The 51,297-nt window shown below is 62.9% G+C and carries 72 protein-coding genes and 1 pseudogene (2 of these 73 running past the window's edge); 34 read left to right on the top strand and 39 right to left on the bottom strand.

What is annotated here, in order from left to right:
* The 11 genes from AC1Q6E_RS24245 to AC1Q6E_RS24195 form a co-directional block, all read right to left on the bottom strand.
* On the bottom strand, nucleotides 1-201 hold the 5' end (the start) of the coding sequence (locus tag AC1Q6E_RS24245; RefSeq protein ID WP_492573696.1) for a glycoside hydrolase family protein. The gene continues 273 nt to the left of window position 1, outside the view; the window shows 201 of its 474 coding nt (coding positions 1-201); its start codon is at nucleotides 199-201; the stop codon falls past the left edge of the window.
* Nucleotides 198-464, bottom strand: coding sequence for a holin (locus AC1Q6E_RS24240; RefSeq protein ID WP_492573695.1), 267 nt, complete (start codon nucleotides 462-464; stop codon nucleotides 198-200). Before AC1Q6E_RS24240 ends, AC1Q6E_RS24245 begins: the two co-directional genes overlap by 4 nt.
* Nucleotides 464-1,927 (bottom strand): hypothetical protein, encoded by a 1,464-nt coding sequence (locus AC1Q6E_RS24235; RefSeq protein ID WP_492573693.1) that lies wholly within the window; start codon nucleotides 1,925-1,927, stop codon nucleotides 464-466. The genes AC1Q6E_RS24240 and AC1Q6E_RS24235 overlap by 1 nt, the downstream gene beginning before the upstream one ends.
* A gap of 68 nt (nucleotides 1,928-1,995) precedes the next feature.
* On the bottom strand, nucleotides 1,996-2,421 hold the full coding sequence (locus AC1Q6E_RS24230; protein ID WP_492573692.1) for a tail fiber assembly protein: 426 nt from the start codon (nucleotides 2,419-2,421) through the stop codon (nucleotides 1,996-1,998).
* A gap of 9 nt (nucleotides 2,422-2,430) precedes the next feature.
* A complete protein-coding gene (locus AC1Q6E_RS24225) occupies nucleotides 2,431-3,462 on the bottom strand; it encodes a gp53-like domain-containing protein (RefSeq protein ID WP_492573691.1) in 1,032 nt (343 codons plus the stop codon).
* Nucleotides 3,449-4,129 carry a DUF2612 domain-containing protein gene (locus AC1Q6E_RS24220; RefSeq protein ID WP_492573690.1) on the bottom strand — a complete coding sequence of 227 codons (681 nt, stop codon included), beginning with the start codon at nucleotides 4,127-4,129 and terminating at the stop codon, nucleotides 3,449-3,451. The genes AC1Q6E_RS24225 and AC1Q6E_RS24220 overlap by 14 nt, the downstream gene beginning before the upstream one ends.
* Nucleotides 4,126-5,331, bottom strand: coding sequence for a baseplate J/gp47 family protein (locus AC1Q6E_RS24215; RefSeq protein ID WP_492573689.1), 1,206 nt, complete (start codon nucleotides 5,329-5,331; stop codon nucleotides 4,126-4,128). Before AC1Q6E_RS24215 ends, AC1Q6E_RS24220 begins: the two co-directional genes overlap by 4 nt.
* Before the next feature lie 7 nt (nucleotides 5,332-5,338).
* Entirely contained in the window at nucleotides 5,339-5,689 is a 351-nt protein-coding gene (locus AC1Q6E_RS24210) for a contractile injection system sheath initiator (RefSeq protein WP_492573688.1), read from the bottom strand.
* Nucleotides 5,686-6,312: an oxidoreductase gene (locus AC1Q6E_RS24205; protein ID WP_492573687.1), complete on the bottom strand. Its 627-nt coding sequence runs from the start codon at nucleotides 6,310-6,312 to the stop codon at nucleotides 5,686-5,688. Before AC1Q6E_RS24205 ends, AC1Q6E_RS24210 begins: the two co-directional genes overlap by 4 nt.
* A 63-nt stretch (nucleotides 6,313-6,375) precedes the next feature.
* Nucleotides 6,376-7,248: a baseplate hub protein gene (locus AC1Q6E_RS24200; RefSeq protein ID WP_492573686.1), complete on the bottom strand. Its 873-nt coding sequence runs from the start codon at nucleotides 7,246-7,248 to the stop codon at nucleotides 6,376-6,378.
* The gene (locus AC1Q6E_RS24195; RefSeq protein WP_492573685.1) at nucleotides 7,245-7,544 is read right to left on the bottom strand and encodes a phage baseplate plug family protein; all 300 of its coding nucleotides are present in this window, start codon (nucleotides 7,542-7,544) and stop codon (nucleotides 7,245-7,247) included. The genes AC1Q6E_RS24200 and AC1Q6E_RS24195 overlap by 4 nt, the downstream gene beginning before the upstream one ends.
* A gap of 27 nt (nucleotides 7,545-7,571) precedes the next feature.
* On the opposite strand from AC1Q6E_RS24195, the gene AC1Q6E_RS24190 reads away from it, so the two are divergent.
* Nucleotides 7,572-7,883: a hypothetical protein gene (locus AC1Q6E_RS24190; RefSeq protein ID WP_492573684.1), complete on the top strand. Its 312-nt coding sequence runs from the start codon at nucleotides 7,572-7,574 to the stop codon at nucleotides 7,881-7,883.
* A 2-nt stretch (nucleotides 7,884-7,885) separates the two neighbouring features.
* Here AC1Q6E_RS24190 and AC1Q6E_RS24185 read toward each other — a convergent pair whose 3' ends face one another.
* From AC1Q6E_RS24185 to AC1Q6E_RS24070, 24 genes are all read right to left on the bottom strand, one after another.
* A complete protein-coding gene (locus tag AC1Q6E_RS24185) occupies nucleotides 7,886-8,524 on the bottom strand; it encodes a phage baseplate protein (protein WP_492573683.1) in 639 nt (212 codons plus the stop codon).
* Complete coding sequence (locus tag AC1Q6E_RS24180; RefSeq protein ID WP_492573682.1) at nucleotides 8,524-10,239, bottom strand: hypothetical protein; 1,716 nt, start codon at nucleotides 10,237-10,239, stop codon at nucleotides 8,524-8,526. Before AC1Q6E_RS24180 ends, AC1Q6E_RS24185 begins: the two co-directional genes overlap by 1 nt.
* 201 nt (nucleotides 10,240-10,440) lie before the next feature.
* Entirely contained in the window at nucleotides 10,441-10,839 is a 399-nt protein-coding gene (locus AC1Q6E_RS24175) for a hypothetical protein (RefSeq protein ID WP_492573681.1), read from the bottom strand.
* Nucleotides 10,840-10,841: 2 nt separating this feature from the next.
* A complete protein-coding gene (locus AC1Q6E_RS24170) occupies nucleotides 10,842-11,273 on the bottom strand; it encodes a phage tail fiber protein (RefSeq protein ID WP_492573680.1) in 432 nt (143 codons plus the stop codon).
* A 9-nt stretch (nucleotides 11,274-11,282) separates the two neighbouring features.
* On the bottom strand, nucleotides 11,283-12,758 hold the full coding sequence (locus tag AC1Q6E_RS24165) for a DUF3383 domain-containing protein (protein WP_492573679.1): 1,476 nt from the start codon (nucleotides 12,756-12,758) through the stop codon (nucleotides 11,283-11,285).
* The gene (locus AC1Q6E_RS24160) at nucleotides 12,755-13,300 is read right to left on the bottom strand and encodes a phage neck terminator protein (protein WP_492573678.1); all 546 of its coding nucleotides are present in this window, start codon (nucleotides 13,298-13,300) and stop codon (nucleotides 12,755-12,757) included. The genes AC1Q6E_RS24165 and AC1Q6E_RS24160 overlap by 4 nt, the downstream gene beginning before the upstream one ends.
* A gap of 3 nt (nucleotides 13,301-13,303) precedes the next feature.
* Nucleotides 13,304-13,762 carry a hypothetical protein gene (locus AC1Q6E_RS24155; RefSeq protein ID WP_492573677.1) on the bottom strand — a complete coding sequence of 153 codons (459 nt, stop codon included), beginning with the start codon at nucleotides 13,760-13,762 and terminating at the stop codon, nucleotides 13,304-13,306.
* On the bottom strand, nucleotides 13,759-14,211 hold the full coding sequence (locus AC1Q6E_RS24150) for a hypothetical protein (protein ID WP_492573676.1): 453 nt from the start codon (nucleotides 14,209-14,211) through the stop codon (nucleotides 13,759-13,761). Before AC1Q6E_RS24150 ends, AC1Q6E_RS24155 begins: the two co-directional genes overlap by 4 nt.
* Entirely contained in the window at nucleotides 14,199-14,630 is a 432-nt protein-coding gene (locus AC1Q6E_RS24145) for a DUF4054 domain-containing protein (protein WP_492573675.1), read from the bottom strand. The genes AC1Q6E_RS24150 and AC1Q6E_RS24145 overlap by 13 nt, the downstream gene beginning before the upstream one ends.
* Before the next feature lie 6 nt (nucleotides 14,631-14,636).
* Nucleotides 14,637-14,984 carry a hypothetical protein gene (locus AC1Q6E_RS24140; RefSeq protein WP_492573674.1) on the bottom strand — a complete coding sequence of 116 codons (348 nt, stop codon included), beginning with the start codon at nucleotides 14,982-14,984 and terminating at the stop codon, nucleotides 14,637-14,639.
* Between the two features lie 76 nt (nucleotides 14,985-15,060).
* Complete coding sequence (locus AC1Q6E_RS24135; RefSeq protein ID WP_492573673.1) at nucleotides 15,061-16,089, bottom strand: major capsid family protein; 1,029 nt, start codon at nucleotides 16,087-16,089, stop codon at nucleotides 15,061-15,063.
* A 6-nt stretch (nucleotides 16,090-16,095) separates the two neighbouring features.
* Nucleotides 16,096-16,788 (bottom strand): structural cement protein Gp24, encoded by a 693-nt coding sequence (locus AC1Q6E_RS24130; RefSeq protein WP_492573672.1) that lies wholly within the window; start codon nucleotides 16,786-16,788, stop codon nucleotides 16,096-16,098.
* A 3-nt stretch (nucleotides 16,789-16,791) separates the two neighbouring features.
* A complete protein-coding gene (locus tag AC1Q6E_RS24125; protein WP_492573671.1) occupies nucleotides 16,792-18,165 on the bottom strand; it encodes a DUF2213 domain-containing protein in 1,374 nt (457 codons plus the stop codon).
* A complete protein-coding gene (locus AC1Q6E_RS24120; RefSeq protein WP_492573670.1) occupies nucleotides 18,162-18,980 on the bottom strand; it encodes a phage head morphogenesis protein in 819 nt (272 codons plus the stop codon). Before AC1Q6E_RS24120 ends, AC1Q6E_RS24125 begins: the two co-directional genes overlap by 4 nt.
* Complete coding sequence (locus tag AC1Q6E_RS24115) at nucleotides 18,964-20,502, bottom strand: DUF1073 domain-containing protein (protein ID WP_492573669.1); 1,539 nt, start codon at nucleotides 20,500-20,502, stop codon at nucleotides 18,964-18,966. Before AC1Q6E_RS24115 ends, AC1Q6E_RS24120 begins: the two co-directional genes overlap by 17 nt.
* Nucleotides 20,499-21,911, bottom strand: coding sequence for a PBSX family phage terminase large subunit (locus tag AC1Q6E_RS24110; protein WP_492573668.1), 1,413 nt, complete (start codon nucleotides 21,909-21,911; stop codon nucleotides 20,499-20,501). Before AC1Q6E_RS24110 ends, AC1Q6E_RS24115 begins: the two co-directional genes overlap by 4 nt.
* Nucleotides 21,908-22,513, bottom strand: a complete 606-nt coding sequence (locus tag AC1Q6E_RS24105; protein WP_492573667.1) for a hypothetical protein — start codon at nucleotides 22,511-22,513, stop codon at nucleotides 21,908-21,910. Before AC1Q6E_RS24105 ends, AC1Q6E_RS24110 begins: the two co-directional genes overlap by 4 nt.
* Before the next feature lie 156 nt (nucleotides 22,514-22,669).
* Nucleotides 22,670-23,146, bottom strand: a complete 477-nt coding sequence (locus AC1Q6E_RS24100) for a hypothetical protein (RefSeq protein ID WP_492573666.1) — start codon at nucleotides 23,144-23,146, stop codon at nucleotides 22,670-22,672.
* 196 nt (nucleotides 23,147-23,342) lie between these two features.
* On the bottom strand, nucleotides 23,343-24,005 hold the full coding sequence (locus AC1Q6E_RS24095; protein ID WP_492573665.1) for a crossover junction endodeoxyribonuclease RuvC: 663 nt from the start codon (nucleotides 24,003-24,005) through the stop codon (nucleotides 23,343-23,345).
* Nucleotides 24,002-24,925: a P-loop NTPase family protein gene (locus tag AC1Q6E_RS24090; RefSeq protein WP_492573664.1), complete on the bottom strand. Its 924-nt coding sequence runs from the start codon at nucleotides 24,923-24,925 to the stop codon at nucleotides 24,002-24,004. Before AC1Q6E_RS24090 ends, AC1Q6E_RS24095 begins: the two co-directional genes overlap by 4 nt.
* Entirely contained in the window at nucleotides 24,922-25,296 is a 375-nt protein-coding gene (locus AC1Q6E_RS24085) for a hypothetical protein (protein WP_492573663.1), read from the bottom strand. Before AC1Q6E_RS24085 ends, AC1Q6E_RS24090 begins: the two co-directional genes overlap by 4 nt.
* Nucleotides 25,293-26,285 (bottom strand): DUF1376 domain-containing protein, encoded by a 993-nt coding sequence (locus AC1Q6E_RS24080; protein ID WP_492573662.1) that lies wholly within the window; start codon nucleotides 26,283-26,285, stop codon nucleotides 25,293-25,295. The genes AC1Q6E_RS24085 and AC1Q6E_RS24080 overlap by 4 nt, the downstream gene beginning before the upstream one ends.
* Nucleotides 26,282-26,485, bottom strand: a complete 204-nt coding sequence (locus AC1Q6E_RS24075; protein WP_492573661.1) for a hypothetical protein — start codon at nucleotides 26,483-26,485, stop codon at nucleotides 26,282-26,284. The genes AC1Q6E_RS24080 and AC1Q6E_RS24075 overlap by 4 nt, the downstream gene beginning before the upstream one ends.
* 2 nt (nucleotides 26,486-26,487) lie before the next feature.
* Entirely contained in the window at nucleotides 26,488-26,796 is a 309-nt protein-coding gene (locus tag AC1Q6E_RS24070; protein WP_492573659.1) for a DNA-binding protein, read from the bottom strand.
* Between the two features lie 137 nt (nucleotides 26,797-26,933).
* Between AC1Q6E_RS24070 and AC1Q6E_RS24065 the strand changes: the two genes are divergently transcribed.
* Nucleotides 26,934-27,092: a hypothetical protein gene (locus AC1Q6E_RS24065; protein ID WP_492573658.1), complete on the top strand. Its 159-nt coding sequence runs from the start codon at nucleotides 26,934-26,936 to the stop codon at nucleotides 27,090-27,092.
* A 96-nt stretch (nucleotides 27,093-27,188) separates the two neighbouring features.
* Complete coding sequence (locus AC1Q6E_RS24060; RefSeq protein ID WP_492573657.1) at nucleotides 27,189-27,491, top strand: hypothetical protein; 303 nt, start codon at nucleotides 27,189-27,191, stop codon at nucleotides 27,489-27,491.
* Nucleotides 27,492-27,640: 149 nt separating this feature from the next.
* Here the strand turns inward: AC1Q6E_RS24060 and AC1Q6E_RS24055 are convergent, their stop codons facing one another.
* The gene (locus AC1Q6E_RS24055; protein WP_492573656.1) at nucleotides 27,641-27,841 is read right to left on the bottom strand and encodes a transcriptional regulator; all 201 of its coding nucleotides are present in this window, start codon (nucleotides 27,839-27,841) and stop codon (nucleotides 27,641-27,643) included.
* Between the two features lie 140 nt (nucleotides 27,842-27,981).
* On the opposite strand from AC1Q6E_RS24055, the gene AC1Q6E_RS24050 reads away from it, so the two are divergent.
* The 28 genes and pseudogenes from AC1Q6E_RS24050 to AC1Q6E_RS23915 all read left to right on the top strand — a co-directional run bounded on the left by AC1Q6E_RS24050 (nucleotide 27,982) and on the right by AC1Q6E_RS23915 (nucleotide 44,997).
* Nucleotides 27,982-28,632 carry a S24 family peptidase gene (locus AC1Q6E_RS24050; protein WP_492573655.1) on the top strand — a complete coding sequence of 217 codons (651 nt, stop codon included), beginning with the start codon at nucleotides 27,982-27,984 and terminating at the stop codon, nucleotides 28,630-28,632.
* A 554-nt stretch (nucleotides 28,633-29,186) separates the two neighbouring features.
* A complete protein-coding gene (locus AC1Q6E_RS24045; RefSeq protein ID WP_492573654.1) occupies nucleotides 29,187-29,789 on the top strand; it encodes a hypothetical protein in 603 nt (200 codons plus the stop codon).
* A gap of 5 nt (nucleotides 29,790-29,794) precedes the next feature.
* Complete coding sequence (locus AC1Q6E_RS24040; RefSeq protein ID WP_492573653.1) at nucleotides 29,795-30,901, top strand: helix-turn-helix domain-containing protein; 1,107 nt, start codon at nucleotides 29,795-29,797, stop codon at nucleotides 30,899-30,901.
* 337 nt (nucleotides 30,902-31,238) lie between these two features.
* A complete protein-coding gene (locus AC1Q6E_RS24035) occupies nucleotides 31,239-32,033 on the top strand; it encodes a pentapeptide repeat-containing protein (protein ID WP_492573652.1) in 795 nt (264 codons plus the stop codon).
* 8 nt (nucleotides 32,034-32,041) lie between these two features.
* On the top strand, nucleotides 32,042-32,467 hold the full coding sequence (locus AC1Q6E_RS24030) for a hypothetical protein (protein WP_492573651.1): 426 nt from the start codon (nucleotides 32,042-32,044) through the stop codon (nucleotides 32,465-32,467).
* On the top strand, nucleotides 32,460-32,747 hold the full coding sequence (locus tag AC1Q6E_RS24025) for an XkdD/Y8K6 family phage-associated protein (RefSeq protein WP_492573650.1): 288 nt from the start codon (nucleotides 32,460-32,462) through the stop codon (nucleotides 32,745-32,747). The genes AC1Q6E_RS24030 and AC1Q6E_RS24025 overlap by 8 nt, the downstream gene beginning before the upstream one ends.
* Nucleotides 32,744-32,935: a hypothetical protein gene (locus tag AC1Q6E_RS24020; protein ID WP_492573649.1), complete on the top strand. Its 192-nt coding sequence runs from the start codon at nucleotides 32,744-32,746 to the stop codon at nucleotides 32,933-32,935. Before AC1Q6E_RS24025 ends, AC1Q6E_RS24020 begins: the two co-directional genes overlap by 4 nt.
* Entirely contained in the window at nucleotides 32,932-33,144 is a 213-nt protein-coding gene (locus AC1Q6E_RS24015) for a hypothetical protein (RefSeq protein ID WP_492573648.1), read from the top strand. The genes AC1Q6E_RS24020 and AC1Q6E_RS24015 overlap by 4 nt, the downstream gene beginning before the upstream one ends.
* A complete protein-coding gene (locus tag AC1Q6E_RS24010; protein ID WP_492573647.1) occupies nucleotides 33,141-33,362 on the top strand; it encodes a hypothetical protein in 222 nt (73 codons plus the stop codon). The genes AC1Q6E_RS24015 and AC1Q6E_RS24010 overlap by 4 nt, the downstream gene beginning before the upstream one ends.
* The gene (locus tag AC1Q6E_RS24005) at nucleotides 33,359-34,183 is read left to right on the top strand and encodes a PD-(D/E)XK nuclease-like domain-containing protein (protein WP_492573646.1); all 825 of its coding nucleotides are present in this window, start codon (nucleotides 33,359-33,361) and stop codon (nucleotides 34,181-34,183) included. The genes AC1Q6E_RS24010 and AC1Q6E_RS24005 overlap by 4 nt, the downstream gene beginning before the upstream one ends.
* Nucleotides 34,184-34,191: 8 nt before the next feature.
* Nucleotides 34,192-35,262 (top strand): hypothetical protein, encoded by a 1,071-nt coding sequence (locus AC1Q6E_RS24000; RefSeq protein ID WP_492573645.1) that lies wholly within the window; start codon nucleotides 34,192-34,194, stop codon nucleotides 35,260-35,262.
* A 403-nt stretch (nucleotides 35,263-35,665) separates the two neighbouring features.
* Nucleotides 35,666-36,307 carry a hypothetical protein gene (locus AC1Q6E_RS23995; protein WP_492573644.1) on the top strand — a complete coding sequence of 214 codons (642 nt, stop codon included), beginning with the start codon at nucleotides 35,666-35,668 and terminating at the stop codon, nucleotides 36,305-36,307.
* 3 nt (nucleotides 36,308-36,310) lie between these two features.
* Nucleotides 36,311-36,721 (top strand): hypothetical protein, encoded by a 411-nt coding sequence (locus tag AC1Q6E_RS23990; protein ID WP_492573643.1) that lies wholly within the window; start codon nucleotides 36,311-36,313, stop codon nucleotides 36,719-36,721.
* Nucleotides 36,718-37,305 (top strand): hypothetical protein, encoded by a 588-nt coding sequence (locus AC1Q6E_RS23985; protein WP_492573642.1) that lies wholly within the window; start codon nucleotides 36,718-36,720, stop codon nucleotides 37,303-37,305. The genes AC1Q6E_RS23990 and AC1Q6E_RS23985 overlap by 4 nt, the downstream gene beginning before the upstream one ends.
* Entirely contained in the window at nucleotides 37,302-37,463 is a 162-nt protein-coding gene (locus tag AC1Q6E_RS23980) for a hypothetical protein (RefSeq protein ID WP_492573641.1), read from the top strand. The genes AC1Q6E_RS23985 and AC1Q6E_RS23980 overlap by 4 nt, the downstream gene beginning before the upstream one ends.
* On the top strand, nucleotides 37,453-38,799 hold the full coding sequence (locus AC1Q6E_RS23975) for a hypothetical protein (RefSeq protein ID WP_492573640.1): 1,347 nt from the start codon (nucleotides 37,453-37,455) through the stop codon (nucleotides 38,797-38,799). The genes AC1Q6E_RS23980 and AC1Q6E_RS23975 overlap by 11 nt, the downstream gene beginning before the upstream one ends.
* A complete protein-coding gene (locus AC1Q6E_RS23970; protein ID WP_492573639.1) occupies nucleotides 38,789-39,061 on the top strand; it encodes a hypothetical protein in 273 nt (90 codons plus the stop codon). Before AC1Q6E_RS23975 ends, AC1Q6E_RS23970 begins: the two co-directional genes overlap by 11 nt.
* The gene (locus AC1Q6E_RS23965) at nucleotides 39,051-39,536 is read left to right on the top strand and encodes a hypothetical protein (RefSeq protein WP_492573638.1); all 486 of its coding nucleotides are present in this window, start codon (nucleotides 39,051-39,053) and stop codon (nucleotides 39,534-39,536) included. The genes AC1Q6E_RS23970 and AC1Q6E_RS23965 overlap by 11 nt, the downstream gene beginning before the upstream one ends.
* A complete protein-coding gene (locus tag AC1Q6E_RS23960) occupies nucleotides 39,529-39,744 on the top strand; it encodes a hypothetical protein (protein ID WP_492573637.1) in 216 nt (71 codons plus the stop codon). The genes AC1Q6E_RS23965 and AC1Q6E_RS23960 overlap by 8 nt, the downstream gene beginning before the upstream one ends.
* On the top strand, nucleotides 39,741-40,850 hold the full coding sequence (locus AC1Q6E_RS23955; RefSeq protein ID WP_492573636.1) for a DNA-methyltransferase: 1,110 nt from the start codon (nucleotides 39,741-39,743) through the stop codon (nucleotides 40,848-40,850). Before AC1Q6E_RS23960 ends, AC1Q6E_RS23955 begins: the two co-directional genes overlap by 4 nt.
* A gap of 8 nt (nucleotides 40,851-40,858) precedes the next feature.
* Entirely contained in the window at nucleotides 40,859-41,359 is a 501-nt protein-coding gene (locus AC1Q6E_RS23950) for a hypothetical protein (protein WP_492573635.1), read from the top strand.
* Nucleotides 41,359-41,877 (top strand): hypothetical protein, encoded by a 519-nt coding sequence (locus AC1Q6E_RS23945; RefSeq protein WP_492573634.1) that lies wholly within the window; start codon nucleotides 41,359-41,361, stop codon nucleotides 41,875-41,877. Before AC1Q6E_RS23950 ends, AC1Q6E_RS23945 begins: the two co-directional genes overlap by 1 nt.
* Complete coding sequence (locus tag AC1Q6E_RS23940; RefSeq protein WP_492573633.1) at nucleotides 41,877-42,290, top strand: HNH endonuclease; 414 nt, start codon at nucleotides 41,877-41,879, stop codon at nucleotides 42,288-42,290. Before AC1Q6E_RS23945 ends, AC1Q6E_RS23940 begins: the two co-directional genes overlap by 1 nt.
* The gene (locus tag AC1Q6E_RS23935; RefSeq protein WP_492573632.1) at nucleotides 42,287-42,508 is read left to right on the top strand and encodes a hypothetical protein; all 222 of its coding nucleotides are present in this window, start codon (nucleotides 42,287-42,289) and stop codon (nucleotides 42,506-42,508) included. Before AC1Q6E_RS23940 ends, AC1Q6E_RS23935 begins: the two co-directional genes overlap by 4 nt.
* 197 nt (nucleotides 42,509-42,705) lie before the next feature.
* A complete protein-coding gene (locus AC1Q6E_RS23930; protein ID WP_492573631.1) occupies nucleotides 42,706-43,026 on the top strand; it encodes a hypothetical protein in 321 nt (106 codons plus the stop codon).
* Between the two features lie 7 nt (nucleotides 43,027-43,033).
* Nucleotides 43,034-43,144 (top strand): annotated as a pseudogene (locus AC1Q6E_RS23925) (hypothetical protein); the annotation flags it as partial.
* Between the two features lie 53 nt (nucleotides 43,145-43,197).
* Nucleotides 43,198-44,181 (top strand): tyrosine-type recombinase/integrase, encoded by a 984-nt coding sequence (locus AC1Q6E_RS23920; protein WP_492573630.1) that lies wholly within the window; start codon nucleotides 43,198-43,200, stop codon nucleotides 44,179-44,181.
* 264 nt (nucleotides 44,182-44,445) lie between these two features.
* The gene (locus tag AC1Q6E_RS23915) at nucleotides 44,446-44,997 is read left to right on the top strand and encodes a hypothetical protein (RefSeq protein ID WP_296557100.1); all 552 of its coding nucleotides are present in this window, start codon (nucleotides 44,446-44,448) and stop codon (nucleotides 44,995-44,997) included.
* A gap of 86 nt (nucleotides 44,998-45,083) precedes the next feature.
* Here AC1Q6E_RS23915 and AC1Q6E_RS23910 read toward each other — a convergent pair whose 3' ends face one another.
* Together AC1Q6E_RS23910 and AC1Q6E_RS23905 are read right to left on the bottom strand one after the other, a co-directional pair.
* Nucleotides 45,084-45,626, bottom strand: coding sequence for a hypothetical protein (locus AC1Q6E_RS23910; RefSeq protein ID WP_296557102.1), 543 nt, complete (start codon nucleotides 45,624-45,626; stop codon nucleotides 45,084-45,086).
* 1,157 nt (nucleotides 45,627-46,783) lie between these two features.
* Nucleotides 46,784-48,334 (bottom strand): UbiD family decarboxylase, encoded by a 1,551-nt coding sequence (locus tag AC1Q6E_RS23905; RefSeq protein WP_492573629.1) that lies wholly within the window; start codon nucleotides 48,332-48,334, stop codon nucleotides 46,784-46,786.
* 158 nt (nucleotides 48,335-48,492) lie between these two features.
* On the opposite strand from AC1Q6E_RS23905, the gene AC1Q6E_RS23900 reads away from it, so the two are divergent.
* Nucleotides 48,493-49,485, top strand: a complete 993-nt coding sequence (locus tag AC1Q6E_RS23900; RefSeq protein ID WP_296557108.1) for a Bug family tripartite tricarboxylate transporter substrate binding protein — start codon at nucleotides 48,493-48,495, stop codon at nucleotides 49,483-49,485.
* 93 nt (nucleotides 49,486-49,578) lie between these two features.
* Complete coding sequence (locus AC1Q6E_RS23895) at nucleotides 49,579-50,646, top strand: linear amide C-N hydrolase (RefSeq protein ID WP_152796755.1); 1,068 nt, start codon at nucleotides 49,579-49,581, stop codon at nucleotides 50,644-50,646.
* A gap of 146 nt (nucleotides 50,647-50,792) precedes the next feature.
* Here AC1Q6E_RS23895 and AC1Q6E_RS23890 read toward each other — a convergent pair whose 3' ends face one another.
* Complete coding sequence (locus tag AC1Q6E_RS23890) at nucleotides 50,793-50,996, bottom strand: cold-shock protein (RefSeq protein WP_152796724.1); 204 nt, start codon at nucleotides 50,994-50,996, stop codon at nucleotides 50,793-50,795.
* A 255-nt stretch (nucleotides 50,997-51,251) separates the two neighbouring features.
* Here AC1Q6E_RS23890 and AC1Q6E_RS23885 point away from each other — a divergent pair, with 255 nt between their 5' ends.
* Nucleotides 51,252-51,297 carry the 5' portion of a LysR family transcriptional regulator gene (locus tag AC1Q6E_RS23885; RefSeq protein ID WP_492573628.1) on the top strand. 851 nt of this gene lie beyond the right edge of the window, so the window shows 46 of its 897 coding nt (coding positions 1-46); its start codon is at nucleotides 51,252-51,254; the stop codon falls past the right edge of the window.

Below are 51,297 nucleotides of genomic sequence, written 5' to 3'. Positions count from 1 at the left end.
CGCCAGCATTTCGCTGGTGAGCAGCCCACGGCATTCGTCCGTGCTCTTGTAGTCGTCCATCTGCACACCGCGCGTGTAGCCGAAACAGATGGTCGGAATGCCGACGGGGTCGCGGTAGGCCCAGTTGCGCAGCCCCTCGGCGGGCGCCGCGATGGCGACAGCGAGAGCGGCCGCTGCGGCCCGGGTTTGCGTGGGGGTCATAGCTCGCACCTTTCATGGATCGCTGCCATCTGGGCATCGTGCAATTCCTGGCGGCGGCGCTCTTCGGCTTCAATGGCCGCCCGCTCGCGCCGGTCGCGGCGTCGCTGGTAGTAGACGTTGGCCAGCGCACCCAACAGCGCGATCAGCACGCCGGCCCAGCCGATCCAATTCACCGACGCGATCCAACCCAGGACGCCGATGCCGGCCCCCGTTTCCGTCGTTCGGCTGGCATAAAAAATTGCAGAATCTTCGATTTGCATCATCAAACCCTCGCGGTAAAGCCGATGATCCACAGATTCCCGGCGGGGTAATCCGCGGCAGTGATGCTCTTGGGATTGATCTGGCTGCGACTGTTCAAACGAATTGCGAAATTCGTGGATGGAGACGGCTGTGTGGGTTGCCGGCGGCTCTGGGCGCGCACGATGAACTTGCACAGAGCGTCCAACGAACTGGTGATCTTCACACCCGACGTGTTGTATACGTTGAGGGTGATCGAAGAGCCCGCGACCGCGGTCAGTACCGGGTGATATGGCGTAGCGAATGCCGTGGCTCCGGCGTCGTAGCCGAACACATCGCCCCCGGTGGCAACAAGAATGAGGTCGCCCGTCGTCGGGTTGTAGCTGTCGATAGTCAGGTTTTGCGAGTTGCCGACGATATTGAAACCGCTGTTCCACTCAATACGTGCCGAGTGAACGAGGCCCTGCGCGCGCACGAATGACACGCGAGTCGTGTTTTTGTCGACCTGGGTCGCTTGTGCCAGCCACTGGCCTGGCTCGGCACCTCCCTGCTGATCCACGTTGATTGCGGCATTCGGACAGTCAGCATGCGTGATGACAAGATAGCCGCCCGCCGCATCCCACGCGATCGACTTGATCCCGTTGCTGAAAGGCACATTCCAATCGCCACTCGAGGAACGTGAAACCATTCCCGCTATGTCGCGGTAAAGGGTGATTTCGGTGGTGTTCTCGCCTACCGATGTGCCGAGGCGCAGCCCTGTCTGTGCAAGCGTTTCATCGACTGCGGCGATCACGCCACCAGTGATGTTGCCGCCGATGTTGTGGTGGATTCGAATGACGGCATCCGTGGTCTCGATCTGCATGCCAGCGCCAGCAGCGTTCCGAAACCCTACGGGGGCATGCCCGCTGTAGTCGATCAGTTGCCAGAATTTGAATGGATCGGATTGATCGCCGTTGTTTCGGATCGTGCCGACGATTGGGGATAGGGCGACACGAGATATGCCAGGGAAATATTCCCATGCGCTAAACCACTTTTGCAGGGAACGCTCGACGGTCTCGATGAGGGCTGCGGGCGAGTGTTGGTAACCCACCAGAGCTGATCCCGCCGCGGCAGATAGGGCGGCCTTGAAGTTGTCGACCACGCCGGCAGCTTCGCCGGCAGAGGCTGCGGCGTTCAGTTCCGACTGATGCGCCGCTTCTGCACTAGATCCGGAATTGGTTGCGCTCACCTGGGCCGCGGCCAGATTGTTGCCACTCTGAACGGCAGCGATCTGGGCATCAGCGGACGCGGCCTGGGCCGCGGCTACTCCGGCATTTACCTCCGCCAACAGGCCGCCTTCATTGATGGCGGCGTTGTTATTCCAAACCTGCGTCGCGAGAGACGGCAATAGGCCATTCTCGGTTTCAACATATGTGCCAACAGCGCCGTGCACATATTCGTGATTCTTCGCGACGTCTTCACTGAGGACTGGAACGTCTTGGGCTGTCATTTTTGGTTTCCCAAAAAACAAAAAACCCGCTCAAGGCGGGTTTCGGTTCATGCGGAATTCAAGATTGGTCAGGTCGGCGGCAGCGGCCACGCGATCTCGATCGGAAATCCTTCTTGTTCGTTGATGCGATTGAGTGCCACGCGATAGCTCTTCCAGGCAGTCAGGCGTGTCTGCTCGTCTGCCGTGTTGGTGCCGAGATCGACGGCGTCCTGCAAGGGGGCAATGCGTAATGCGGCCGTAGAAAGCAGCGCATCGCGCTTCGCGAAAGCTCCTTGCTCGAGTCGCTCGCTGGATGCGGGAGGGGCGGCTTTGGCGGAAGGCGTGGCATTCGACCAGTCGATAATTTGACCCATCGCCTGAGCGTCGATCAGCGCGATATAGTCTTCATCGGAAATCTCGATGCCGTCCGAGGGCCAGGTTCCTGCTGATTCGTATTCGGCACGCATATCAAGAGGGAAGAAGCCGCACTGTTGCCTGGATGCGATGATTGTCATAGTGGCTCCTCAGTAGCCAATGGCCTTGTAGGTGTAGGCGGTGTTTTCGTATACGCCGGTTGGGTTTTTTCCATACCCAAGAAATGTGGATAGTGACGATCCGTTCGGTGCCCAGCCTGTCGGCTTTGAACCGCTTCCGCTATCGGATGAGGTGACGTTCAAGATGGCATTGGGAAACGCGATGGGCAACGTGACGATGTCACCATCGCCAGTCGGGAGAGTTAGGCTTCCCCATTGGATGATGATGTCTCGGCGTACCCCGCTAACGAGCGACGGCACTTTCATGTAGCCACTGGTAGACAGGGTGGCGGAGAGCTGAGCCAGGTTCAGGGCATGCGGCCCCTGCGTTGCCGTCCCGACCTGGAGCGGATCGACCAGCGCATTCGAACCATTGCCGCGCACGATGGCGGCGCCTCCCTGGGCGAGCGCAACTGGAGTGCCCCCAGATACCAAGGTTGATACCGCGAACGCCCCGGAGGTAAGGTTCACAATGTGCCACTCGCCAGCCAGGGGCGGGAGAATCACCTGCACATTGCCGGTCAGCGTGCCGGTCAACAGGATGAGCTGTCGACAGTATTGGGCGGGGGTGAGAGTGACATTCACGGAGGTAAGGGCAACAGAAGTCGCTCCGCCGGCCGCCAAGGGTGTCCAGTTTGCAGCGCTTCCGTCAGTGGCATCTGGATTCGATGTATTGGCATCGACAAGATTCATCCACAATCCATCGTTGGCGATATTCAACAACACCGCGCCTTTCGGATAGCCTCCCACACTGCTCGCAAAGTCCGCGTCAAAGTGAAATAGGCCGCCTGCTGATTGCCATTGCTGAACGGCCGTTATGGCAAACAGAATTCCGTTGAAGTCGGCACCAAAAGGCGGAACGCCGCCCGCCGCGACAGGAGTAAAGGTCAATGGCGGAAAGCCTGTCGTGAATGACGCAAGTCCAGGCGTTGCGCTGACCTGAGACGGAACAGGAATGGTGTTCTTGGTGCCGCTGTCGGCGAACGGCAATTGGATCTTGAAGGGTGCGTTAGATGCCAGCATGGATGAGCCCCGATGAGGTAAAGAAGACGCCTTGACCGAATGGCAATCCGGCGCCCTCGTTAAAGCCAAATGTGGTGGGTAACGCGACCTGCAGAATGTTGACCAGTACCCCAGCGGGCCGCGGAATCGCTCCGGATTGGGTCAGAATCGCAATCTCAAAGGGAGCTAGGTCAAACTCGAAGACATAGCGCATTTCCATGTTGCCGGTGTCGGTCACGTAGCACCGTCCGCGGCTGCTGAACATGGTTTGCAGCAGGTTGTTCAGCGATGGGGACGTACAGTCCGAGATATTGGTCAGCGCCTTGATCAGTATCAGCGTGCGATAAGCGTCGTCTGCCAGCACATAGGTCTCGGTGGGCAAGTCTCCCGCGTAGAGCGGCGCCTGACCGAACGGTTGCCAGTCGCTGGCTTCCTGGTAGCCCAAGAACGTGATCTCGCCTGGGATGGTCAATTCGCGCCCAACGCCCACGATCCTGCCCCAGATGTCGAGGCCGAACCCTTGCGCCGTGAGTACGTTCCACACATAGCTATAGAACACCTCCAGATCGGCATCAGCATTGACGCTTTCATCGAAGCTGTTAAGCAGTGCGATGACGGTCGGGCTGTTGCCATATTGGCTGATCAGCGTGTCGCGCACTAGGCCGGTGTTGGGAGTGACGTTGCTCATACGAGCGTTACCGTGATGTCATCAGGGGCGATGGTTGGCCGGCGGTCGATCGGCACAACGACCGATGTTTCGGTTGCCGTGGATGTGCCGATCAGCACGGAAAGGAGTTGCACACTCGGACTGACCGCGGCGACCGGTGCGTAGTAGCGGCTGGCGAGGATGGTCGAGCCGATGCGGGCGCGAATGCCGCCATCCGTCCCATTAAAAGCAGCGACCACAGCAGCCTTGACCAGGGAAACGATGTTGGCCGGCAGGCTCGGGTTATTGACGATCTCGATCGCGTATAGAACGGGAAGATCTGTCGGGATCTCGAATTTGACCGTGTAGGAGGGATAGGGGTAGCCGTAGCCCTCGGTGTCCTGCACGACAACCGATGTGTTGCCGTTGTAGTCGGAACCATTGCTCTTCTTCTGCCAGATCGCGCGCGCGATGTCCGCGGCGGCACCACCGATAGCGGCGACGTAGATCGAGTGCGGCACCAGGGTATAGCCGCCGATGGTCAGTGGCGCGCTGGTCGGGTTTTCGGTCGCGTACGCGTCCAACACGCCGTCCACGTTCAACACGTTGGCATAAATCGCCTGGATCGAACCCTTGGCGTTGATGGCCACCGAGTTGCGCCGCCGTTCCTCGAATTCCGCCCGACTTTCCACCGTGGCACCCGGCGTACCGTCGCCGCTGTTGTTGATGGCGTCACAGCCCGGGATGGCCTGGTAGATTCGGTTCAGCGAGCCGGCTGGGCACGGGATAGGCCCTGTCACAGAGCATGCGAACTGCAGGTCAATGCTGCCGCCGGCCGGGATCGTACCGGCCTGGGTGCAGACGTACAGGTTGCCGTCGGTGGCCTGCGCGCGAGCGCCGACCTGGATGACTGTGCCGGCCAAGCCGATACAGGTCGCGATCACCGCCGTGGGGCGCCCCGGCTTTCGATCGATGAAATAGATGCGGCCGATGGCGTCCTGCATGCGTCCAGCCGCAAAATCGGGATCCACTTGGTTGACCAGAGAGGCAATGGCGGCGTTCTTTTGGCCAACAATGGCAGTCTGCGAGGCAGCCAGTTGGCCCTGCGGGGTCTCTGGTGCTGGGTTCAGGCCGCCGCCGAATGCAGCGTCCATATCCGCGCGCACGCCGGCCAGGATGTCGGCCTCCTGCGGCAGCACGAGGCCGGCTGGCGTGAACTCGATATCGGGCACGTTGGTTGGCATGGGGTCCTCAGAAGTTGACGATCTGCTCGATGTCAGCGCTGTCGGTGACGATGACCTGGCCGGTGATGGTGCGGTCAGCGAAATTGATCGCATCGCATCGAGCGGCAATGACGCCGGGCACGGTCAGCGCGGCTTTGACGATGGCGGCCTGCACGACGGACAGGGGTGGCCATTGCCCGAGGATGTCCTGCCAGTACGGAATGCCCTTGGTCGTGTCGTACCAGCACTCTCCCTGGAACAGCTTGACCGCGCAGGCGACATCCTGGGCAAGTGCGTAGGGGTTGGTGGCGGCGGCGATGTTGCCAGCGGCATCCACCACGAGATCCCAGGCCGTCCGATCGAGCAGCAGAGATTTCATGATGGGTTCGGCTCCGCGGTGTTGCTGCTGCCCGGTTCGACGCCGCCATGCGTGTGCGTGCTGACGCTGATGCCCGCGGCGGTCAGATCCTCGATCACGGTGACAGGGCCCCGCAGAACCGCATCGCCGCCATGCTCGCCCTGGCCCTGCACAAGATGGCCGTCGAGTTCGATGACTGGCGCGGACAGCGTGATCTTGGAGGGGGACGAGATCTCGATGCCCGCATCCGAGAAGCGCAGCCATTGCGCGGGCGTACCGTTGAGCATGCCGCCCAGGTACATCCCATCGGCCATGTCGAACATGCGCGCGGAGCCCGGATTCGCCTGCGCACGCGTGGCCTTGACGGACGAGATATCCCGGTCCGCGAACACGGCAACGCCGATATCGCCTGGCTGCGGGTCGATGATGACCGCATTGGCGCCCCCCTGGATGCGCAGGTACGGGAGCCGGTAGACCGTCACGTGTGGCACCGCGTTGCCGAAGCCGTCGAGCTGGTTCACCAGCGGCTGCACGTCCACGAAGCCGACCGGCGAGAGGGCGCCGTCGTTCGTGCAGGAGATGATACGGACGAGGGTGGCGGTGCGGACATTCGCCAACATCTGGCGGATGACGAAGGTCAACACATTGAATTGCGATCCATTTGTCCGTGGATCTATTGCGCCTTGGAATCCTAGTTCGGTTGCCATTTATACCGTCCTGATTTGGCCGCTGGCGGGGAAACCTTGAATATGTGTAAACCAATTGCCATTGGGTACTTCCGCGTCGATGGCGTGCACAACGTTATTCACATTCCAGCGCCCATTCGCACCGAGGAGAGAACTGCGGACATCCACCTGACCGCCCTGAACGATGTTGGGATTGAATACAGATGTCAGCTCCAAGCCATTACTCGAGAAGTTTGGAAAGCTAGCCAGCCCGGTTTCAGGCGAGATGACGGGTATGCCTCCAGCCCGAGCGCCGTCCTTCGGCCAAATGGCCAGCACTCCGCGTTCGAGAACAGCATTGATCTTCGCGGCAATCGCGGCGGCCTGGATCTGCATCCAGGCGGTTCCAGGGAGATAGGGCGAACTAAGAACGACGTGCACGCCGTTGTTTTCAAATGCGGCGCCGATTTGCTTTGCCAGATCTGCCATAATCAGCGCTACGTCAACAGGCCCGCTATATGAGCGAGGCTGAACCGGCTTCACGATCTCGAACAAGCCGGCGAGGGCGATGACGTTGAGATAGACCTCGGGAGCTTGTCGGGAGTCGCGCCAAGAGCTGGTGATCGTTCCCGCATATATCTCGGACAATCCAGATTCATCGTTACCCGCCGAAACCGAAATGAAGTTTCTCCGGACCTGGGTGTTGATCGGGCCGATCACGGTCAGTCGGTTCATCAAGCTTTCGCTCAGTCCATACATCCGCAGTTGCAGCGCTCCCATGGAGCCGCCACCAGGATTGGAAATCGTTGCGGTGGTTCGGTAGCCTTTCAATGTGACCACATCGGCGCCATTCTCTCCGTATTGACCCTCCCCAAGAGAGATCGTTACTTCGATTCTCTTCTTGCTGAAACTCATAGTTCTGTTGCCTCCAAATATGCGAGCAGGAACCGCGCGCCCAGCTCCGCATATTGCGGATCGTCTGTCCCTTGCGTGTCGTAGAAAATCAAGTCCCCGACGAAGCCCAGATACTCCTGTCGTATCAGCCTGACGCGATCGCGGCACAGCACGCATGTGCGTATCGGTTCGTCGTTGATGGCGAGATCGAGATACGTTCCCGTCGTCTTCTCGTATACGTTGATTTGGCAGCTTTGGCCCGCAAGAACGACGCTGAGTTTCTGGGATGGCGTCGCAGCAAGAGGTATGATTTGCACCGAATCGCCTCAGATCGAGAGAGCAAAATGAAAAGACTTGCTGCCGCCGCTGCGGCCTTGATACCTCTGGCCTCGCATGCTTTGGGCGATCCAGAGAGGTGCGCTGCTCTTGGTGCTGCGTGGCCAATGGCGATTGCAGCTCACAATCAAGGCCTGACCCCGGAAGAGGCCTTTAAGGTCGTGGCTCAATACCGCGTCCTGAGCGAACAAGAAGTCAAATCCGTCGTCAATGAGGTCTATTTCAACCCTCAGCTGATCGGCATCAGCGGCGCAGATCTGCAAGCTGCGGCCTCCAAGCGGTGCTATTACGAGCAACAGCCGGCAAAGCCCCTCAAGTAGCCTCATGGCATCGCCCCCGCCTGCGCCGTCGTCGGTGGCGCCGCGCGCACCTGGCCTGTGCTCTGCGGGCTCGCGCCATTCACGCTCTTGATCTGCTCGGCCGCCAGCGGCTGGTTCCCGCTCGCGGAATACATGGACTGCGCCACCACGCGCACTTCACGCAGCGATAGGTCCACAACCAGCATGCTGACGCCGTTCTGCACCTCGCGGCGGTAGTCGTAGCTGATCAGCGTGGCGTTCAGGTAGGTGGCCTCGGGCGTCACCACATCAAAGAGATCGACCGAGCGCACCATCGTTTCGCAAGTCGCCAGGAAATTGGTCCGCGTCGCGCGGTCGGCCGCGATGGCCATGCGTACACGCACATCGAAGGGCGTCGCCACCTTGTTGTAGCTGGCGAAGGTGTTGGGCTCCTGCGGGTAGTCGGAGACACGGGACTCGTTGCGGAAGTCCAGGCCCACGAAGGAGTCAGGCTGAAGCGCCAATTGACCGCCCTGGTAGATGCCCCACACGGGCGCGATGGCCTGCGCCAGGGCGCTCAGGATGGCGCCGCTGATGCCGTCGGAAGGCGGGATGACGACGGTGCGCGGGAGCGCGGGCACGCCAGGCACATCCGGGACATTGGGGAAGGGGATCAGCGGCATCAGTACGCTCCCTGGTTAATCTGTCCAGACAGCATGGGGTGGCTTTCAACAGCGCTACGCATGTCCTTGGCGATCTCGTTGGCATCCGTCGCGCGGGTCGAAATATTGATCTCGCCGATACGCACATCGACAGATCCTGAACCCCCAATGCTGCGGAAGGGGGCACCGCGCGCGCCGATGCTGCGCAGGATGTCTGCGTCCGCCACGTATCCCGCGCCATTCTCGTGGTTGATGATGCCGCGGATCAGCGCCAGCATTTGGCCAGCGTCGTTGACGTCGATCTGCTGGTTCGCGCCCAGGCCAGTAGATTTCACCAGCGCCTGAATGTAGGCGTTGACGTCGTTCTCGACGGCCGGCGCGTAGGTGCGCACGATCTCGTCTATGGTGTCCAGACCTCGTGCGTAGTAGCGGCGCAGTTGGCTGTACAGCGCTGCGATGCCTTCGCCCATGGATTGGAAGACGGCGAATCGACCGCCGGGACCGGATTCCTTGCTGGCGCCGGCCTGACCGACGAAATTGAGGTTCCCTGGATTGTTGTTGCGAATGCCGCGTGGCAGGGGGGCGCCTGCCACGCCCGACGTTGTCCCCGACCCCAGGGAGCCGGGGACGCCACGGAATCGATCCCAGACCGCGCCGAGGAACTCGCCGGCCGGCATATGGAGGGATGCGCCCAGCCAATTCCCCGAGTCCGCCTCTCGCCGCCCCCTGGCGGAGTCAGTATCGGGCAATCCCAGCCAGCGGGCTGCCTGCAGGCCCCCATAGGCGGCCGCGCCGGCCAGCCCCAGCCGGCCGAGCACCGCCAGGCCGCCGGCAGCCATACCGCCGCCCAAGATGCCCAGGGCGGCCCCCAGGAGCTTGATGGCTGCGGCGGCTGCCAGGAAGCCTGCGGCGGCGGCCGTGACGTTGGGGTGCCGCGCCATGAGGTCCAACAGCTGGTTCAGGTACGGCAGCGCAGATACCAGCACCGTATTGGCGATCCCCTCGAGCGTGGTCTTGAAGTCCGCCCACTTGGCGTTGAGCTCGGCCAGCTTCTGGATCTGGGCGTCCGTGAGCTGCAGCAGGCGGCGCTGAGCGGATACCTGTGCTTCCAGCGCCCCTGGGCCCTGCTTGAGCACAGAAAATTGCTCGTCCGAGAGGCCCATGCTACGGCCCCAGGCTCGGGCCATTTCCGGGTTCATCTCGTTGAGCCTTTGCAGCACGCGAGACATCTCCAACACCATTTCGCGGGGGCCGCGCATGGCCTCGTTGATGTCGCCCCCTCCAGGACTGTTCATGATGGCGCGAAGGGCCTCGCCAATTTCTCCAGTTGTGCGGAACCGTCCGATCTCATCCGCCGCCCGTTGGAACAACCCGGTGGCGTCCGCCGCCGTGCCCCCCGCGCGCTCGAAGGTCTTCTCCCACGCCTTGAGTTCCGAGGCCGACATCCGCAAGTTGCCGCCCAGGTTGCGGAGCTGCGTGCCGGTCTGGAGCGCATCCTGCATGAAGGACTTGAGCCCCTTGCCGGCAGTCAGGATAGCGATCAGGGAGAGCGCCTCGCGCTTGGTCTTGGCGAAGAACTCGGCGGCCTGTTTGCCGCGGGCCTCCATCTCCTTGGCTGTGCGCGCAGCTTCGTCGGATGTCTGCTTGAGGCCCTTGCCGACCTGGGCGCGGCCCTTGTTGAAGTTCGACGGGTCGAGGCCCAGGGTGACAACGAGCGCGTCGATGATCGTCGCCATGTCGCTATTCCCTCGGTGCCAAGCTGTCGTTGTGTGCGTCAACCACGGCGACCTCGATAAGGTTCCACATGTCTTCGACGCCATAGACCGTGTCGAGCTCGTAGAGAGTCGCCAAGCGCTTCGAGACCACCATGCCGATCAACTTAGGCACGTTCACATACTCCCGCAGGCGCGGATCGTGTTTGCCATGGCCGGCACCCGTCAGGATTGGACGCCGGCCTGCAAAAAATCCGCGTGCAGCTTGAAGAGCTCCATGCGCAGCTTCAGTCGGGTGGCGATTTCCTCGATGTCGTCCTCGATCAGGTCGCGGACCACCTTGGGGCTGGGCTGGCACTGCACGCAGCGGAACATCTCATCCAGCAGCGGCTCGGCCTTCTCCCATGGGAGGTTGCCGAATGCCTGGATACCGTACCGGGCGAGACCAGCGAATCCGGCATCCTTCAAGTCGTCGGGCACTTCCACGCCCGAGCCGGCCAGGGCCGACAGCGCGCGCAGTGCCCAGCGTTCGGCCTGGGAGGCGGGCATCTCGGTCAGAACGAAGACCTTGCCCTTATCGCGCCCGGCGGCGTCGATGGTGATGGTGAGTGTTTTGCGTGCCATGGTCAGAACGGAGCCTGTGTGCAGGATTCGAAGGTGACGGTGAACTTGCGGGACTGAAGGATGCGGCGCCCGGCCGGCATGGGGCTGTAGCCCGTCAGGAAGCCCCGCGTGAGCGCCCATTTCTGACTCGTGCCGGGCAGCTTGACGCTGGCCTCGGCGATGAACACCTCGCGCGCGGTGCGCTGGAACGCTTCCCAGGTGTCGAATACCACCATGGAGGGAGAGTCGGCCTGCAGCGTGATCTCCAGGGGCACGGGATACGGGGTGTAGCCGCCCGAGAGATGGCCGTCCACGCCCATCACGACTTCGGCCGGCGCGACATCGGCGGCCGCGAACATGTCGTCGGTGGAGTAGCCCTGCAGTTGTTGCGGGGTCGGGAAAATGCCGGCCACGGCCAGCATGATGACGGAGTTGGCATTTGTGAGGGTGGCCATGGTTGTCCCTTACATGAGTTCGATGGATGCGAGCGTGAGCTTCTGCACGGCCTGGCCGTCCATGTACCAGAAGGTCATGGGCGGCGTACCACGCGCAGCGCGGACCTGCGCCGACGCCGGCTGAATCTGCAGGTACCAGCCGCGCGTGGAGAGTGTGGTGGAGATGTCCAGGCCGGCGGCGTTGTTCACGAGCGCCGCCTGTTGGGTCGACAGCACCACGCCAGACCGTACTGCGCCGAAGTTCAGCGCCGCGTTGATCGGGTCCATGCAGGCCTGCTCGATGAGGCTGTAGCCGCCGTCGTTGTAGGGAATCGATGGTGCCGCGGTCAGCAGCGACATGAGCGCGAGTTGGAACCCGTTGTTCATCCAGATCTGGTTGACGTAGCTATCGGCCCAGGCGTAGTCGCCGGAGACCTGGCCCGGGTAGAAGAACACGAACTGGTCGTTGGCCGTGGCGTACGCGCCGTAGAAGTTGTAGCCGTTGGCGATCAACACATCGCCCGTGGTCTGGTCTTGGACGGACGCCGAGAGGCCGCCTTGGCCCTTGAATGCCAGCGTGATCCGACCGTTGAGTCGTTCGAAGTCGATGCTGGCGATGGTGCCCAGCACGAAAGCGGCATGCAGCTTGTCCTGGTAAACCGGGATGCTGCCGAAGTAGTTGGCCGCCTTGATGAGCGCACCCCAGCAGGAGGAGCTGTTGGACACGACCGCCTGCGCATCGGTGTCCCAGCCGGCGTAGGCGTAGCGTCTGTTCGTGCTGTTCGTCCAGGCCGAGAATGCGACCTTCTCGTCGGTATCGGGCTCGAAGGTGGTGGTGAAGGACGCCCAGTTCTGGGTGATCTTCGTTATGGCGGCCATGGTGGTAGTTGGCACGCCGGCCACAGCGCCCTGGGACAGGACGGCGCCTGCAGCCTGGGTCAGCTTCAGGCTGGTCGAGAGCGTGCCCGTGGCGAAGGTGATGGTCGACGCCGCTCCGTCCGTCGTGGACGCGATGACGAAGGCCTGGCGCTGCGCGTCGTAGGTGACGGCCGGACCGCTTGTGAAACCAGCGGCAATGATTGTCGCGGCGTTCGAGAAGCTGGTGGCCGCCGACAGGTTGATCGTGCCCGAGGTCTTGACGACGCCATCCACGGTCAGGATCAGGGTTCCCGATAGGGCCTTGATCTGATCCAGCGTCATGCCGGTCAGCGAACCGCCACGCACGTAGGCGGAGACATCATCGAGCGGGTATTGCGCGAAGAGCAGGGCGCCGGGTTTTTTCGTGGAGTTGTCGTAGCCGTTGAAGTACACGGCGCCCATCTTGGCTTCGTCCGATGTGGGGCCGAAGAAGTCCGCAACATCGTCAGCGTTCGAGAAATCCATCACGGCGCCGATGGGCACCGCGGTGCCATCGGTCAGGATGAGGCCATTGAGGTCCAGGGCCGAGCCGCCGGCCCCGATGACGCCAGGATTGACCTGGACTATTGCACTTGCGGGGATGGTCATGCTTTCGCTCCCGATGGATATGAGACATCGACGTTGACGAGACCCACCGACAGCGAGCGCGCGAACTGCTGCGGTAGCGTGACGGCGGGGTTGATCTGGAAATGCGCTTCGAACGTCCAGCGCTGCTCGTACTGTTGTTCGCCGTTGATGAGCGGGGTTTGGCGAGCGTCAGACGCGAAAAGAGGTTGCAGGTTGGCGTCGACTTCGCGGAAGAAGTCGCAGGCCTCGGGGTCGCGCAGCAGCATCGTGAGCATCGCCGCGCGGTTGCCAGACTCCTTGCCATAGCAGTCGATCTGTGCCGCCCACTCCGTCGCGCGAGAGACGGTTGCATCGGACGCTTGGTCATCGTCGCGGTATCGTCGCACCGTGGTAGCCAGCGGCAATTGCAGGAGGGGCGTAACGGCGATGAAATCGCTGTCGGGCATCGGCGCACGGTTGCCCTGGGCGCGAATGACGGGACAGTCGACATACCGCAGCATGAACTGGCGCAGCGCGGCCATGATCTGCTCTTCCGTCAGCGTCTGATCTGTGGCGAGGCCCATTGCTCAGTCCTGAGGCCAGTACCCTGGCTCGGTGACGTTGATGAGAGTATGGAGCTGGTCGAGGACGTATTGCGGCAACTCCGAATTCTTCTGCTGGACGACCGCGACCTTGCACCATCCGCTGGTGTCCCAGGTTTCCAGGACTGCGCCAATGAGCCACGTGCGGTCATGGAACACCAGGATGTCGCCGCCCTTGCCATAGGGCCGCACGACACCCTCCGTATTTCCGTTCATGTAGACGGCACGCAGGACGCCCTGCAGGTTCAATCCCTCCAGGTGTTCCAGATCCTTGCCGGTGAGTGCTTGGACCTGAAGCGGTACGTCATCGACGCGCGAGTACGCCGGGATCTGCGTACCATCACCGATTGGATCTTGGGTATAGCCGTCGCTGTAGAACACCGTGCTGGTGGTCATCGGGTTGACGGCGGCTACGATCGGGGCGACGAGGCCGTGCAGGTTCATTCCTGCACCTCGAAATCGACGCTATTGAGCATGTGCGACGTGTCGATCAACGGCTTGGAGAAGCCCTTGCGGCGGATCGTGGCGGCCTTGAGAGGTGGCGAAACGAGATCGCGAATGGAGGTCTGCAACTGCCCCCGAATGCCTTCGCCCATCTGCCCCAGCGTCTGATCCAGATCGTACGCGTTGGCGACAGCCAGACGCCCCATAGACGCACCCCACCCGGAGGCCTTCTTGGTGATCATGCTTCGGAAGTAGGACCGCGGGGGCAGATTGTGGCTGGGATCGCCGAACTCCTGAATGGCGGCCACGTAGGGCACGCTGGTGCCGTCCGGATAGGTCGAACCCTCCAGGAACCCCACACGCAGCGTCCCGCCTTTTCCCATCTTGCGCGCGATCTCGGCGAGTTTCGCCTCGAGTTTGTCGCCGCCGGAGAGCCCTATTGCTGCCATGGTCGGTTGAAGGGGTACGGGAGTTCGACGGGAGGCGGCACGTAACGCCCGATGCGATACTGCGCGGTCGCCTGCCAAAACATGGCTCCGTACTGGGTCTGCATGAACCAGGCAGCCGTGCCCGGTACGCCGTCCATGGCCGCCTGGACCGATACGGATCCTTCGGTCGCGCTGTTGATGCGGCCCACCAGCGGGCGCGGCCCTTGGCCATTCTCTCCGTATGTCAGCGCGGCAACGTGTGCCGTCACAAGGTCGAGCAGCAGCTCACGCTCGGAGATGTCCTGCACGACGCTGCAGTCGGTGTTGTTGACGTACAGACCCGCCTGCAAAAACGCGTACTTCAACTGCGCGTCCGTCAACGTGGCGAAGGATGGGTGAACCACCTTAAAAGCGGCTGGATCAAAGACGACGACAGCCATGACGATTTACTCGGAAGCCTTCTTCTTGCGGCCCTCATAGTTCTCGGCTTGAATGCCGGGAGCCGGCGCTTCGGGATCCAGGCCCTCCAGGCCGGTCTTGAGCGAGATCTTGTCCTTGGCTTCGGCGCGGATGGAATCGGCGCGGTCCTGAGCGAAGATCAGGCCCTTGGCCAGCGGCTCGAAATCGTTGTACGCGGCCCTCCAGGCTTCGAAAAAATCCTTGTCCACGGTGGTGATGCCGAAGCCGGCAACAGCCTCGGAATGGTTCGATCCATTCAAGCGAACGGGCTCGGCGTTGGGCAACTCCATGATGAGGCCGTGGGGCAGCTTGCAAGCGACGGATACGTTGGGCATTGGTGATTCCCTGAAATAAAAGCGGCCCACCGAAGTGGGCCGCGAGGGTGGGCAGGAGAGAGTCTGCTGCTGTGCGCTACAGGCCAATCATCTGGGCAATCAGGAACGGCCGTTTGATGATGGCCCCCCAGGTGCCCTGGGATTTCTTCTGCTGGAACGACGACAGGCCGCGGATGATCGGATGGGCACGCAGCTTTTCGGTGAACGCCACATCGACCGTATCGGCGCCTTCGATCTCGTCGGCGATCAGCTGCATCAGCTGGCCGGAGTCGGTGGCATACTCGACCGCGGTCTCCACGCGCAGGTTCGGGAAGTTCTTCTTGAGCTGGTCGCTCACGTTGACGTTGTACTGGTTCGTCTTCGTGAAGTTGGCTTCCATTTCCGGTGACAGCGCCAGCGTCATGCGCGTCTCGCGGTCGACCAGCCCCTTGGCCTGACTCACCAGTTGCGTGTACAGCTTGGCGATATCGCCGTAAATCGCTGCACCATCCTTGGTGGCCCAGGTGGTGCCGCTGCCGGATCCGGTCGCATTCGGCGCGATCGGAGACGGCAGGGCGGGGTCGTTCAGCAACCCATAGTTCTGCAGGCCCGAGATGCCAAAGAAATAGCTGCGGTTCTGGAACTTGTTCAGCACCAGCGCCGACGCCACATTCAGTTCATTGGCCCAGGCGATGCGCGCGAGACCGGCCATCTCCAGTTCCCGTTCGCCCCATTGGGTGATGGTCTGGTAATGGTAGGACTGACGTTGCGGGAAGTTCGCGTTGGCGCCGGCCGACCCGTTGTTGCTGTAATCGCCGTACGAGCTCACCTCGCCAGTGCTTTCGATCACCGGAAAGGTGGCCGTCAGTGTGGTCCAGTCCCCCTTCTTGACCTCGCCGGCAATGACCGCGGCCTTCATGGGAGTGGTGAGCACCCGCGTGAACGCCGGGTCGATGTAGTTCGCCAGGTACGAGGGGATGCCCGCGTTGCTGACGGTGACCAGCGGCCCGGCAGCGTCCATTGCCAGGCCGTAATCGTGGGCGAACTCGGCGGGAACGTAGTCCCGCACGTCCGGCATGTAGATGCCGTAGATGCGCTCGAGGCGCGCGAAATCGGAATGTCGCATGGTGAATTACCCCGGTTGCGTGGTGGTGATCTTGATGAGGTCGCCGACGCCGCCGGCACTGCCGACGTACCATTTGGTCTCGACCGAGTTGGTCGATGTCATCGACTCGCTGGAAACGGTCTGCGAGGCGCTGACCGTGTAGGTGCCGGTGCCGCCGGTGCCGGTCCCCAGCGCCGTGATGGTGGTGCCGGCAGTTACGCCGGCGCCGGTGATCACCTGGCCCACGGCCAACGTACCCGACGCCACCGCAGATACCGTCAGCGTGGCACCGGCAATGGCCCCGGTGAAGGAAGCTCCGTCCGAGAGCGTAGCGCCGGCTGCACCCGTCGAGGCCGAGCCGTCCGTGACCGAGGCGAAGACCTTCTGGCCCACCGTGGCGGTGGTCTTGGTTTTGGCCCAGAAGTCACCCAGGTTGTGCAGCACCACCGGCAACCCCTTGGGAACCAGCATGGTGGCTTCGGCCAGGAAGATCGTGATGAGTCCCTGCTGCTCTCGGTGCACGAAACCGGCCGGCGCGCCGATACCGGCGTTCCCGGCGTTGCCACTGGATACCCAGGCAAAGCGTCCGACGGTCAGGCCGTTGTCTCCGGCGACCAGTTGGCCGGGGCCCGCCAGCACCGAGGCGCGCGGGTTCGCGCTGGCGAAGTCACCTTCGACGGCAGGGTTCGGATCGATGTAAACCGCGTTCTGAAAGCCCATGGCTTAGCTCCGTTTGATGCTCACCGCGTGCGGATAGCGCGTGGCGAAGTCTTGATCGGCGGCCGCATCCTGGGCGATGCGGGGCGTGGGTTTGGCCTGCAGGCTCTTGACGTGCATCTGCACGAGCGAGCGGTAGGCCGACGGATGGACGCCGGTCAGATCGATGCCGGCCGAATCCAGCGCGAACTTGTACACGTCCTCGGCCGAGTCCATGGTGACGACGTCGCCGACGATGGGCCGCACGTCCGCTTCGGCCTGCCGAATGGCCTGCATGCGCTTGACGGTGCGCGCCTCGGCATCGGCAGCCGCTTTGCTGATGGCTGCATCCATGGCGGGCTTGGAGACCATCGGCGGCTTGGGTGTGCCCGGGGTGGGCGGCGGCTCGTCCTTGGCCTGCACCGGCTCGCCCAGCGCTTGCATGATGCGGTCGGCCTCTTCGTCGCCCAGCTTGGCCGCGATCAGCTCGCGCAGCTTGCCCATGAGCTCGTCGTCCTCGGCGATGACGCCCTCGGCAGGCGGCGCACCGTCCGGATCTTCGTCTTCGCTGGTCAGTGGGTCATCGCTGAACGCATCGACCAGGGTGGCGAGGCCTTCGAGGTCTGCGTCTTGGGCGAGCTTGCCCTTGGCCGCTGCCTCGACCGCCGCGACGATGCGCGACTTGTCTTTGGCGAAGGTCGCCGCCCGAACGCCCTTGACTATGGCGCCCAGGTTCGGCATCGCGGCATCTTGAGCGAGCCGGGGCCGGAGATAGGCCCGGAGCGCGCCAGCGACCGCGATCGCTTTCTTGCTTTGTTTCATCGGATTCTCCGAGAAGTTGAAGGAATCGCCTACTACTACGTCCGGGCCGGCGCGCCCGACTTCCACCAGGGCAACGTGGTTGCCTCGGATGTTCCGCATGACCCCGTCGTAGGCAGCACCCTCATGGGTGCCCGGCGTCATGTCTGCCTCGTAGCGATACGCGCTGGATAGCTCGTGCTGTTCGCGCGACTCGATGCCGGCGATGGCCACGGCATCCCATACCACGAGGGAGTTTTTCAGGTAGGGCGCCTCGAACGAAGCGTCCGTGCCGGTGCTCCCGACGATGAATTCCTTCTGCGGCTCGTCGGCCGTCACCGGAATGTGCTTGGAGAGCAGCGGGATGTTGTTGAAGGTCGCGGCCGCCTTCTCGAGCTCCTGCGGATCCCGCAGCAGGAAGTAGATGCGGTCCGGATCTAGTCCCAGGTGCTCGAAGTCTGGAATCTCGGCCCCGCGGTATGGATTGATCGCCGCCTTGCTGATGTTGGTGATCTCGACATGCAGGCGCCCGTCTTGGTCGACCATCCGGACGCTGGCGCGGTCAAGGGCAAACTTGTCGGGAGTGTGAGCGGCGGTCGTCATGCCTCGAATCCCGGGATGATGCTTTCGGACACACACCGGCAATTCGGCTCTTCGCCGGGCCGGATGTACTTTCCATCGATCAACATGCCAGTGCGTACGTCGTATTCCTTGCCGTCGGCAGCGACATGGGAGGGGCGCGGCTTCTTGCCGGCATGCGAGTGGCGCCAGCGGGCCTTGGTCAGGCCCAGGCTTTCCTGGCGCACGCGGGTGATGGTCGCCGTCGCCTTATTGTTCTGGTCCCGCGCGATGAATGCTGCGCGCCGCTTGGTGATGCCGTAGCGGTCTGCCAATTGCTTGGTCAACTCGTCCAAGCGGCGCCCTTGTTGCACCGACCGCATGACGAGGCCTTCGACATCCTGGAGATGTTCCGAGGCAATCGACTTGATCAGCCCCACGTTCTCAAAGACGCTGGCCTGCACTACATCGTTGGCGGCGGCAGTCAGCTTGAATTGCACCGAGAACCCGCGGTCGCGCAGGCGCTGGGCCAGCGACACGTCCGCGGCGCGCATGGCGGATTCCACGAAACGCTTGGCGAGCGGGTCCGAGATCTCATCGAAGCGGCGCTGCCACCGGCGCGAGAGCTTGCGCATGGCCTTTTTCAGCGAAGAAGCGGGGCTGTCGTCCATGGCGATCTCGGGCTCGTTGGCGCGATAGGCCGCGCGCAGCCAGTAGATGATGGAGCCCTGCATCTCCCGGATCAGGGCGTCCAGGCGCTTGCGGTAGGCAGCTTGAACGCCGGCATTCGGGCGAGACGGCGGGATGGGGATGGGTTTGCCCGTCGGCGAGACCAAGCGGACGTCAGAGGAGACCGTCATCGTCGTCCTCTTCGTTATCGAATTCGTCATCCGGCCCCGCGTCGACCTCGAGCGAGTGGTAGCCATTTCCCGGGTCGGCGGCCACGCGGGCCCGGGCTTCTTCGGGCGAGATCACGCCGGCGCCGATCAGCACCGCATCGGTGTCGGCATCGACCTTGCGCATGTCGGCACGTTCCTTCTCGCTCAGCTCGTACAGGGGCACGAACTCGAAGCCGATCTCCGGGTCGATCTCGCCGAATTCGGAAAGCTGGATGATCTCCAGGGCGCGTTCCAGGTTCGGCCGGAACAGACCTTCCTGCATGGATAGGATGGTGTCGTAGAAGACGCGGATCTCGCCGTCGCTGTTGGCATTCAGGCCCGCAGGCGTGATGCCGGTCAACTTCACCAAAGGAATGCCGCTGACCGAGGACATATGTTCCTGGGACTGGGCCTGCAACTCGGACAGGCCGGACAGCGGCACGTTGTGGATGTCGAACTCCTCGCCGTCGCCGTTCGCGTCTCCATTGTTGATCGCCCAGGCGCCGCGGTTGTTGCGCATCTTGTTGAACAGGGCGAGCCGATGGAATACGTCGTCGCCCATACCGCCCTGCAGGATGCTCCCGAGGTTCGTCTTGAGCACCGGCACAGAAAAGGCGCTGATCAGATCCGATACGCTCTGGCGCGTGCGCAGCCAGTTCTCGACGTAGGGCATCGCCATCTGCGAGAGGGACAAGCCGCCGAAGTTGTAGCTGGGCTTGAGCATGTCCGGCACCTCGCGCGAGACGAAGTTCAACAGCCGGGTGGCATGGACCTGTTTGCCCATGACGAACCAGGATTGCGGCTTGAAGAAATCGGGCCGCATGGGATCGTCTGAGTTGTACTGAAACGGGGTCGTCCAGATGGGCTCGATAACCTTGAATCCCACCAGGGAACGCCGGCCGATCTTCGCCGGGGACGCGACCAGGATCGACATCAGTTCGTCCCGGTCGGCACGCGCCGGCGTACCCTTGGGCGTCTTAACGTCCAGGTAGACTTGGCTGCGGCCGAAGAGTCCGTCGTGCAGCGCTGCCTTGCGAAACGCGGCGCGCAGGCGGTAGCGCTTCATCGCGCGCTCCAACGCGGCGATCTTCTCGGACTTGTCAGCATCGCCGATCGACTGCAGCCGGATCCACTTGCGCGTCATTTCCGTGGCCAGGACCTCGGACATCTTGCGGTATTCGGGGCGCTGAGCCAGCTCGGACAGGAAGGGGTAACCGACGAAGCCCAAGCCGCTGTATGCCGCGTTGGCGAAGTCGTAGACCGGCGCGAGCTCCGCATCCATGGCCATGACAGTGGTCCGCATGTCCGCCGGAACGACGCCGGGCATGATTTGCGGCCGCCCGAACTTCCCTTCCGGCGCGTCGTGGCGGCTATTGGCCAAGGCCATGGCGTGCGCGCTGATCCTGGGCTCCTGCCGGGGGGGCGGCGCAGATACGGCTGGCGTCGGAGGTTGCAACGTCGCTGGGCTGGCAAATGCTGCGCGGATGCGCTGCCAGAGCGTCATGCGGCCCCCAGCAATGCGGGATTGATCTTCATCGGGGGCGCCTCGGGCGCGAACGCCATGATGTGTGCGTCGGCCAAGTTCGGGGACGGCGCGGGGCCGCCTTCGCGTTTGGGATTGGCCAGGTCTTTCTTGCTCTCGACCTTGACTCGACCGTTGTTGTCGTAGTCCTTCTTGGGGGTGGACAGTTCCTCGATCAGCTTGTCGATGTGCGGGAGATCGCTGGACAAGCTGATTAACTGGTCGGACTCGAAGCGGTCGCCGTTGCGGATGGCGGCGAAGGTGTTGCGATAGCGGTCCGCCACCCGCCACCAAGCCTGGGCCTTCAGGTTGGCGAACATGTCCCGGTTCTTGGTCTGCGTGTTGCCGTAGCGCGCCTCAGGCATCCAGACGGCGCCCCCGGCGTTGAACTTGGCATAGTGGAGAGGGCGAGCCGGCAGCGCGGCCGCATTGAGCTCACCGAACTTGGCACCGGCCGAGGCGCCTACCCCGATCGAGTCGTAGGTGATGTCGGCGCCGCGCTCACGGGCCGCTCGGTAGACGCGGGTGCAGGACTTCAACAACTCATCCTCGCCGCCTTTCCATTCGTCGGACCAGGTCACGATTGAGCCGTAGCCCTCCACCGCGGCGCAGAGGTCCGCGCCGGAGTCCGCCACGTCAAAGCCGATACGCCGGCGCCCAGACGCCTCGAACCCGAGCGCCTTGTGGGCGTCGATGGCGGCCATGAGATGTGCACGCTTAATGATGGCGCTCTCGTCGTTGTCCTTGGGAACGCCTTCGTAGATGTGCAGATACTCGTCGTAGTCCTCGTCCTTGAGCGCCTGGATGATGGCGCGCATGGTGGACGACAGAAAAGGGTTCTCGTCGTAGTTGATGCGACGTACGACGGTGTTGGGAGGTGGGCTGACGACGAATCGCTTGTAGGCGAAATCGGTGGCCAGCTTGGGGTTGAACACTATCCAGATCTGGCTGTGTTCCTTGCGGATGGTGGGCTCCAGAGTCTTCCACTGCTCTTCGGTGAGCGAATGGGCCTCCTCGATCCAGAGCACGTCGACGCCCTCGAGCGACTTGATCTCCCCGATGTCCCGCCATAGGCCGTAGAACAGGAATTCGCTCTTGGTCGCGCGATGTAGGATCTTCTTGGCGAGCACATTGAACCGGCGCCCCAGACCAAAACGGTCAATCTGCGTCTTGAGCAGCGAGTAGACGGAATCCTCGATGCGGTTCTGAAACTGCCGCGCGCAGCAGAATCGCAACTTGTAGTTGTCGGCCAGGAAAGTGGCGAAGCCGGCGGCATCCCACGACTTGGTCGATGCGCGGCCCCCATAGAGCACGCGGTTGCGGGCAGGGCGGCGCCAGAAATCGCGCAGCAATGGGTTGAGGGTCGGACGGTCAACCAGCACCGCGCTCATTCCTCGTCGTCCTCGCCGTAGAAGTGGCCCAGGCCGGACGGCGCGGTCTTCGCCTCGGCGCCGGCATCGGCGTCTAGCAGGTCCTTGTTGGCTCGCAACAGGTTCGTGGGCATTTCGCCCGCCTTATTGGCCAGAATCTGGAGGGAGGCGAACGCCTTGAGGTGCTTGGCGGTGGACAGAGGATCGACATCATCGACCTTGTCCAGCGTGGTGCGGGCCAGACCGGCCAGGCGGTGGGCCGACGCGGCGCTGTATTCCGCAGCCGATCCCAGGTGCCGGCTGATGTTCGTGAGCTGGCGAGCGAGGTCGGCCACGATGAGCTGATCGTTGGCCGGCAACTCCGAGATTTCATCGAGCAACTCCGCTTTCTCGGCCTGCAGACGCTTTTGCTCGACGTGCACCTTGGCTTGGCGTTCGGCCAATGTCCGCAGCGGCGAAACGGGCGGCGCTTCTGCGGACTTTTTCGCCGTCAGTTTTCGCCGGACGGCGGATTCATCGACACCAAACTCTCGAGCCACAACCGCCATCGGCTCGCCCTGGACGAGAACCCGGCGCTTGACTTCGGCCCATTGGTCAAGAGTCAGCTTGGATTTACGTCCCATGTCAGGTTAGAGCCAGAATGGCAAAAGCCCCGGGCGATCACTCGTTCCGGGGCTTTCCGTTCCGACTCGCTCGCTCCGATTCTCTCGGGCGCGCGCCGACCTCCTCCAGGGCAATGGCTCGTTCTGGCGAACGGTGTCGGTTTGTCTTGGGGCGGATTATCGGGCGGTAGTCGGAGAAATGCAAGCCCCGGACATTTCGGCGGGATCGACGCATTCGAGGATGGCCAGGGCCACGCCGAACGCCTCGGCCGCGGCAAACAACTCGTCTTCGTACGAGAGCCAGCGAATCCCGAGCAAGCGGCATACGATGCGCGGGTCGGCCCCTTCGACGTAGTACGCCCGCAACAGCGCCCGCTGTTTCCGATCAACGCGGTGGTCGCACCGGCCCCATGCCCATTCGATGATTCTGGCGTCCTCGACGTCGACGGGGTCCCGGTACGGTGCGCGTTCGGAGGGCCCGTAGCTGTCCTGGTAGCTGCGCTTGCCGGCGGCCTCTGCCACGCCCTCGCAGACGTCGTGGACGACGGACGGCTTGCCTCGTGCCTTCGGCTTGAAGTACCGCCCCCAGTTCTCCAGCCGTTCGTGCAGCCGGCGAGGCACGCGCTCCAGGTAGCTCAACTTGCGGTAGATCACGCATCCCTCCATCGATCGTCAAACCGATCTTCCCGGGGCTGCCCAGCGCGGCCCGCCAGCGGCACCATCGGCGGCTGCGCAGCGCGTGCGCGGTCGAGCGCGTGCTGCATGGCGCGGTCGTAGGTCAGGGGCTTGAGCTCGCGTGGCGGCCGCGCCGGCGTGGGCTTGGCGTTGGGGGAGATGATGGATTGGCCTTTCACAGCAACGCCCCTTGCGCCGCCGACGCCTTCTTCACCCGCACAGGCGTGTGCGTGCGCGCTGGCGGCGGCACGGCAATACTCGCCACCTTCTGCAGCCCACCATCGCCCAGCCGATAGCCGCCGCCGGTCTCCTGCATCACTGCCCAGTCCAAGATGCCCAGCGCATCGGCCTCGTTGTCGTCGGCCGGATGGAAACCGCGACGCTTGGCCTCGGCGATCATCGCGGCTTTGTCAGCCCGTCCCGAGCCCGTCCAGATCTTCTTCACCAGCGATGGCTGCACGCCATCCACGGGAATCTGCCGCGTGCTGGCGGTCATCCACATCAGCCCCTCCAGCAGTCCGTACAGGTGCGCGGTGGCCGCCATGTTCTGCGGGCCGTGCCGCACGACCATCTCATAGGCGATGGCATGGATGTCGCGGTGGTGGACGAGTTCCTGCAGCCACGCCTTGAACCGCAGCCCTCGCTGGCCAGGATCCCAACTCGCCCGCGGCACGAACGACTCGCAGCCGGAGAGGATCCGACCGTCCCTGGTGGTGATGGCCCAGCCAGTGCGCGTGGCCAGGTCGAGGGCCAAGATGTTGCGATTCAGCACCGGCGAAACCGCTCGCGCGGGCGCGATGTGTTGCGGGTGTCCGCTTTTGTCCGTGGTCAGCGTCACAGCAGCCATCCCATGAAATCGATCGGCCGGCGCTGATCGGTCCCGGTGTATTGCAGGCTGTCGGCGTGGTACCAGAGCGACACCTTGCCCTCCCATTCGCCATGGCGCTGCTTGTGGCAGATCAGCATTGAGTCGGGCGCATCCGGGAATCGCTCGGGGTTTTCCTCCTTGCGCTTGTTGCGCCAGACTGTGAACACGTTGTCGACCTGGTCGGTGATGGAGCCGCTGCCCTTGGCGTCAAACTTGCCGGGCACGTCGTATTCGTCCTTGCCCTTCTTGGCGTGGTGGACGAGGTGCACATGCATGGCGTTGTCGCGCGCCAGGGTGCATAGGTCATCAACGAAGTGTTTCTGACCGTTGTAGTCGTCCTCGTCGCGCACGCACTTCATGAGGCTGTCCACGACGAAATGCCGAATGCCGAGTTCCTGGGCGCAGTAGCGGCCCACGGCCAGGACCATCTGGGGCTTGACCGTGCCGAGTTGGTCGTAGAGCCACATGCGGCCGGAGAGCCAGGAAGCGAACCTGCCGGCGAATTCGGCGCTCGGCTCTCGCGTAGTGGACGCCTGCCGCATCATCCGTTTGAGCGTGTCGATGGGTCGCATCTCGAACGAGGCGATGCAGGCGCGTTCCTTCTGCTGGTTGAAACCCAGTATGGCCTGCCCCAGCATCTGGCTCTTGCCGTGGCCGTTGATGCCCTGCCAGAGGCTGACTTCGCCCGGACGGAACCGGATGTCGTGGTGAGTCTTGGACCAGGGGAGCGCGGCACCCGCTACTTCGACCTGCTGGGGCCCCGTGGAGCGGATCAACGCATCGCGCCACGCGGTGGCTGGGAGCACCTTGACCCGCGGTTCGGTCTCCTGCATGTACCGCTGGAAATCGGTGTTGTCGGGCGTGATGATCGGAACGACGTTGGCGTTCATGCAGCGGGCTCCAGGAGATGTTCGACTAGGCCACTTTCGGGCGCCCAGGTCACGATGCCGGCCGGCGCTGCGGCGCGTGTCGCAGTGATGCGCGCCGGCTCGAATTCGGTGATGCGGTCCAGCACGGTCATCAGCCGGTACTGGTCATAGCCACAGAGGTGAACGTGCAGGCCGTGCAGGCAGCGCAGATCCAGCGTTTCGGGTTCGTCCGTGGGCAGGATGTCGATGCAGGGGAGGACGCCGTTTTGTATCGCGTTTTCCGGGTTGCTCCAGGCGCGATAGGCCGGCATGTGGTCCAGCACGACGACGTGCACCGATGCTGGCATGCGTTGCCGCTGACGCAGGGCGAGGATGGCGTTCTGGCCGATCATTTCGCGCCCTCCCAGGGGGCTGGTTCCGGCGCGCCATTGGTGCGCTGTCCCGACTTGCCGTTGGCCTGACCACGCAGGACCTTGTCGAGGTAGCCTGCGGCGATGGGCTCGGGTGCTGGCTTGTGCTGGCGGCAGATCTCCACCGCCTCCAGGGCCTGGGCCACGGTGAAGCCGTCCTTCACCCAGGCGTGCAGCACCGGGTTGTGGCTGGCAACGGTGACGCCAGCTCTGCGCAGCGCCCCGGCCATGGCTCCGGTGGCCGTAGGCGATGGTTCCGGCAGTTTTTCGGGCTCCCCTGGCGTCGCAGGCGGATCGACTCGCGTCGAGTCTTCGCCGGGGTCCGGCTGGTCCGAGCTTGCGGGAGGGGTTTGGGGAGAGATGTTCTTTTCTTCTCCCTGTCCCTGTCCCTGTCCCTTAAGAGCGTTTTCCGCCGGAATTCCGGAGTCGCTACCACTGGAATCTGAACTTCTTCCGTCGGAAGATTCATCATTTCCGCCGGAAGAATTCGGATTTCCGGCGGAAACCGTGCCCCAATCCTTCGGCATTCCGGCGGAAAACCACTGATCGAAGCTCGGAAAGTCTTCCTTCGGCACTCCCTTTTTCCGCAGGCGTTCCAGCAATTTGCGGTGCGCGTGGGCATGCTTGGCGGCCCAGGATTCGTTCGCTTTCTCGGCCACCACTGGGTGGTAGAGGCGGCCATCGCTGCACTTGATCCAGCCGCGCAGCGCGCCCGCCTTGTGCTTTTCCCATTCGCCCACGGCGCGGCCGAAGCCGGCCAAGGACGCCAGAGTCTTGTCATCATCGGGGAGGCTCGCGGCCGGGATCTGGTGCCAGGCGGCGCACCACAGCAGCACGGCACATCGGAATTCCTCGCCGGACACCTGGATGGCCAATTCGCTGTCGCGCAAGCGCACGACGTCCAGCGGCATGAAGGCGAAGTCGCGTAGCTCGCAGTCGGCCGGTGTGAGGGGAGCGGGTAGGTCGGTCATGCCCGCTCCCGATAAGCAAACGCCTTCCGGATCGCATGAAACCGCTCCGCGGCGTCCAGGTTTGTATCCAGCTCGGCCCGGCTCTTGATGCCGCACTGCCGGCACAGCGCATCGCGGGCGCCCTGTTCGGTGTCAGCGCCCAGATAGGCGCGGAAGGCGGGGTTCTGGCCCATCTTGACGGCCGTGAAAGATGTGCGCACGGTCACCCCCTCGGCCCGCACTGTCCCATGCTCATACGGGCGCAGTGGCAATTCGAGCCGATCATGTTCCCCTGGGCCAGGTAGTCCATGTAGCTGACCGTGGTGATGGTCAGACCCAAGGCCTTGAGCATGGCGTCCAGCTTGGCGATGGTGATCCCGCTGGAGCCGGACATGACCTTGCCTGGCATGCTGTCGTCCCAGCCAGTTTCTGCCAGCAACACCTTCTTGCGCTTGGGGTCCGTCATCGCCATGCGAAGCTGGGTTTCGATGATGTGGGGCCCGGCGATTCCGGGCTGTTCTGCCGCGTTCATGTGCTACTCGCGTGTGTGCAAGAAGGTTCAGGAAAGAAGGAATGCCCCGGAATGCGCGCGTCGGCACACTGGCGGCATGGAAACGTACGTAGACCCCACAATCGACGCCCGGGCCGCTGGCCCGCGACACTCCGACCATGACCGAAACCGAACGACTGCTGGCCGAGGCCAGAGACATCCTGATGCGCGTGCACGGCACGGCGTCCGACGAGCTGGTGCTGGCCGTGTTCGCGCGGCTGTGCAGCGAGCAGGACCTCGCACAGGACGAGGCGATGGGGGAGGGGGCGCGGCATTAGGGCTTCTCCCCATGGATGGGCGGGAATGCCGCTCCGGCGCTACAGTTGGCGTCGCCAGACTCCAACCCATAGCCACCTTTCAGGAGGGCATTCCCAATGACCATTTCGCACGAACAATTGCTCAGGGCCATACGCGACCGCCTCGTTCTGGACGTCCAGTACGACGGCTATGTGCGTCGTATCGAGCCGCATGCGTATGGCAGATCAACGGCTGGCGAGCCGATTCTTCGGTGCTGGCAAGTGTCCGGTGGCAGTGCACATGGGCAGCCGACTGGGTGGAAGCTGATGCAGCGCCAGGGCATTCAGCTTTCGCACGAAACCGGATCCACCTTCCCAGGGCCGCGGCCAGGCTACAAGCGAGGCGACGAAGCCATGCAAGAGATCTACGCGCAGCTTTAGCCTCCGCGCCGCAGTCACACGGCCCCGGCATGTACGCCGGCGCGTTGTGGACCGCGCAGCAGCTCGTGTGCTCCAGATGGCGCCCGTACTTGGCCAGTTCCTCGGCCAGGTGCGGGGCCTCGTCCATGCCGCGGATGAAGGGGACGAGCTTACGCATGGTTCACCTCCCCGGCGGGGGTGGGCTCGGGGGTGGCATTGACCGTGCTGCCGCGCAGGAATGCCCAGTCGATGGAAGGGTCGATTTCCTCGCAGGTCACCAGGCCACCGCTGAATTTCTCGATCTCGATACATCGCTCGGCGTTGACGGGCGACGCCCCCGAGGCCATTTGCGACAGGAACGATGGGGACACGCTAAGGTGCGCAGCGAGTTTTGCTGCAGTTCCTCGCGGGCTTGTCGAGAGGTAGGTTTTCAGGTCCATGGCGGCAGTTTAGTGAACACTAAACCGATTGGTCAAGTGAATGCTTGTTAAGCAACAACTAAACTCTGCTCATGGATGAGAAGAAGCAGCGCCGCATATCCAACCTCCGTGCCTGGGTGGAAAAGTACGGAGTCCCCCAAAAAGAGAAGAGCTACTTCTCGCAATTGCTTGGGGGAAATGGCTCATTTGGGGAAAAAGCGGCCAGGCGCCTGGAGGACGCATATGGGATGGGGGCAGGCTATCTGGATAGCGAGCCGACAGCGACCGACAACCGCAGTAACGGTGTCGGAGAGCCGGTGGTGGAGTATGTGGGCAGCGCGCGAGGCGCAACATTGTTGCCCGTCGCCGGTACCGCGCAATTGGGCGTGAACGGTTGGTATGAAGAGGTCCAGGCGGTAGGCTCGGACGGGTATGTCGAATGCCACTCCTCCGACCAGGATGCATATGTCTTGAGGGTGCGGGGCAGCAGCATGCATCCGGCCATCCGTGACCGCTGGTTCGTCGTCGTGGAGCCGAATGCGGCACTGTCGGCAGGTGAGTACGTGGCCATCGAACTTAAGGACGGCCGGAAGATGGTCAAAGAGTTCCTGTTCCGAGGGACGGGGGCGGTGACCGTCGAATCGGTGAACGGCGGAGAACGTATGGTGTTGGACATGCAGGACATTGAGGCGATTCACGCCGTTGGCGATATCGTGCCGCCGAGCAAGCACAGGAACGTATAGATCGCAGACCAGCGGGGAGGGGCTTGATGGGACTGACTAACCGCCTTTGGCGCGCCTTCACCGGCTCGGGCGCCGACTCGATCGATGCAGCCCGTCTCCGCGCTCAACATGGCGGTTGCAGCATGCCGGCGTGGGAGATGTCCGCTCAGAAACAAATCAAAGAGAAAAGCCGGTGGGCCGCAATGGGCATCAGAACTGTGACGCTCACTCCAGGCAATGTCGGTGGTGAGTGCATGCCCGCCATGACGTTGCAGTCCTATAACACCCTGGATGCGCCCTTTATTCCGGTCCCTGGGTGCGACTCAAAGCGTTGTCGGTGCATCTATCGGGTGATCACTCCGGGCTTCGAAGAATAGACGCTCAAAGCCGTGAAGCCGTGGCCGAAGGTGGAGCAGTAGGAAGCGAAGTAGCGCTGAGGCCGCGCTTGGGTTGGTGGAGAGGGAGTGGTGGCGAGAGGGAAGAGCTTTGAAGTGGCGGGGCGCTACGAAGTTTGGTTGACAGATTCTAAAAATTGCAAGAAACTTCGGTTGACAAAACTCCGGATTTGCAAAGATATGGCACTCCCAGCCCCTGAAAATTTCCACCAAGGCCTCACCGCTTCCCGTCTTAGCACCATCGCTGATCATTTACTGCAGATCAGGCATCAGACCGTCTCCATACTGTCTACCGATCTCGACGATAATTGGGTGCGTGAAACGGCTTGCTTCGGCCGGTCGCGCAATTTGCTCATTTCAATGGCGGTGAATGGAACCCACTCCTGGCTGGGTTTGACGAACGCGGGTATGGACTACACGCCCACGATTGACGGCGTTCCGTTTCGTATTTTTAAGGACGACGCCGAAGACCCCGAGAAGGCGCGGTTTTTCCGCCGGAACGCGCAAGATAACCTGTTCTCTGAAGACCCCGCGCACCCTGTAATGTGGCGCTTCGTTGTAGAAAAGGCTGCCACTGAGGAAGACGAAGATCGCATTGTATTTGCCGGCTACAACGTGTTCCAGGAAAAGGTCAGCGAATGGACGCACTTGCCAGGCAATGATGTGTTCTACGCTGTCGGAAACGATGTCCCCCCGTCCGCTCCGATCAGTCCTGCATCTGTTGATATTCGGGACGATATCGAATCCCAAGAGCGGTCGCAGAACGCTAGCAACGATGAATAGCAAACATGTATCCAGTTTTCAACGGCGCTGAGCTCCGTCTGGCCAGGATTTTCAAGGGGGCTACCTTGGAGGATGTGGCTGCGAGTGTTGGAAAAACGCGGCAATATCTTCACAAACTTGAAACTGGCCAAGCCGCTCCTACGGATGATCTGGCGGCAGCCCTTGCATGTGCGCTGGATGTCGACGTTTCTTTCTTCATGCAATCGTCGCCGGCGTTGGTTCAGGAAGGCCAATTCCATTTCCGAAAGCTGTTAACGACAAAGGCGGTGGCCAAGCAGGCGACCGTGGCACGCGGTGAACTGATGGCCCGTTTGGTCCTCTTTTTGGAGCGGGAGCTTAAGTTACCTGAAGTGCGAATCCCAGAGGTAGACGCGCACGAAACATCGACCGAAATAGAACTGGCCGCCGAGCGCTGTAGATCGGAGTGGGGGCTAGGAAACGGCCCAATAGAGCACATGAGTAGGCTTGCGGAAAATGTGGGTGCGATAGTCACTTCCTTTGCGGGGCTTTCAAGAGAAGTGGATGCGATGTCGGTGTCGGCACGGCGTCCAATAATCGTGAGAAACGACGCAAAGGAGAGCGCTTGCAGGCAGCGATTTGATATTGCTCACGAGTTGGGTCATTTTGTCATGCACGGAGGCATCATTACCGGTGACCGAAGTACTGAGTCGCAAGCTAATAGGTTTGCTGGCGCGCTTTTGGTGCCACGCGCGATGATGCTGAAACTGTTCCCGCGGGGCCGAGGGTCGCGGCTGGATTGGGCTGCCCTGAGCGACTTCAAGCTCCGTTGGCGAATGAGTAAGGCGGGGTCACTGTATCGAGCGCGACAGCTCGACATCATCAGCGAGGCACAATACAAGACGGGCGTTATCACCCTGCGTCGGACTGGCGAAGCCATTCGCGAACTCGAAGACTCTCGAATTCCACTGGAGTCGCCGGAGCTTTTGGGGAGGTCTATGCAGGTGCTTTCCGAGAGAAAGGACCTTTTTCATGAAGATGTTGCCGCGCAGCTTCGTGTCTCCAGTGCCTTCCTGACTAGGCTGCTGGGATTCACAGGGCCGCAACGCCCGGACTCTCCGCTCCAGATTCCTAAATTGCGCCTCGTCGCCTAGGCTGGAAAGTCGCGCCCCCCCACCCCGCCCCGGCGGGGTTTTTTGTGTCTGCACCGGCGTACCCTGGCGCTGCAGCATCGAGAGAGCCGGCGCCCCGAGCCTGGGCCACCAGTATCGCGCCGCGTTCAGACGGCAGCCGCCCTAAGTGGTTGCCGCGTTGCCCCGCCAGTCGGGGCCTTTTTGTAATTGCTCGCCATGGACGGGTATTTTTTGTGCTACATGTTTAGTAAATGCTTGACTGTGTGTTTAGTGTTTACTAATATCCCCCCCATCAACCCGCCGCGCCGCAACAGCGAGCCGAGCGGGGCCACCGCCCACCAGGGCAAGGAGGATGGGAATGAGCAACGCCACGATCACCGTCGAAATCAAACACCGCTACACCGGCGCCGTGCTCTACGCCGCCGAGATTCCCGCGGATACGCCTGAGCACTTGAAGACGCGGGCGGCGCTGCAAGCGGCGACCGCGGCCGGCGCGTACCTGGCCGACGCGGACCTGGCCGGCGCGGACCTGGCCGGCGCGTACCTGGCCGACGCGGACCTGGCCGGCGCGTACCTGGCCGGCGCGTACCTGGCCGACGCGGACCTGGCCGGCGCGTACCTGGCCGACGCGGACCTGGCCGGCGCGGACCTGGCCGGCGCGTACCTGGCCGGCGCGTACCTGGCCGGCGCGTACCTGGCCGACGCGTACCTGGCCGGCGCGTACCTGGCCGGCGCGCGAAACCTGCCTGCAGGTGTGACGGCCACCAGCCCCGCCGAGCCGTACCAGCGCGACACGCGCCCGCGCGCCGAGCGCCAGGCAGCCCGCGCCGCACGCTTTCGAGAACTGAATCCGAAGGTACCGGTGGTCGAGGCGCTGGACGCGAAGATCCTGGACATTGTTGAAAGCGGCGCCGGTGAACTCGAAATGGGTGGCTGGCATACCTGCGAAACCACACACTGCCGCGCGGGCTGGGCTGTGCATCTGGCCGGACAGGCCGGATATGACCTCGAGCGGCAGCACGGCTCGCAGCAGGCCGGCGCCATGATCTACCGCGCGTCGGTGGGTCGCGTTCCGCACTTCTTCGCCAGCAACGAGCGCGCCATGGCGGATCTGCGCGAGCAGGCCGCCATTCAGGCCACGCCCACCGCCTGAGGCCCGCCATGCAGACCATTCCCAACCCCACCGGCTGGCACGTCGAGCCCGATGCGAGCGGCTTCCGCATCGAAATGGACCCGGCCGATAAGGCGATCCGCATCAGTGAGCGCCGCCACTTCATCGCGTGCCAGTACTTCACCATCGAGCACGCGCTGCTGACGGATGGCACGGCGGCCGAGAACGAGCACATCCGCCGCGCCGCCGAGGCGCTGATGATCGATGTTGTCACGGCCCCCGATGGCACGTTCCTCCAGCGGCTGCTGTGCGAGCTGTACCGCATGACGATGGCAGGCGCGTCGGACATATCTCTGGGCGCGACGTTCCGCGAGTTCGTGCGGGGCAATGTGCGCTTGGCTGCCGAGATCAATTGGCAGGCCGCCCAGGATGGAGAGGGCGGGAAGGTATTCGCGGGAGGGCGGCGCCATGGCTGACAGCAAGTTCACGCCGGGGCCGTGGCACATCACCGCACCCACGGAAAGCCTGCATGCGGTCCGCAACGGAAAGGGGGGCATTGTGGCGGACGTTGGGTACAGCAACACATTTGCCGAGAACGATGCCAACGCCCACCTGATCGCCGCCGCGCCGAAGCTTTTCAAGGCCGCCAACGCTGCATGGCAATGCATCGCCGAACTCGCACCGACTCAATCGCGTGCGGAGGTTGCGCAGATGCTGTTGGCCGCCCTCGCCGAAGCTCGGGGAGAGCAGCCATGACCACCGCCGAGACCCTGCTGCAAGAACTCGTCACCGCCCTGGACGGCGCGTACATCTCGTCCTGGCAATCCACCGCCGCGTGGAAGACACAGCTCAATGCCGCGCGCGAATACCTGGACACCTGCACCTGCCCGGCCGATCAGATGCCGTTCGGGCGGTGCTGCAAGGCTAGGGGAGATCGGTCATGACCATCGACATCCCCCTGTACCTCGAGGACGCCGAAACCGGCCTGGACCTGCGCGCGCTGCTGATCGTGGAGTGCGACGTATACGGCGGCATCGAGGCGTACCACGTCCAGGACGATTGCGGCCGGCGCGTGCCGATGGACATCAGCGGCGCCAAGGTGCGCCAGCTCATGGAGCGGCACATCGCCGCAGAAGAGAGGGCCTACGCATGAAAACCTGGACCCCTACCAGCATGCATCACGTCAATCTCCAGCATCCCAACTGGTCAGGCCGGGCGTTCCGCACGGCGCGCGAGGCAATGGGTTGCGGCCTGGACTGGACAGGCTACGACAACGAGTGCGGCCCGGGCTTCTGGGACTACGTGGCCATCGCGTCCGTGATCGCTGCTGGCGCGCTGGTGCTGTTCATTGGCCCGATGGTGTTCGCATGAACGCACCGGCCGAACTGCTTGGCATCGTGCCGGGCCTGGACATCGACGCGCACCACTCCGGCCCCGGCATCAGCAAATCGGGCTTGGATCTGATTGCCCGATCCCCGTACCACTACTGGGCCTGGAAATTGAACCCGGCACGACCGCCGGAGCCCGAGCGCGCTGGCCAGCTTGAAGGCACGCTGGCGCACTGCGCGATTCTGGAACCGGGCGAGTTTTCCACACGCTATGCCGTCGGCCCGGACGCCTCGCGCGCCACCAAGGCGTGGAAGGAGTGGGAAGCCGCGCTGGCCGCCGGCGTGGTGGGCATCAAGCCGGACCAGTACGACACCGCCATGCGCCAGGCCGAGGCCGTGCGCGCGCTGCCCGACGTCGCCGAGGCTCTGGGCAGTGGCATGGCCGAGGTCTCCGCGTTCTGGCGTGATGCTGAGACGGGTTTGCTGTGCCGCTGCCGCCCCGACTGGGTGCATGCCGCTGGCGATGCCGGTGTGATCCTGCTGGACGTCAAGACCTACGGCGACGCCAGCCCGGAGGAATTCGCCCGCCAGATCGCGCGCAAGCGCTACCACGTGCAGGACGCCTTCTATTCGGACGGCTACGGCATTGCCGCTGGCATCGACGTGCTCGCTTTCGTCTTCGTGGCCGTCGAGGACAAATACCCGTTCCGCGCCGAGGCCGTGATGCTGGACGACATCAGCCGCGAGCGCGGCCGGGACCTCTACCAGCGCGATCTGCACGCCTTCGCGCGCTGCCTCGAATCCGGCGACTGGCAGAAGCCGGCCGGCATCCACACCGTTTCGTTGCCCGCTTGGGCTCTCTGAGGATCACCATGAACCAGCTTGTTGTTCAGCAAAACGAATTCGCCATGCAGGTGGCAAACACCGGCATCGAAACTGCCTCGGCGGCCGCCGCAGCCCAGGCCAAGGCCATGGTCGAAGCCCGCTACATCATGGCCATCCGCCGGCCGCGCGACATGGACATCGTGCGCGAGCGGATGCTCAAGGAGTGCAAGCGCCCGACGTTCGCCGCCGTGGCGCGCTACCAGAAGCCGATCGGCAAGGATCGCAGCAAGTGGCCCACGGGCCCGTCCATCCGCTTTGCCGAGGCCGCGGTGCGCAACATGACCAACATCACGGTCGAGACCATGACGGTCTACGACGACCGCGAGAAGCGCATCGTGCGTGTGACCGTGACGGACCTGGAGGCCAACGTGCCGTATGCCCAGGACGTCACGATCACCAAGACCATCGAGCGCCGGCAGAAGAAGGACGGCGACCAGGTGCTGCGCACCCGCACGAACAGCTACGGCGACACGATCTACATCCTGGAAGCGACCGACGACGACATCGTCAACAAGCAGCAGGCGTTGATCTCGAAAGCGGTCCGCACCCTGGGCCTACGCCTGATCCCCGGCGACATCATCGACGAGTGCATGGAGGTCGTGCTGGAGACGCTGGCGCGCGCCGATGCCGAGGACCCGGACGCGTCCAAGCGCAAGCTGTTCGACGCCTTCGGCGCCCTGGGCGTGCGGGCCGAGCAGATCAAGGAATACCTGGGCCACAGCGGCGAGACGCTGGATCCCAAGGAGCTGGGCGACCTGCGCGCGCTGTATGCGGCGATCCGTGACGGCGAAACGACCTGGCGCGAGATCATGGATTCGCGCGCCGAGGCCGATTCGAGCAAGAAGGGCGGCGCCACCAGCCTGAAGGACATCAAAGCCAAGAAGGCCCCGCAGCCGCCCGTATTCGACCTGCAGGCCACCATCGCCCGCATCGCCGAACACCGCGACGTCGAAATCCTCGGCCTCTACCTTGACGAACTGCGCGACACCGTACCGCCCGAGCATCAGGAAGCCATTGCCGCGGCCGGACGCGCACGCCTCGAAGAACTCGAGGGCTGATTTCCCGGCGCGCGGCCTCGCTCTTTAAATCATCCCCTCCCATCCTTCGCCGCGCGTTCTTTTATTCAACCAGGGGCGCCTGGCCCACGTTACGGGCCGCCCGTCCCGGCCGGGCAATGTCGGGGCCATTCATGCAGCGCATCGGGGAGAGCCGTCCCGCCGCGGTAACGCCGAAAGGTAGCCCAAAGCAACGGTGCGCTGCATTGATGGTGAGCAGTACGCGCAGGCCGATGCGCAAGAGCGTCTAACCAGAGCGAAACGTCAGGCGGCAGATGCCACCAACGCGGCGCGACGACAGCACCTGACAAGCCGGAGATCGGTACCGGCCGCCACCACCCTACGCCGACGGGTACTCGGCCGCTGGCCCTGCGCTACGGGCAACGATCAACCACCTGGAGCCACCATGCAGGCCTTCAACCTCGATCACCAGCCGGCCAAGCTTGTCGGCATGAAAATCCGCGAAGAACTGAAAGATGAGCGCGGGCTGCCCGACGTCTCCCTCTCGTTCCTCTGCCGCATGAGTGCGGCTGCGTTGGCGATGATATCTCCCGAGTTGCGCACGTTCCTCTACAAGAGCGGCCCGCAGAAGGATTTGGACGGCGGTGACGACGGCGACAGCCTGCGCTTTCCCGAACTCGGCACTCAGCACGTCAGCAAGAAAGTGACAGGCGCGTACTTCACGCTGCATTACGGCGTTGGCGCGAGCAATGGCGCAAGCACCGAGCCGGTCTCGGAAGAAACGCAAATCGACACCTTCACCCTGGATGCCCAGGAGGGCGGCACGGTTCTGGTGGGTTTCCGTGTGTGGGGCAAGTTCACGGGCCCGCAGATCGGAAACTTGGCGCTCACGCTTGGCCGCGATACCGAGATCTCGACGTATTGCCCGGAGCCGGCGCAGGGCTCGTTGTTGGAGGAGGGCGAGCAGCCGAAGAAACGCGGCCGCAAGCCCAAGGCCGACCCCGCACCGCAGCCGCAGGAAGACCCATTCGCCGGCAGCGACCTCGCGCAGGGACCCGGCCAAGAGTCGGGCGAGGACGAAGAATAGGCCATGCCGCGCCCACCCCACATCCCCCACCGCACGCGTCCGGTCGGCCGTCTGCCCGTGCTGGCCAAGCTGCGCGATGAGTTCGGCATGGTCGCCCATCTGGCCCTGCGCGGCCTGGAGACGGCGCCCACTACCGAGGCATTCGACGCCCTGGCCGAGGTATTCAACCTGCTGCAGGTGGACCTGCGCAACGATGCGAGACGGTCGGATGTGGCGGCAGTTATCTCGGACGGTGCAGGCGCGCTGATCGCGGCTCAGGATGCTGTGGCAGCCGGCCAAGTGCCTGCGCCCGACCTGCTGGAGCGGATCCGCGCGGGGGTGAATGCCATCGACGGTCTGATCGGCAAGCTGGACGTGACCAGGCTGTATGCCTCGATGCAGACGTTGAAGGCGATCCAGAGGGAGGCCGCATGAGTCGCCCCGTAGCCGCGCTCTTCGTCCGCGCCGACAGCGTCTACAAGACGATGGCCGGGGTGGACTGCTACGACATCGAGCGGGATGCGCTGACGTGGCCGGGAGGGTGTCCGGTGGTGGCGCATCCACCGTGCCGGCTGTGGGGAAAGCTTCGCCAGTTCGCCAGGGCCAGCGCCCCAGCAGCGGAGAGACAGCTTGCCATCGATGCCGTGCGCCTCGCTCGTCGGTGGGGCGGTGTGCTCGAACACCCGGCCGAATCGACACTGTGGGCCCATGCTGGGCTGCCGCTGCCAGGCCGCGCGCCGGACGACTTTGGCGGCTGGACGGCCGAGATCCGGCAATGCGATTGGGGGCACAAGGCCGAGAAGTTGACGTGGCTCTACATCGTGGGCGTCCATCCTGACGAGTTGCCGGAGCTGCCCCCGCGCGGTGAACCTGCGGGTGTCATCAAGCCGCAGCGCGGGGTGCCGCGCACGTTGAAGATCGTCACCAAGCGTGAGCGCGAGGCCACGCCCCCCCCGTTGGCCGAATGGTTGGTCGAGGTCGCCCGTCGCTGCACCGTTCCCGTGAAGCAGACCGCATGACCGACACCCCCTACATCCCCACCGCCTGCCTGACCGACGCCCGTACGGTACTGGCCGCGCAGGATCCCACGATATCGCAGTTGGCCGAACGCTGGCCGGCTGCCCAATGGCGCGCCGCGATCAGGCAGGCGCAGCAGGAGATAGAGCATGCAGAATGATGAACAGCCCATCGAGACCAGCGAGGCCGAGGCGCGGTCGTATCAGCCGGCGCAACCGTGCTGTGCCGACCCGCGTCCCGACTGCATGGGCATGTTGTTCGAGGGCATCGGCAATCGGTGCCGAGCCATGGAGCAACTGCCCAGCGGGCAGAGTGCTGCCCCGACCCGTATTGAGCGCAAGATCTATCGCGAGACTGCCGAGCACTACGAATACCTCGCTGCTCGATTCCCGGCCGGAGGACACCCCGGCCGCAGTTTCCCCTGGGATGGACACCGCTGGGTATACGAGGTCACGTCGTTTGACGACACGGGCGACTACGATCTGATCTGGCGCCCCGGCGAAATCGCCAAGCCTGCCGCTGCAACGGTGCCGGCCGACGAGCGGGAGGCGTTCGAAGCAGTCATCGGCAAGTATCGAGAAGGCAAACCATACTGGTCGATAGCTCGGGAGGAAATCTGCTGGGATATCTGGCAACTGGCCCGCGCCGCCCTGACAGTCTCTGCCGCGCCGCCGGAGCGACCGAACGTCAGCAACTGGCGCGAGAAGTTCTCCGCGAATGTCTACGGGAACCTGGCTGCTGCCGATAATCAAGATGTGCCGCTGGAGGAATACCCGGCACGCATCCTGGCCGTGATGGATGCTATGGGGATCGGCCCCGTCACGGTGGCAATCGCCAACGACACGCTCAGGGCCGCGATGCGAGATGACCAGGGCTATGCGTGGTCGTGGCACTGCAATCTAGCCATGCCGATCATGGACTCGATTCATTGTTCGCACCAGCAAGCAAACGACGCGGCGGCGTGGTTGATGCGGCATCTGTTTGACATCGACGTGACAGGTTTCCGTGAATGGGAACCCTTTGCCGCCCCTGCCGTACAGGCAGCGCCGCAGGCAACTGTTAAGGAATCCTTACAGGTTGCCACGCCGCAGCCCCGGGAATCGGTCATCTGGCAATCCTGGAACGACCGGGACGGCTACGGCTATTGGGATACCCACGACGAGGCCGAATTGAACAGCGCCCCGGATTTCGAACCCGTGCGATTCGCGCCGCAGGCCGGAGAGGATGCACGGCCGGTGGCGTTCGCCCAGGCCGGCAGCTTGTTCTGGCACGGCTCCCCTGTCGGCTGGCGCGGGTTCAGCGGCGATCTGTATCTCGGGCCGCAGCCAGCAGCCCAGGCTGCGCCAACCGTGCCGGATGACTTTGCGCGCGAAGCGCTGCGCCTGGCGCTGGAATATTGGGCCGACCGGCAGCAGCGGTACAAGAACCGTGCCCCTGTGTGGGTGCAGAAAGCCCGCGCTGCCCTCACCGCCCAAGGAGCGAGCCATGGCGAATGAGCCGATCAAGGTGTGGGGCATCGCCGTCCTGGCCCCCAAGCAGAAGCCAGCGGTGGAAGCTCACTGCTTTGGTGACTGCGGCAAGATCAGCATGGGCGGCGCCATCGACGACGATCGGACAGGCGGCCTCTTCGTGTGCTGCGAACCGGCGTGCCCCTACATGGAAAAGGAGATCGAGAACTACGGCGAGACCATGAGCTTCGGCCAGCGGCACGTCGTCACCCTGCGGCTGCTCAAGCAGGAGGCCAACCATGCTGATTGACGGAAAGGAATGGCGGCTGGTGCCGGTGGAGCCGACAGATGCAATGGTCCAGGCTGCGCACCATCTCGACCTGTCCTACATGCCCGGCCAGGAGGGCGCTGACCGTGCCGCCGTGTATCGCGCCATGCTCGCCACTGCTCCCACCCCGGCTGCTGCAACGGCCGCGCCGAGCGACGCGCTGCGCTGGACACTCCGGGATTGCGGCGTGCGGCGCGACGACAGCGGCGCATATTTCAGCGAGGCAGCGCTCGGCAAACTGGCGGGTATCGTGGCGCGCAGCTACGGGCAGGCACCGGCCGCCAATGGGGATGCGCTCGATGCTGACCCCCTGCAAGCCGCCGCGGACTGGCTTGTGAATGGCCTAGCCAAGCCACGTCCCACCGAAATCGCCGGGCGACTCCTGATCGGCTACAACCGCGCCAAGCGCATGTACGACGCCGCCATGCAGCGCACCACCGGGAGCGATCATGACTAAACCGCTCGCCGGGAAACGCTATTTCGAGGCGCTGGGCCGGCGCCATGAATCCCTGGGGTATCCGTACCTCGCGCAGCGCGGGGCAATGTGGGGCTGGCCGCTATGGGCAAAGCGGGCGTACTGCCTGGGCCGTATCAATCAGGCCGAAAATCATGCGAAGCGCACCACCTCAGCGGGCTCGCCCCTGCGGGAAGGGGGTGAGGGATGATCAATTTCCAGGTAGAGGTCGGCGACTGCCGGGAAAGCCTTGTGCGCCTGGCCACATCCAACCTCCGCGCGCAGACGTGCGTGACCAGCCCGCCGTACTTCGGGCTGCGTGACTACGGCCACGACGGACAGATCGGCCTGGAGCAGACCCCGGACGAGTACATTGCTGCGCTGGTCGAGGTGTTCCGACGCGTGCGCGATGTGCTGGCCGACGACGGCACGCTCTGGCTGAACATCGGCGACAGCTACGCCAACGACGGCAAATGGGGAGGCCATACTGGCGGCAAACACGCCAAAGCGCTTCATGCATCGCCGATTGGCCGCAATAAGCGCTACACAGGGCTGAAGCCGAAGGACCTTATCGGGATCCCGTGGCGCCTCGCATTCGCGCTGCAAGACGACGGGTGGTTTCTCCGTCAGGACATTATTTGGCACAAGCCGAATCCCATGCCAGAATCGGTGCGAGACCGCTGCACCAAGGCGCACGAGTACCTGTTCCTGTTGTCCAAGTCGCCGCGCTACTACTTCGATTCAGACGCGATCAAGGAACCGGCAGTCGGCGACGCGCCTGGCAACGTCAACCATCCCAAGGCGGCCGCGGCCTACTTCGACGGCGACGAGAAGCACAGGACGAAAGCTGGACTCGCCGCCTATGCGGCGCGGCAGCGGTCGAAGCGGGATTCATTCAAACGGGACGGCAGCAAGCGAGAGCAGGCCATCCCCGGACAGGCGGTAGGCACGCACCGAGCGGATCGGGAAGAGAGCCGCTGGGACACTGAGACTCGCAACAGGCGCAGCGTCTGGTCCATCGCAACGCGCGCATACCGCGGCGCGCACTTCGCGACCTTCCCGCCTGACCTCATCTTGCCGTGCATTCTAGCCGGCTCGCGCCAAGGAGATTTGGTCCTGGACCCGTTTGGCGGATCGGGGACTACCGCCGGTGTCGCGGTGGCGCATGGGCGTCGGGCATTCCTCTGCGAACTCAATCCCGATTACGCAGGCTTGATCGCGGGGCGGGTGGAGTCAATCCAAGCCATGTACGGCCGCCTCCCTAAGACGCGTCACCCCCGTATCTGTCTGAGTCCTGACCAACACGAGCTATGGTGAGCCGCCCAATGAGCGCCGACGATATCAAGCCCGTGCTAACTCAGGACGACATCAACCTGGCAATCCGTCTGACGTCGTGGGGGCATCTCGACTCTAACGTGCAGTTTGCCCGGCTGATCGAGCGCGCCGCCATCCAGGCCGACCGCGCCAGCTGCGCAGAACCGGTAGCCTGGCGCATACGCCACCGACCCCCGCCCGGGATGACCGGGAACTACCCGTGGGTTTATACGGAAATTCCTCCTGGTGCGCTGGATGCCCGTTACGAGTGCGAGCCTCTGCGCGTCGGCCATTCCCCGCAGGGCGATGCACCAGCGCGGGCAGTCGCTGGGCAACTGCGCGAGCCCAAGAACGGCGGCGGATGGCATGTGGTTTGGTGGAACGATAGCATGCGAATGATGTTGCCAGACGGCGCGCGGCTCGACGGCTACAACAGGTATCGCAACGGCACCATGCAACTGACCGTCAAGGTCGACGCCGCCCGCAGCACCCCTGCAAAGGGAGGTGAGTGATGGATATCCACTCTCGCCTTGTAGTAGCAATTGAGCAGCCAGAAACCGCCTACCTTTGGGTTCCCGACGACTCAATTACATTCACGCCCGGCATGCTGAAACTGACCTACGGCGACGGCCGCGCCCTGTTCTGGCTCTCCACCATCAACCAGCGCCCGGCGTACTGGGTGATTCGCGGGTGCAGTTCATGGGAAACGGGCTACGGCACCACGTGGGACACGGACGGGCCGGATTTTGGGTCAATGACCGACCAGATCCTCACTGACCTCGAAGAGCAATTTGGCGATGGACGATGCGGATACAGCGGCTCGAGCCTGTTTTTCCCCATTGGAGAACGGGGGTGTGATTGCGACGAATGCACTGAGGAGCAGGTCGCCGTGTGGCCGATGGTAGACGGCTATGGAGGATGTCAGTGGGGTCGCGTTAAATGGCCGGCTGGCTTTGAGACAGTCGAGAACGGCTATTTGCTGGCTGCTGATGCAGATGGGAGCACCCCTGCAACCGAGAAGGGGGAGTGATGCGCATCACGAGATCCCAGCGCGAGCAGATACGCCAGATGTTCGGCGGACGGTGCGCCTACTGCGGCTGCCCGCTGCCAGATCGGTGGCACGTCGACCACGTGGCGCCTGTGATCCGCGACATCATCATGCGTGACAACCGGCTCATGTCCGATCCTGACAATTGCTCCTACCCGGAGCGTCACGCAATCGGCAATCTCATGCCCGCATGCCCGCCCTGCAATATCAGCAAGCACAGCTTCGACCTCGAACAGTGGCGCAGCCTGATTGCCCGACACATCCACAGCCTGAATGCCCACCACCCGATTTACCGGCTCGCGAAAGCATACGGCTTGATCGTCGAAACCGGTGCGCCCGTGGTGTTCCACTTTGAACGAGCGGCCACCCCTGCAAGCAAGACGGAGGGAGCATGAAAGTCAACAGCCTCAGAATTTACTTCGACGTTGGAACGACAAGGAAAGAAACCGAGGCCAGCGCCGTCTTGGTTCTTGGAGAGAGCGGCCGCCTCGACGTAGACGTCACTCTGGATCCGGCTCTTATTTCCGCACTCAAGGCCCTGGCGCTGGATGCCGCACGGTGGGCGCTCGAACAAGAGCGGAAAGGCGAAACCAGCAAAGGAGAGGCGTCGTGATAAAGGTGCCCAGTCATTGTGGCTTTTCGTGCCCCGCGCCGTGGTGGGTGGTCAAGTGCCCATGTGGCGGAACCCCTTCCCAGCGGAAGCGATCCTATTACACCGGATACCGACACATTGACGGTAAGGCATGGATTGAGTGCATTGTGTGCGGCAGGAAAACCGAGGAATTTCCTGATAACTCTCAGTCGTTCGGCTTGGATTCCCTTCATTTCAAGTCCGCGGTGCGCTGGAACGAGATGCATGGAGTCGGGCCGGGCCGGGAAATTCGCGTCGGCGACGTCGTATGGACCGTCGCAGAGTTGATGCAGGCTGCCGAGAGCCTGGCTGACGGCGGCACCTACGTGAAGCGGACTGACACCAGCCTCATCCGCCTCACTGCCGGCGACGCGAGCCGAGCACTGGGTGCGATGGATAGGGCCGAGGCGCGCGACATCCTGGACACGTTGCTGAACGGGAAAGTGTTGCGCACCGGACCCCATCAGCCGATTTTGCACGGGGACGGCAGTGACTGCTGAGGCGGTGATGGGAGGGCGAGCTATGATTTCCGCTGATGCTGCCGCCAAGATCCTGGGTGTCAGCACCCGAAAAGTGTACGAGTTGGCCGCGCCCGCCGGCCCGATTCCGTGCGTGCGCATCGGTCGGCGCGTCTCGTTCGAAGAGTTTGATGTCCTGGAATACAAGCAATCATGCCGATCTACCGAGATAAAACGCGCTGTTGTTTCGTGTTTGAGTTCGACCGCGTTGTCGGTGGGCGGCGAGTCCGAACTCGAAAAGTTCTTCCGAAGGCGTGGACGCGAGCGCAAGCGGACGCCTACGACCGAACCCGGTCGGCCGAACTCTACGCCATCACGCAGGGCGTCTCCCGCCCTGAGCGTCGTATCGAGGACGCCGTCCTCGTCTACTTGAAGGAGAGGGCGCCACATCTCAAGACCGGCGAGAACGTCGAGCGAGAACTCGAGTTGATGCAGTGGGTGTACCAGGGCCAACCACTATCGACGCTGGCCGACGTGTGCAGGCGCTACGCAGCCGAGGCCACTCGGGCGAAAGATGATCCTCGGCCGCTGTCGGCCGCCTCAATCCGCAATCGGATCCGGTACCTGACGGCCGCGTGCCGGTATGGCTGGAAGCACCACGGCATGGGAGAGAACGACCCCGCAGCCCGGGTAACGATACCCACAGTCAGGAACGAACGGCAGACCTACATCGACCGCGGGCAGATGCTGTGCCTGGCCAGGGCCTGCACAAACAGGGCAGGGCGGTGTTCCATTCGAATCGCTTTTTACAGCGGTATGCGGCTCTCCGAGATTCTGCGCGCCGATCCTACGCCGGCAGGCTTTCGACTGCTCGACACCAAGAACGGCACGCCGCGTATTGTGCCTATCCACCCCAAGGCCGCAAGTGCCGCCAGAGCGCTCGACCGGTCAACTCCCAAGATCACCATCCAGCGCGCATTCCAGCGCGCCAGGGCGGCCGTCGGCATGCCAGAGGTACATTTCCACGACATCCGGCACTCTGCCGCCTCGGCCATGATCAACGCCGGAGTGGATCTGTACACTGTCGGGGCAGTCCTCGGCCATGCCGACCCGCGCAGCACGAAGCGATACGCTCACCTGGCGACCGATACCCTGGCCGCTGCGGTGGGTAGAATTGGAGCCAAAGCTGCCGCATAGCCGGTGGGGGAAATATTGGCACACTGGGTGCATTTCAGGCGGTTGGCGCACTTGGCGCACGCGTAGAAACCCAGCATCTACGCCGTTTCTCGGCTTTGCGTGTTCCGCATGTTCGACTCGAAATCAGGCGTACGGTAACCCCGTACCGTGGGTTCGAATCCCACCCTCTCCGCCAGTTACATGAGATAAGCCCTTGATTTTCAAGGGCTTTTTTCTTTTCTGCGTCGATATACCCATGTTTTTACCCATGTGGCGATAACTGACATGAAGAACGAAGAAATCCGAAAACTTGACTTCGGTGACTGGCCGCTACCGGACGAATACCTAGTTGAAATTGGGCGGGTGTCCGCAATGTGGGCACTTCTTGAGTCCTTCTTGAACATATGCCTAGGGAAGCTTGCCGGGTTCAATGATTTGGGCGACCCAAAGCCGTTCATTCTGGTGAATCACGCCAGCGTCCCGCAGCGGCTGGACATGCTAGGCACATTGTGCGAACACTTGGTGCCCAACTATCCGCAACTATCTGGATACAAGGACGTAATCGCGAAAATCAAGTCGGCGCAAGCGTTGCGAAACAAGTTCTCGCACCATAGCAGCACCTTCGACAAGGATTCGGGAAAGCTAGAAATCGCCATAGGAAGCGCCCGAGGCACGCTAAAGACAAACGTAGAGCGCGTAGACATTGCCGATCTTCGACGGGCCGTGATGAATATCGACGAAGCGCAAGTAGCTTTGTACAAACTGGTTCTAGGCAGGGACATAGAACCAGCATGGAAGCGCAAAACCGCACAAGCACCCAAAGAAGAAACCAAGTAGCGGTCCGTCAGGCGACGTACTTTCATCGCACGAAAAAAGACCCGGCACGAAGGCCGGGCAAAAGTCCCCAATGGCACTTGGGTTCGTTAAATCTGAACGCGGGTCGAAGCCTTCGCCGCAAGCGTCGGGTTGTAGAAGCTGTTGCGAACACTACCGATAGCCTTGTCGAACTTCGGCGCAAGCTCACGAAGCGCGACGCTATCGGTCATGTGTCGGTAGGCTTCCGGGGCGAACTTTTCGGCGGCTTCATACCGCAGCTTCGAATGCGTGTCGGCGTTGATGCCCACAAGGAAGCCGGGCGAATGGAAGATGACCGCCGCAACATCCTTCGACGCCAGCATGGCCGCGCGCACGTTGGCCGGGCCGTCCGGCTGTTTCGCCTGTTCGCGGATGTACGCCCGGATTTCGCTTTCAAGGCTGGCATGGCTGGCGCGCGGCGTGAATTCGCGTTCGGCCTGCGCTGCGCCGTCGCTGAACAGCACTTCGGCCCGGTTTTCAATGGCGGCTTTGGCCTTCTGCAAAGCTTCGACCGTGCGCGCGGCCACTGCGCCCGCCGCTTCGTGCCGCTGTACGTCGTTGCGGGTTGCATCGTTCAGAAGCGCGGCGACAGTATCGATGCCATCGCGCAAGGCAATAAGTTTCGTTCCTACATTCGGGTCAAGTTCGCCTGACTTCATCGCGCGATATACGCGGGCAAGTTCCCCCCGCTATGTCGTTGGCGCTGACAAGCCGCGCCCGTGCGTATCGCTTCTTCGGCACCAAGTCATGCCCACACTCAACGGCTATGCGTGCTCCAACGGACCAGAGGTATCTACTTTGGCGTGGATTTTCCCGCCCTTACACCCATAGCCACTACGTGCGCTAGCAGGGGCGGATGATTCGCCGGTTTAGGGGCTGGGAAAAGGGTAAAGAAGCCTCGTGCGTGTTCCATAGCGATAAAAATCCGAACAAGCGTTTCGATGCTACCGGCGCCACTTAGCTCGAACCGTTTATACGTTCGCAGGGGGATGTTCGCTTTCGCGGCGAAGGCTGATTGAGACAGCCCGCTTCGATAGCGTTCTGCACGTACGCGCATGGCTAGGTATTCGAGTATTTCCTGCTCTGTAGCAGACCGCAGGAATTCGAGCTGCTGTTCTGGTGTCACGAGGTGGTGCCAAATATGGCACTAATTGTGGATAACTGGTTCGCGTAAGCTTAAATGCTATGGCACAATAAGTCATCCGATAAACACATCTCAGGCGGCCGGCTCCCTATGGGCGTCTCGGCAGCAAACAAAAAGGCCTCCGGCGTGGCGCGCCGGAGGCCTTTGCAAAGCTTAAAAACGCTGCACTCAAAGATCTCATGAGTGAAACGTCTTGTTGTTGCTGTGTGAGAGCGGAAAATCGTATGCCCTATTAGGCAGGATTGTCAACACCAAGTTCCATGCTGAGATCGCTGAAATAGGAGCCGAAGATGGCTACAACCAGCGAAGAACAGGTTATCTACCGGATGACCATTACGGTCAAGGGCCGAGTAATTCGTCGGCCGAATGGCCAACCCTTCCGCATCGTACTTCGCAATCCCAGTGCGAAGTAGGACGTAGAGCCAGGGTAGGACTGGGAGGAGGCTTCGTCGAAGCTTCCTCCTCTGATCCATAACTTGACTCGAAACGTCGTATGGCTCTCGGAGTAGCGTTCCCATCAATACCGCGTCAGTGTCGCTTCCATTGCAATAACCCCTCGATTTCACCGATCAAGGAGTTTTTTGTTGCCACGATCAAAATATCGCGGCGTCACGCGGCCCGCTATCAACCAAACCGATAGCGCCCCTGATCATCACGCCCAATCGCGCGCCGGGAAGCGATGTCCTCCAACCCCCGGACAAGCTCGCGTCCATCCCGAGTCCCAACCGCCGTCATGAGCTCCGCGAAAAACCTGGGCCCGCTCTCCAGCGCGGCTTCCAGGGAAGCATGGCTGGACGCGCCGAACCTCGGGGGATGCGGAACTTCATGCTCGATGGGACGCTTGGCTCCAGGCGCCAGCCAGGGCAGCGTCATGTCGAATCCAGTCTTGTCGGTCGTTCGTGAGCCGTCCAAGGACGGATCCAATGGAACGGTCCTCAACCCGCTTTGGACGACCAGGTCCCTGCTCGCCTGAAAACGCGTCGCCAGCGCCCACTCCATCTGGGCGTCGGAATAGATGTCGATGTCCGGGTCGACGACGAACACATTCTTGACATTGCCCAGGCAGCCGAATGCGGCGGCGATGGCATTGCGCGCTTCGCCCGGGACGCGTTGCTGCAACGCGATACGGACGTTGAACGATCCTCCCGCCGCGGGGGGCGCGTAGACCGCTCGCACCTCGCGCACGGCGGATTCGAGCGCTTTCCATACGAGGACTTCCGTTCGCAGGGAGCAAAGCTGCGCCGTATCCGTGCAGTGCATGCTCGGGCCGCCGATGGAGGAGGTTTGGAAGATGGCGTCCCGGCGATGGGTGATGGCGGTCAAATGGAAGAGCGGATTGCGTTTGACCGCTCCGTAGTAGCCGAGAAATTCGCCGAAAGGACCTTCGGGTTCCACATGGCCGCGCTCGTCGAAATAGCCCTCGATGATGAACTGGGAGTCGGCGGGCACCATCAAATCGTTCGTCACGCACTTGACGACGCCCAAGGGCTCGGCCCGCAAAGCCGCGATCAGCGCCAGCTCGTCGCCGGGAAAGCGAAGCGTGGCGGCGAGTTGATCGATGGGGTGGCTGCCGATGGCGAACGCCACCGGCGTGCGTTCGCCGCGTTCCGCGCGTGCCATGTAGATGGCGCGCAAATCGGAAGGCGCGACCAGGTCCACGCCCGCCGACCGGCGGCCGCGCAGCATGAGGCGGCGCATGCCCACGTTCGTATGCCCGGCGGAGGGATCGTGGACGAAGTCGACCGACGCCGAGATGTACGGCGCGCCGTCGAATTCGTGCTGCAGATGCACCGGCAGGGCGGTCAAGTCGCATTCGTCGCCGGTCAGCACGACCTCCTGGACCGGGGCGTGCGCGCGCGGCACTTCCACCAGTTCGCCTGGCTTGCGCAGCCGCGCGAGTACCTCGGACAACACCTTGTCCGAGGTGGTCCCGAAGGCGGCTGCCAGGCGGGCCCGGCTGCCCGCGACGTTGCCGCACAGGGGGAAGCTGCTGCCTTCGATGTTCTCGAACCATGCCGCGCGCGGATTGCCGTCCAGGCGGGCGGCGACATCGGCAAGCGCGACAGGCGCGGCATGCCGTTCCAGGTCGTCGCCGGACAACGACGCAAGAAAGGTACGCAGGCCGAATCGTTGTAGATCGGGACGGTTCTCTGACCGGGAAAGGGATGCGTTCATGTTTCTCCTCCTTGTCGCGATGAAGTATTTGTAAATTTACTTTATATAAAATAAGCTTATATTAATCTCGGCAACAGAGAAACGCCACGACCATCCGCAGATGGCGGCGCAACCGCGACGCGCATGAGGCGCCCGCTTTGCCCCTAGGAGGAGACGACATGAAGACACGCTTTGGAACAAGAGCCAGGACCTGGCTGGCCCTGGCTGCCGCGGTGCTGGCGCCGGCTGCCGCGTCCGCCCAGGACCCGGCCGGCCGGTACCCGGACCGCATGATCAAGATCATCGTGCCTTATACGCCCGGCGGCCTGGTGGATACGTTCACCCGCACCCTGGCCGAAGACATGGCCAGCCGGCTGGGGCAACCCGTCGTCGTGGAGAACCGCCCCGGCGCCAACCAGGCCATCGGGGCCAATGCCGCGGCCCGCTCCGCGCCCGACGGCTACACCTTGTTCGTCAGTTCGCAAACAGGAATGATCCTGAACCCGCTGACGACCAAGGGGCTGCTGGTCGATCCGGCGAAGGATTTCACGCCTGTCGCCACGATGTTCTCCACCCCTTTCTACCTCGTGGTCAACAGTTCCGTTCCGGTGAAAACCGTCCAGGAACTGGTCGCGCTGGCGAAATCCAAACCGGGCAAACTCACCTATGGCTCTTTGGGGCGCGGCGGCACCCACCATCTGGCGGGCGAAATGTTCACGCGCCGAACCGGCACGAATATCCTGCACGTGCCGTACAAGGGCAGCGCCCCGGCCATGAACGACTTGCTGGGCGGCCAGATCGACATGATGTTTGAGGGCGGAACCTCGACGCTTCCCTATGTCCAGTCCGGCCGGCTGCGGGCCCTGGCTTCCACCGGCCAAACGCGCAGCGAAGCCATGCCCGACCTGCCGGCGCTGAACGAAATCATCCCCGGGTTCTCGATGACGGTCTGGATCGGCCTGGTTGCGCCGAGCGGCATCCCCCAGCCGATCGCGGACAAGCTGAACGCCGCCGTGCAGGCCATGCTGAAGCTGCCTTCCACGCACGAGAAATTCGCGCCTGTCGGCATAGAAATGATGCCCGGCTCGCAAGCTGATTTCGCCAGGTTGATCCAATCGGATCTCCCGACCTGGGCCAAGATCGTTCAGGACGCGGGCATAGAACCGCAGTAGATTCCCCTCCTGGCACGCCATCCGATCGCCGCATCGGGCCTGCTTCCGGTTCCGATGCGGTAAAGTCCATCGACGCTTCGGATGGAGAGTTTGATGAACCCGAGAATGCCCCTCTACGTATCCGCCTGCGCCGCGGTGCTTGCCTGCGCAAGCATGCTGGCTGTCTCGGCGGCGCAGGCCTGCACCCGCTTTGTCTATCTCGGCGCCGCCGGCCAGATCGTCACGGCGCGCTCGATGGACTGGAAGGTCGACGTCGGCACCAACTTATGGATGTTTCCGCGCGGCATGAGGCGATCCGGCGAAGCCGGTCCGAACTCCATTCAATGGACCTCGAAATACGGAAGCGTCATCGCCTCGGGCTATGACATCTCGACAACCGACGGCATGAACGAAGCGGGGCTGGTGGCCAATGTCCTGTGGCTGGTCGAATCCTCCTACCCGGCCTACGACGGCAAGACGCCCGGCCTGACGCTCGCGGCCTGGGCGCAATACGCGCTCGACAACTTCGCCACCGTCCAGGAGGCGGTCGACACCTTGGCGAAGGAACCGTTCACCGTCGTCACCGACAACGTCCCGGGCGAAGCCCGGTTGGCGACCCTGCACCTCTCGCTCTCGGATGCCAGCGGCGACAGCGCCATCATCGAGTACATCGACGGCAAGCAGGTCATCCACCACAGCCGTGACTACCAGGTCATGACCAACTCGCCGACCTTCGACAAACAGTTGGCGATGGAGGAGTACTGGAAGCAGATAGGCGGGACGGTCATGCTGCCCGGCACGAACCGGGCATCCGACCGGTTTGCCCGGGCGGCTTTCTACGTCAACGCGCTTCCCAAAACGGAAGATCCGCTGGAGACGATCGCCAGTGTCTTCAGCGTCATCCGCAACGTCTCGGTGCCCCTGGGCATCACCACGCCGGACCAGCCCAATATTTCCTCGACCCGCTGGCGCACCGTCGCCGACCACAAGCACAAGCGCTACTTCTTCGAATCGGCGCTGACGCCCAACATCTTCTGGGTCGACCTGACGAAGCTGGATTTCTCGCGCGAAACCGGACAGGTGATGAAACTCGACCTTGGCCCGAATCAGGCGAACATCTATTCAGGCATGGCCAACGGCGGATTCAAGCAGGCGGCGCCTTTCAAATTCCTCGGGATCTGAACCGATCGCGGGCACCATGATAATCACGGGGAAGAGGCCACGGATTCACGCCAGCTTCATTTCGACCGCCCATAACAAACAAGCCCTCTTTCGAGGGCTTGTTTATTCTTGGAGCAGCGCCTTTACCAGCCGGCGCGCTTCACGAATTACAGCGGCGTGATCTTGGTCGCCTGGGGACCCTTGGGGCCCTGGCCGGCGACAAAGCTGACGCGCTGGTTTTCCTGCAGCGACTTGTAGCCGTCACCCTGGATTTCGGAGAAGTGGGCGAACAGGTCCTTGCCGCCATTGTCCGGCATGATGAAGCCGAAGCCCTTTTCCGAGTTGAACCACTTGACGATACCGGTTTCCATAATTGTTTCCTTGATGAAATGCGGGCGCAGCCCGGGATGAGACGATCAAGGTGGGACTAGAACAATTTATGGCGCACTGGTGGATCGCACACAACCGCAGGAATCGCAACGCTTGAAGATCTGCATACACTATCGGGCTTGTGGTTCCCGCCGTCAAGGGGTATTTGTGTGACTGGGGAAATATTGCCGGAAAACCCGGGTAGGTGACGGATATGCAACTATTCTCCCGGAATCTCCACTCCCCCCGCCGCTTCGATGCTCCAGCCCCAGGCTCTTCGCTACTTCGCCGAAGTCGTCCGCA

The sequence above is a fragment of the Pigmentiphaga sp. MLSB6-MA01 genome (assembly GCF_058793475.1).
Note: the sequence above shows the minus strand (reverse complement) of the source record. Positions and strands in the feature narration are given on the sequence as shown.

Bases quoted from the DNA above. Each gene is read 5' to 3' on its own strand.
- AC1Q6E_RS24240 (WP_492573695.1), bottom strand. From the start codon at position 464: ATGATGCAAATCGAAGATTCTGCAATTTTTTATGCCAGCCGAACGACG.
- AC1Q6E_RS24235 (WP_492573693.1), bottom strand. From the start codon at position 1,927: ATGACAGCCCAAGACGTTCCAGTCCTCAGTGAAGACGTCGCGAAGAAT.
- AC1Q6E_RS24230 (WP_492573692.1), bottom strand. From the start codon at position 2,421: ATGACAATCATCGCATCCAGGCAACAGTGCGGCTTCTTCCCTCTTGAT.
- AC1Q6E_RS24225 (WP_492573691.1), bottom strand. From the start codon at position 3,462: ATGCTGGCATCTAACGCACCCTTCAAGATCCAATTGCCGTTCGCCGAC.
- AC1Q6E_RS24220 (WP_492573690.1), bottom strand. From the start codon at position 4,129: ATGAGCAACGTCACTCCCAACACCGGCCTAGTGCGCGACACGCTGATC.
- AC1Q6E_RS24215 (WP_492573689.1), bottom strand. From the start codon at position 5,331: ATGCCAACCAACGTGCCCGATATCGAGTTCACGCCAGCCGGCCTCGTG.
- AC1Q6E_RS24210 (WP_492573688.1), bottom strand. From the start codon at position 5,689: ATGAAATCTCTGCTGCTCGATCGGACGGCCTGGGATCTCGTGGTGGAT.
- AC1Q6E_RS24200 (WP_492573686.1), bottom strand. From the start codon at position 7,248: ATGAGTTTCAGCAAGAAGAGAATCGAAGTAACGATCTCTCTTGGGGAG.
- AC1Q6E_RS24190 (WP_492573684.1), top strand. From the start codon at position 7,572: ATGAAAAGACTTGCTGCCGCCGCTGCGGCCTTGATACCTCTGGCCTCG.
- AC1Q6E_RS24185 (WP_492573683.1), bottom strand. From the start codon at position 8,524: ATGCCGCTGATCCCCTTCCCCAATGTCCCGGATGTGCCTGGCGTGCCC.
- AC1Q6E_RS24180 (WP_492573682.1), bottom strand. From the start codon at position 10,239: ATGGCGACGATCATCGACGCGCTCGTTGTCACCCTGGGCCTCGACCCG.
- AC1Q6E_RS24175 (WP_492573681.1), bottom strand. From the start codon at position 10,839: ATGGCACGCAAAACACTCACCATCACCATCGACGCCGCCGGGCGCGAT.
- AC1Q6E_RS24170 (WP_492573680.1), bottom strand. From the start codon at position 11,273: ATGGCCACCCTCACAAATGCCAACTCCGTCATCATGCTGGCCGTGGCC.
- AC1Q6E_RS24165 (WP_492573679.1), bottom strand. From the start codon at position 12,758: ATGACCATCCCCGCAAGTGCAATAGTCCAGGTCAATCCTGGCGTCATC.
- AC1Q6E_RS24160 (WP_492573678.1), bottom strand. From the start codon at position 13,300: ATGGGCCTCGCCACAGATCAGACGCTGACGGAAGAGCAGATCATGGCC.
- AC1Q6E_RS24155 (WP_492573677.1), bottom strand. From the start codon at position 13,762: ATGAACCTGCACGGCCTCGTCGCCCCGATCGTAGCCGCCGTCAACCCG.
- AC1Q6E_RS24150 (WP_492573676.1), bottom strand. From the start codon at position 14,211: ATGGCAGCAATAGGGCTCTCCGGCGGCGACAAACTCGAGGCGAAACTC.
- AC1Q6E_RS24145 (WP_492573675.1), bottom strand. From the start codon at position 14,630: ATGGCTGTCGTCGTCTTTGATCCAGCCGCTTTTAAGGTGGTTCACCCA.
- AC1Q6E_RS24140 (WP_492573674.1), bottom strand. From the start codon at position 14,984: ATGCCCAACGTATCCGTCGCTTGCAAGCTGCCCCACGGCCTCATCATG.
- AC1Q6E_RS24135 (WP_492573673.1), bottom strand. From the start codon at position 16,089: ATGCGACATTCCGATTTCGCGCGCCTCGAGCGCATCTACGGCATCTAC.
- AC1Q6E_RS24130 (WP_492573672.1), bottom strand. From the start codon at position 16,788: ATGGGCTTTCAGAACGCGGTTTACATCGATCCGAACCCTGCCGTCGAA.
- AC1Q6E_RS24125 (WP_492573671.1), bottom strand. From the start codon at position 18,165: ATGACGACCGCCGCTCACACTCCCGACAAGTTTGCCCTTGACCGCGCC.
- AC1Q6E_RS24120 (WP_492573670.1), bottom strand. From the start codon at position 18,980: ATGACGGTCTCCTCTGACGTCCGCTTGGTCTCGCCGACGGGCAAACCC.
- AC1Q6E_RS24115 (WP_492573669.1), bottom strand. From the start codon at position 20,502: ATGACGCTCTGGCAGCGCATCCGCGCAGCATTTGCCAGCCCAGCGACG.
- AC1Q6E_RS24110 (WP_492573668.1), bottom strand. From the start codon at position 21,911: ATGAGCGCGGTGCTGGTTGACCGTCCGACCCTCAACCCATTGCTGCGC.
- AC1Q6E_RS24105 (WP_492573667.1), bottom strand. From the start codon at position 22,513: ATGGGACGTAAATCCAAGCTGACTCTTGACCAATGGGCCGAAGTCAAG.
- AC1Q6E_RS24090 (WP_492573664.1), bottom strand. From the start codon at position 24,925: ATGAACGCCAACGTCGTTCCGATCATCACGCCCGACAACACCGATTTC.
- AC1Q6E_RS24085 (WP_492573663.1), bottom strand. From the start codon at position 25,296: ATGATCGGCCAGAACGCCATCCTCGCCCTGCGTCAGCGGCAACGCATG.
- AC1Q6E_RS24080 (WP_492573662.1), bottom strand. From the start codon at position 26,285: ATGACCGACCTACCCGCTCCCCTCACACCGGCCGACTGCGAGCTACGC.
- AC1Q6E_RS24070 (WP_492573659.1), bottom strand. From the start codon at position 26,796: ATGAACGCGGCAGAACAGCCCGGAATCGCCGGGCCCCACATCATCGAA.
- AC1Q6E_RS24065 (WP_492573658.1), top strand. From the start codon at position 26,934: ATGACCGAAACCGAACGACTGCTGGCCGAGGCCAGAGACATCCTGATG.
- AC1Q6E_RS24060 (WP_492573657.1), top strand. From the start codon at position 27,189: ATGACCATTTCGCACGAACAATTGCTCAGGGCCATACGCGACCGCCTC.
- AC1Q6E_RS24050 (WP_492573655.1), top strand. From the start codon at position 27,982: ATGGATGAGAAGAAGCAGCGCCGCATATCCAACCTCCGTGCCTGGGTG.
- AC1Q6E_RS24045 (WP_492573654.1), top strand. From the start codon at position 29,187: ATGGCACTCCCAGCCCCTGAAAATTTCCACCAAGGCCTCACCGCTTCC.
- AC1Q6E_RS24040 (WP_492573653.1), top strand. From the start codon at position 29,795: ATGTATCCAGTTTTCAACGGCGCTGAGCTCCGTCTGGCCAGGATTTTC.
- AC1Q6E_RS24035 (WP_492573652.1), top strand. From the start codon at position 31,239: ATGAGCAACGCCACGATCACCGTCGAAATCAAACACCGCTACACCGGC.
- AC1Q6E_RS24030 (WP_492573651.1), top strand. From the start codon at position 32,042: ATGCAGACCATTCCCAACCCCACCGGCTGGCACGTCGAGCCCGATGCG.
- AC1Q6E_RS24025 (WP_492573650.1), top strand. From the start codon at position 32,460: ATGGCTGACAGCAAGTTCACGCCGGGGCCGTGGCACATCACCGCACCC.
- AC1Q6E_RS24020 (WP_492573649.1), top strand. From the start codon at position 32,744: ATGACCACCGCCGAGACCCTGCTGCAAGAACTCGTCACCGCCCTGGAC.
- AC1Q6E_RS24015 (WP_492573648.1), top strand. From the start codon at position 32,932: ATGACCATCGACATCCCCCTGTACCTCGAGGACGCCGAAACCGGCCTG.
- AC1Q6E_RS24010 (WP_492573647.1), top strand. From the start codon at position 33,141: ATGAAAACCTGGACCCCTACCAGCATGCATCACGTCAATCTCCAGCAT.
- AC1Q6E_RS24005 (WP_492573646.1), top strand. From the start codon at position 33,359: ATGAACGCACCGGCCGAACTGCTTGGCATCGTGCCGGGCCTGGACATC.
- AC1Q6E_RS24000 (WP_492573645.1), top strand. From the start codon at position 34,192: ATGAACCAGCTTGTTGTTCAGCAAAACGAATTCGCCATGCAGGTGGCA.
- AC1Q6E_RS23995 (WP_492573644.1), top strand. From the start codon at position 35,666: ATGCAGGCCTTCAACCTCGATCACCAGCCGGCCAAGCTTGTCGGCATG.
- AC1Q6E_RS23990 (WP_492573643.1), top strand. From the start codon at position 36,311: ATGCCGCGCCCACCCCACATCCCCCACCGCACGCGTCCGGTCGGCCGT.
- AC1Q6E_RS23985 (WP_492573642.1), top strand. From the start codon at position 36,718: ATGAGTCGCCCCGTAGCCGCGCTCTTCGTCCGCGCCGACAGCGTCTAC.
- AC1Q6E_RS23980 (WP_492573641.1), top strand. From the start codon at position 37,302: ATGACCGACACCCCCTACATCCCCACCGCCTGCCTGACCGACGCCCGT.
- AC1Q6E_RS23975 (WP_492573640.1), top strand. From the start codon at position 37,453: ATGCAGAATGATGAACAGCCCATCGAGACCAGCGAGGCCGAGGCGCGG.
- AC1Q6E_RS23970 (WP_492573639.1), top strand. From the start codon at position 38,789: ATGGCGAATGAGCCGATCAAGGTGTGGGGCATCGCCGTCCTGGCCCCC.
- AC1Q6E_RS23965 (WP_492573638.1), top strand. From the start codon at position 39,051: ATGCTGATTGACGGAAAGGAATGGCGGCTGGTGCCGGTGGAGCCGACA.
- AC1Q6E_RS23960 (WP_492573637.1), top strand. From the start codon at position 39,529: ATGACTAAACCGCTCGCCGGGAAACGCTATTTCGAGGCGCTGGGCCGG.
- AC1Q6E_RS23955 (WP_492573636.1), top strand. From the start codon at position 39,741: ATGATCAATTTCCAGGTAGAGGTCGGCGACTGCCGGGAAAGCCTTGTG.
- AC1Q6E_RS23950 (WP_492573635.1), top strand. From the start codon at position 40,859: ATGAGCGCCGACGATATCAAGCCCGTGCTAACTCAGGACGACATCAAC.
- AC1Q6E_RS23945 (WP_492573634.1), top strand. From the start codon at position 41,359: ATGGATATCCACTCTCGCCTTGTAGTAGCAATTGAGCAGCCAGAAACC.
- AC1Q6E_RS23940 (WP_492573633.1), top strand. From the start codon at position 41,877: ATGCGCATCACGAGATCCCAGCGCGAGCAGATACGCCAGATGTTCGGC.
- AC1Q6E_RS23935 (WP_492573632.1), top strand. From the start codon at position 42,287: ATGAAAGTCAACAGCCTCAGAATTTACTTCGACGTTGGAACGACAAGG.
- AC1Q6E_RS23920 (WP_492573630.1), top strand. From the start codon at position 43,198: ATGCCGATCTACCGAGATAAAACGCGCTGTTGTTTCGTGTTTGAGTTC.
- AC1Q6E_RS23915 (WP_296557100.1), top strand. From the start codon at position 44,446: ATGAAGAACGAAGAAATCCGAAAACTTGACTTCGGTGACTGGCCGCTA.
- AC1Q6E_RS23905 (WP_492573629.1), bottom strand. From the start codon at position 48,334: ATGAACGCATCCCTTTCCCGGTCAGAGAACCGTCCCGATCTACAACGA.
- AC1Q6E_RS23900 (WP_296557108.1), top strand. From the start codon at position 48,493: ATGAAGACACGCTTTGGAACAAGAGCCAGGACCTGGCTGGCCCTGGCT.
- AC1Q6E_RS23895 (WP_152796755.1), top strand. From the start codon at position 49,579: ATGAACCCGAGAATGCCCCTCTACGTATCCGCCTGCGCCGCGGTGCTT.
- AC1Q6E_RS23890 (WP_152796724.1), bottom strand. From the start codon at position 50,996: ATGGAAACCGGTATCGTCAAGTGGTTCAACTCGGAAAAGGGCTTCGGC.